Here is a 57,671-nt window from a genome sequence, read left to right as displayed (position 1 = left end):
AAAGCTGAAGCGCAATATCTGCTTCTTCAAAAAAAGGGACTTCGATAGGTTCGTCGGAATAAGTAATCTCTGCTTTGATATTGCCGCTGCGGACAGCCGCATCATAAACAAGATTAAGGGCAACTTCTTTTCCTGATTTAGCAAGGATATTTGCCAGAATATGCGCCATAAGCTTAATGCCCTGGCCGGCTTCACCTGCCAGTATGATTTTTTTTGTACGGTGTTCACCGGGAATGGATGTAATTTTCTTTACCATGAAAACAACGCCAACTCCAAAAAAATTTTTAATGGTGAAATACGAATATTTAGTTTTTTAATCTGTGCAATCTGTGTAATCTGTGGTTCCTCCTTTCGTATTTCCTGCTTGTTTGGTTCTGGCTATGCCAGCTTAGGATTTTAGATAAATTATGTTATCTTGTCAAAAAAATACTTGTGTGCAAAACAAATAGTAAATGATTAATTTTTCAACACCCTGTCCGCTTTTGCCCCAAATAAAATGATTGCATTTTGATTGTTTTTTTATGGCCACTTACAGCCCACCTATATCTTTCTTATTACTAAGTACTTACATTTGAATATGTTAAAAATATTAAAAGTTTTCATTGGCATATATATTGCGTATTTATGAGTGAACATTGATAAAACAATGGTTAAGGTGTTTTCGATTGGGCATCTGGCAACAGTATCTTTAAGCAATCAATATTCTAAGCAGTCATCATGTTGCATTTGCAATACCCGGAAACGATGAAAATGGTTTTATAGCCATATCATATTGCGGTACCTGTGTTTGAGCTATTTTTTGTAGTCTTATTTTCGAGCCAGATAACATGTATCTATTAGAATACGTTTAATAAATTTGAATTCTATTGTATAAATATTAAGGGAATACATATCTATGCCCTCCTCGATAGCTAAGGATTTTTTTACAGAAGCTGAGAATTTAAAGAAAAAGGGATATTCTCTAAAAGCGGTGAAAGCTTATAAAAAAGCAATAGAAGCCGACCCTTTTTTTCTTAGCGCTCATTACAACCTCGCACTCCTCTATTATCAACTTAAACAAGTAGATAATGCCATTTTGCATTTAAAGAAGGTAACCGAATTAAATCCCACCGATGCCTCTGCATTTAACAATTTGGGTGTTATGTATTTTTCAAAAAATATGTTTAAAGAGTCTGAAAATTGTTTTGAAAAAGCTTTAGGAATTGAAGTGTATTACAAAGAGGCTAAAAAAGGTCTTGAGAAAGTGCGTCTTAAGCTAAAAGGGAAAATAAATAAAAACAGACGATTAAACGTTGGTTTTGTAAGCATTTGGTTCGAACGTGGACAATCGTATGTAACTAAAACATTGCGGGATGTTGTTGCACAAGAACACGAAACTTTTGTGTTTGCCAGGACAGGCGGGGTTTATGATCGCCCTATGTTGCAAACAGACGGTATATGGGATGTTCCTAATTTAACAACATTTGGGAAATATGAGATATCTCATGAAGTACTTGGGAAGTGGATTGATAATAATAAACTGGATATGGTGGTTTTCAATGAAGAATATGATTGGTCTTTAGTTAAATACGTTAAAGAAAAATCCATAAAGGTTGTCACCTACCTTGATTATTATAAAGACGACTGGAAACCATACATGTATTTGTACGATGCTGTGCTTTGTTCCACAAAAAGAACATACAATCTTGTTAAAAATTTTTGTAATGCCTATTATGTCGGATGGGGAATAGATACGGAACTTTTTAAACCGACAAATAATAGTACAGAAAAATATACCTTTTTTCATAATGCCGGATGGTTAGGTATCAATTATCGCAAAATGACGCCTGCCGTTATCCTTGCCTTTGAAGCGGTATCCCGGTATTTGCCAGATGCAACCCTCTTTATCCATGCACAGACCGCACTGGAAAAACTTCCGCCAGAAGTTTTGAATATCGTGAATAATACTCCGCGCATAACCTATCATGTCGCCACCGTTCCAGCACCGGGTCTTTATCATAAAGGCCATATCCTTGTTTTTCCTTCCAAACTGGAAGGGCTGGGACTGCCTTTACTGGAAGGAATGGCATGTGGGCTTCCAGCCGTTGCCACTGACGCGCCGCCAATGAATGAGTTTGTACAGAATAACTATAATGGCTTGCTGGTCAAAGTCGCTAAAAGGTTCCTCAGAGGGGATGGCATCTCCTTTCCAGAGGAAATTGTAGATATAAATGATCTGGCTTTTAAAATGCATTTTCTGGCTAAAAATCCGGAGTTGATTAACAAAATGCAGCAAAATGCAAGGAATTGTATTGATAACTATGACACCTTGAGTAAAAAGGTAAACGAAGTAATTAACGATATTCTTCGCGACAAGAATAGGATTAGCTATAGGAAAACGAGCGTAAAATGCTAACAATACATCTGGTTGGTGCACAAAAAACAAATTACCCCTGGGGTTTTGAAAACCATCTGATTTCGGCATTAGAAGAGATGGACTGTAATATCCTTAGTACGGATTTTCGACAAGAACGACACAATCTCCAAAGACTATTGCAGCAAAAAGCTGACCTTGTTCTCGTTTGTAAAGGTGAATTCATACCGCCGGAATTGATTCAATCTATTCCTTACCCAACCGCCTTATGGTATTGTGAACAGATTGGTAACGATACCGCAGTAGATTACATCGCACTTGTCAGAAGAAAAGAGCTGGAATATAATGCAACTGCTTTTGATTATGTCTTCTCTCATGATAAAACCAACCTACAAGTTTATAAAAACATCGGTTGTGTAAATGTCCACTGGCTACCTTGCATCGCCGTAAATACAAAAATTCACAAAAAACTTGAAGTATCGAAAAAATATGACGTTACCTTTATTGGTAACCAAACCCCCCGACGCAAAAACATTCTTGTTGCGTTGGAAAAGTATTTCAAGGTCTTCACTCCGAATATATGGGACAGTAAAGAACTAAATGAAGCCTTTAATGAATCCAAGATCATTTTAAACATACACCTTTCTGATTTACTTAATATAGAAACACGCATAGGTGAAGTACTTGGGTCCGGTTCGTTCCTCCTTACGGAAGAACTTCCCTGCAAAGACCTTTTTATTGATGGAGAACACTTAGTACAATGGCATCAAGGGGATGTTGAATATCTTATAAAAAAAATCCACTATTACCTCATCCATGAGGATGAAAGGGAAGGAATTGCAGGAAAAGGCCACCATTTTGCTATTGAACACCATAGCTTTGAGGAAAGAATGCGCCAACTATTGGCAACCATAGATTTCAGCAAGAATAAATGCGGCGCAGAGAGACTTTGATCAAAAATGAAAATTTCTATAGAATGAGCATAAACCAATGGCCTTTCACATTCCATTAGAAGAACAGATCGACAAGATCAGAACACATCTTGCAAATATAGGCAAAGTATCTACCCGCAAGGTTAGGCCTCGAATCTTCGTAGTGGTACATCATGTCAATTGGGAAAAACACGGATTGGTAGATGGATGGGCAGAGATTGCTGACGTTATTCACTATGATTGGGGAAATTCCTTCAATCAATATGCTGCCGACTGGCATCAAAGAGGCAAACCAGATTTTAACAAGGTATTACTACGGCAAGTTGAATTAGCTCATCGTGAGAAGACGATAGATCTCTTGTTTTCTTACCTCTCGGGAAGATGGGTCTATCCATATACTATTCGGGCTATCGGTAAAATGAACATAATAACAGTAAACATTAGCCTTGATGACAAGGTAAAATTCTGGGGTTATCAAGAGCCAGGTGGTCTTTCTGGAAATGCTGAAATTGCGCCTGAGTTCGACCTCTGCATTACCACACAATCAGAGGAAGATGTTCAAAAGTATATTAGCGTTGGCGCCCGAGCCTTGTTTCTTCCACCAGGAGGAAATACCCACTCATTTTCTCCAATACCAGCGCCCAGAGATATTCCTGTTTCCTTTGTAGGCCAATGTTACGGCACAAGACCTCATATCATTGGGTGGTTAATAAGTTGTGGGATTCCAGTTCAAACATTTGGCAAAGGCTGGCCTTCAGGAGAACTATCACACCGTGAGATGAACGTAATCTATTCCCGTTCAGTTGTAAATTTAGGCTTCGGCTTTATTGGGGATTCTCCACATCTGACAGGATTAAAAGGTAGGGATTTTGAGGTTCCCCTCATGGGAAACCTCTATTTGACAACTTATAATCAAGTCCTGGAAAACTGTTTTATCCTTGGAGAAGAAATTGATTGCTATCAGAATGAAACGGACTTACTTTCAAAATTACAATATTATATAACACACCCGGATATTGCCTTAAATATAGGAGCAGCAGGAAGAAACCGGTGTTTGCTTGATCACACATGGACTAATAGATTTAAGATAATTCTAACCGTTACCGGTCTTTCTGATTCCTGTATAAATTCTCATACATAATAAGTCCATATGTTTAAAATCATGAGTGTTTTAGGTACTCGTCCAGAAGCCATAAAACTTGCACCAATAATTAAAGAATTACAAAAACATTCAGACACTCTGAAAAGTGTTGTTACCGTTACCGCTCAACATCGTCAAATGCTCGATAGCGTCCTGAGTGTCTTCGCGATAAAACCAGATTACGATATGAATATTATGGATAAAAATCAAGGGCTAACCGATATAACATGCAAAGTATTAAAAAACATAGAAGTGATCTATGAAGAAGAACAGCCTGACTTGGTTTTAGTACAGGGGGATACAACTACTGTTTTTGCCGCCTCATTGGCCGCTTATTATAGGAGAATCCCTGTGGGACACATAGAGGCGGGATTACGATCAAGTAATAAATACCAACCCTTTCCGGAAGAAATAAATCGAAGACTTACCAGTGTCATAGCGCATTTACACTTTGCGCCAACTGATGAAGCAAAAACAAATTTACTAAATGAGGGTATATGTGAAGACCTTATCTGTGTAACAGGTAATACAGTGATAGACGCCTTACTTGAAGTTGCAGCACAGGATTTCACATTTGATAACGATTTACTGAACAACATAAAAGGCAGAATGATCTTAATTACAGCGCATCGGCGAGAAAGTTTTGGAAAACCGTTCATTGATATCTGTAATGCAATCCTGACGTTAGCGAAACAATATCCGGATGTTACTTTTGTATATCCGGTACATCTCAATCCAAACGTTAGGAATATTGTATATCCCATGCTAGGCAACTTATCGAACATCATGCTTATCGAGCCGCTAGAATACATGCCTTTTGTTCACTTAATGAAACGAGCCTGTATTATCTTAACTGATTCCGGGGGCATTCAGGAAGAGTCCCCTTCCTTAAATAAACCTATCCTGATACTTCGCGAAGTCACAGAACGCCCTGAGGCTATAAAAGCGGGAAGCGCAAAACTCGTGGGCACACATTCCCAAACTATTATTCGTGAAACAACTCGTTTATTGGAGGACACACAGGAGTACGAGCGGATGATCAATATTGTAAATCCCTTTGGCGATGGAATGGCATCTCAACGAACAGTAAATTTTATTAAAAACAAATTTATGGAAAACAATAATAATACTGCAGGGAAATATTAGTTCTAATATTCAGTATAGATGATATATTGGATGAACCGCGCTAAAATGAAAAATATAAATAAGCATTTAATCTCCACCTGTAAAATATAAAAAAATCACCTCATGAAAAACTTGCACAGTCCAACAATCTCCGCCTGCCTTATCGTAAAAAACGAGGAAAGATTCCTGCCTAATTGCCTCAACAGCGTTAAGAACGCTGTTGATGAAATAGTAGTTGTTGATACAGGTTCAACTGATAATACCGTAAATATCGCAAAAGAATTTAGCGCTAAGGTGTATTTTTATTCATGGAATAATAACTATAGTGAGGCAAGAAACTATGCAATACGCCATGCTACCAAAGAGTGGATTCTTATGATCGATGCGGATGAAGAGCTTGAGCAGAATGATATTCCTGTATTGAAACAATCGATAAGTAACGATAATTATAATGGTGTTATTATTGCTATATACAGTAAAGTGAAAAGTGGGATGCACAAGTTTTATAACACACGGGTTTTTCGCCGGGAGAAGGCATTTTATAAAGGTATTATCCATGAACAAGTGGTGATTGAAGGGAAAAGGCTTCCATCGGAGATACATCTTTATCATTACGGGTATGATCTTGACGAAGATACGATGCGGAAGAAATGGCACAGAACAACTCAATTATTGGAAAAACAAATAGCGTTAAACGATAATGATAGTTTTGCATGGTTGAATCTTATCCGTAATTATTGCACACAGCAATTGTTTCGGGATGGTATTAAGACCGGAAAAGAAGCGCTAAAGAGAATTACACCCGAGGCGAATTTGCATCATTTTATAATGATTCTGTATGAAATGGCAGATTGTTATCTCAATACCGGAAATACCGCAGAAGCAAAAAAGATGTGCCACACCGCTTTAGCTAAATTAAGGGAAATGAATGTTGCGCCGGAAAATATTGATATTGTTTATACACTGGCTTGTGTGTATTTAAAAGAAGGAGATTGTAATAAAGCTATTGAATATTTTAAACATTTTTTGACATTGCGTGAGTGGTATTTGAAAAATATCAGCGATTGCCTTATGACTGATACCCTGGGATATGATTATTCCGCATATAACGGGTTGGGTTTTTGTTATGGCAGTATGGGACAGTGGGAAAAAGCGGTTGGTTTTCTGCAAAAATCGATAGTCTCAAATCCTAAATATATTACCACCTATAAAAATTTAGCTTCATGCTATTCTGCAATGGGAAACAATACGGACGCTATTAATACTTTATTGCGGTCAATTTCCGAAAATATCGCAGATCAGGAGATTTTTATCCGCTTGGGAGATTTATTTCTGAAACAACAGGAGTACAAACAGGCGATATCATACTATGAAAAGTATTTAAACTTGTGTCCTGAAGATAAAAATGCCTTGTTAAAAATATCTGCATGTTATGAAGAATCAGGCTATAAAGACACCGCTCAAATCGGATATAGCGCATTACAGAAGTGGAATAAATAATGCTTTTCTCTTTAGAAATAGGAAATGTTTTATGACCAAAGACCCTGAAAACAATAACCACAGGTCCACCATATCGGCATGTATGATTGTGAAGAATGAAGAAGGTTTTTTGCCCCAATGCCTTGAGAGTATAAAGGGGGCGGTTGACGAAATAATTATTGTCGATACCGGTTCTTCTGATAAAACAGTGGACATCGCAAAATCGTTTGGCGCAAAAGTATATCATCATCCATGGCGCAACAGTTTTAGCGAGGCGAGAAACTATTCTTTGGGTTATGCTACATGCGATTGGGTTTTGCAAATAGACGCGGATGAAAAACTGGAGCGGGAAGATATTCCCTTATTGCATAAGATTATTTGCAACTCCGCCTGCAATGCCTTTTATGTAGCTATCTACAGCGAGCTTCCCGGTGGATTGTCAAAACATTATTTCACAAGAATATTCCGCAAAGGGAAGGCTCATTACGAAGGAATAGTACACAATCAACTTGTGCATGAGGGTCATTCCCGTCCATCTGAAGTGCGGATGTACCACTATGGATACAATCTGTCCGCAACGAAAATGGAAAAAAAATATAAACGGACAGGGGATCTTTTACGGAAACAACTGGAAGAGAATCCTGAAAATATTTTTGCGATAGCTAATCTTGTAAGAAATTATAGAAATGAGCGCAATTATGATGAAGTGATAAAACTAGCAGAGAAAGGACTGGGAATATCTGAACCGGCTCTCGACCTCTCAACAAAAAATCAAAGGCAAAGGATCAGCATTGACCTTGCTTTCGCGCTGATGCGCAAGGATAGGCTGGACAGAGCGGAAGATGTGTGCAAAAAGGCATTGAGGGAAGATCCTGATTTTCTCGATAATTTGTTTATGTTAGGTGACATATTAAGCAGAAAAAAAGCTTTTCACGAGGCATTGGGTATTTACCGGAAATTTCTTGTCGTTAAAGAAAAAGACCGCAGATCTCCTGATTTTAATTTACTTATTGTAGATACCTATGAGTACGAACATAAGGTGTATAACAACATGGGAGATTGCTACAGAAATCTGGGTTTACGGAACGAAGCGGAAAGAGCATATAAAAGAGCAATAGAGATTTTTGATAAAGAAACACTGTGTTATTCAAGCCTCGCCCGTTTTTATTTATCACAAAACCGTTTAGATGAAGCTGCAAACGTACTTGATTCCGCAATACAATCAGGAATCGCAGATCATTTGACATTCTTATTGCTGGGTGAAATAAAAACAGTTCAAAACAAGACAATTGACGCCATAAATTCTTTTAAAATGGCAATTCAAAAGGATGAAAAAAATATAACGGCATATGCTTGCCTTATAAATGTATTAATTCAGTCAAATCAATTGGAGGAGGCGGAAGGATTGTTAAAAAAAATATCCTCCTTTTATCCACATCATATAATAGTTAAATGTATTAATGAAAAAATTAATTCCCGGCGTGGTGATAAGGATAGCGCCATTCAGTTTGTGCGTCGTATAATAGCGTCTAATCCTTCGGATAATAACGTATATTTAGAACTCGGGAATCTCTGTTTAGAGATAAATGAGTATGCGCTGGCTATTGAGGTATATGAGAAGTTTTTAAGAGGCTCTTCCGCACAGGATGCAAAAATATTAACGAATATTGCTATGTGCTACGCTGGTTTGGGACAAGTAAGACCGGCAATTGTCGGCCTGAAAGCGGCACTCGAAATAGACCCTTCTTATCAATCTGCAAGAAAGAATCTCTCTATTTTGGAGAAAAAGTGAAGGGGAATATAAGATATATTAAAATCAGATTTTTCCAGTAATAATTCTTCCATAAAATGGTTAATAATTAACCATCTTACCAACCATCCTTATAACCACAAGCACCGTCCCCAGGGAAAAGAGTACCACCGTAACGAGGGACAACGGGATACTTGGATTATTTTTGATAGTGACGAAAACCCCTGGCACTGTTTTAATATCAAGAAATGCAATCTTTGTTCCCAAAATTTCCTTTGCGTTATGTTCACCAACGGTAAGGTATATGCTTTGGGTTTCCCTGTTTTGGGTGGTGGAAAGTAGTTTTACCACGGGATAGCGATATTGGGGTGGCATGTATAAATCTACCATTCTGGTATTTTGGCCGTTTAAGGTGAAAACTTCATTTGCCTTAAGATTGTGCATCCTGTCTCCGACTTTAAGTACCACGGAAGAAACCGTATTCCCATAATCACGCAATAAGACTGCTAACGCTCCATTATTCAAAACTACGGGATTGTTATAACCGATTGTATCTTCATATTCGGCACCGTCTTTTCTTACTGAGACATAACCCGTTATTTTTTTAGGCATGCCATTTGGATAAGAACTTGTATCAAGACCTGTCACCTTCATTTCAAAGCCGCCCATGTCGGTCCATTCTTCTGAGACAGAAATTGGAGGCGATAAAGAACAATACAACCCCCCAATAAGATGTACGACCAAGGTTACTATAAAACCAACATGCATAATTGATGCCCCATATAAAGGCACTTTTTTAATCCCTCCTCTCACTTTTCGAAGGACAGAATCCGTGGTGCAGAAGAAGGCGTTTATGCCGTAAATAATGCATGCAAAAAAAAGTAGATAAAACCAGATGTGAATGGGTTTCTTATGACTGAAGAAAAAGATAATATCTTCTCCGGAAAGGCCGGAATAATGATAAGGATAAAAATTCATTATAAGACTTCCGATGATAAGGAGTCCTGTAACTGAAAATCCAATAATTATCCCTAATTTTTGGGACTTAATAAAATCATACACCTTTTTCATTTTTTCAATAGAACCTTATCTAGAAATATCCGGATTTATTATGTGGCTTGTTTACAAATTTTCGTAAAAACAAAAGAGGTTTTGCTGCATCTTAACTGAAACTGTGAGAACTTCCTATGACAAAGCTAGTGCCGATATATGTCATCATCAGTATAAAAAACCCTACGATGGCAAGCGGCGGCTTTAATTTTTTTGCTTCAGGCCAATAATCCAGGTGCAGGCAGGTTGCATAAAAAAACCATATGATAACAGACCAGACCACCTTGGCATCCCATAAAAAATAAGACCCCCATGCAACGTATCCCCACAAACCTCCGAAAATCATTGAAATGGAAAAGGCCGCCAACCCGTATCGGAACCCGGAATCTATTATTACATCATATGTTTTTTTATTTCCCTTTGCAAAATAACGTGCGATTGCTGCCGCCATAGAACTCGCCCATAATGCATAACAGAAAAATGAAAGGGGGACATGCAATGCGTACCATATGGTAAGCATTAAGGGAGGCGCAAAACTCAAACCCATTTTAAAAAAAGTGGCTGCTGCCACAAAAAAGCCGTATCCAATACCAAACAATGTCATCCGGTAAATGGGACTTTCTGCTTTGGAAAAAATAAGCAATATCATGAATGTTGCCGTGGCAAAGGCATGGAATGATTCGAATTTATTTGTAAGAGGAAAATAGCCTATCGATAGACCACGTATGGTAATAACGGCTATTTGTAAAATAACAATCCCCAACAATACAGGAAAACGTATTTTCCACCTGGTAAATCCGACAAACCAATACATCGAATACAGGCCGAAACACACCCAATATAAAACAATAGAAATCTGATTAAGTAGTAGCGCCTTTTCCATCATTGCAAATTAATTTCAACCTGTGCATTATCCCGAAGATCGTTGATCAGATCACCCATTTCAATCGCAACTAATTTTTCACGGACAGTGTCTTTGACAGCATCAAAACTTACATCTTTTGCCGGAGCGTGATTTGTAACATAAATTAAGTGATATCCAAATTCTGTTTTAACCGGCTCACTCACCTTGCCGACTTCTGTAGAAAATGCCGCGTTAGCAAAAGTTTCCACCATCACCCCATGCCTTGGGAAAGAACCGAGTTCTCCTCCCGTTTTCCCAGTAGGACATTCAGAATACTTTTTGGCCAGTTCCGCAAAGTTCGCGCCGTTATCCAGCTCTTTTTTTATCGATTCAATTTTAGCCCTTGCTTTGTCCAAATCTTCCTGCTCCTTCATTCCCTTTGTTCCTATAAGTATATGGCTTGCGGTGACCTCTTCTCCTGTAAATTCATTAATATTTTTAATGAAATAGTTTTCCAGTGTTTTATCATCAACATTATTAGTCACATAAGCATCAAGCGCCGCAGACATTCTAATTGCAGTACTTAGCTCATCAATATTGCTGCCCTGGATTTCGAGAAATTGTTCTAATGTTTTCCCTTCTGCAGCAGGATTCTTTGCTATATTTTCCCGCATTTTATTGATTTCGTTATTTACAACGTCATCAGCGACATCCAAACCTTTTTCCCGGACAAATTGCCTTAAAATTGCCTGTGTAACAAGCTGCTCAGTAATTTGTTTTTCCAAAGAGGGTATCGCCCCAGGAGGCACTTGTTTTCTGAAACGATCAAGAATTTTATCAAGATCCTTGCGGAGAATTTTTTCTTCATTTACAGAAGCAATTATTTTGTTAGGATCAGGTTTTTCTTTCTTGCCGTGAACAAACCCCATGCCATGGTCGCTTCCGGAAGTGGCGACAGCCTTCGTTTCTTGTCCTAAATTAACGTTTTTATGTATTTCTTCAAAATCTCTTTCGTTTGCCTGACTACTTAATTGCGGGACGTCCGATTCATCCTTTCCACAACCACTGACGGCAGCGAGCATTAACAATCCTGAAATAATTATAAAAGTAAAATGTTTTCCTACCATAAGAACTCCTTTTAGCCTTTTTGGAATAAAACCCAAAACGTTTATCAAAAATAAATATCCTGAATGTAATAAAACACAAAAAATCTGGTTATTCAGATCTATAAGTATTTTTTTCTTAACACTCTTTGTTTTTGTCGCAAAAACCCGATTGTCATAAGAAAATTTTAAGAGAGTAATACAAAACAATCCTATTTAAAAAAAAGTTCCTTAATATGCCTATTTCAAAAAATCTATTTTGTGTACCAAAACAAAACGAACGCCAATATAACGATAGATTAGATACCTGTTTAAATATGTACATGGGCGAGGTGGGAGTCGAACCCACACAACCGTTTAAGGTCAAAGGATTTTAAGTCCTTCGTGTCTGCCATTCCACCACTCGCCCTGTGATATGTATGTATGTGAGCGTTTGTTTTACGTGTAACTATTACAAATGCTAGAATTCGAGGGTTAAATGAATGTCTTGAAAAGCGAAGAGTTTGCAGGGGTGCTTCTTGTTTCAAGATATAAAAAAAGGCGGCACTGGGATTCGAACCCAGGATAACGGTTTTGCAAACCGTGGCCTTAGTCCACTTGGCGATGCCGCCGATAAATTCTCATAATTTCTACCAATACTGTCGGTAGTATTAAACACAGATTGTTGCATCATTGGTTTGGAAGGTTTACAACAAGTACTGCATAATTCGAACAGGTCTCAGTGGCAAATCAATTTTAGATCGGCAAAAAAGTTAATCGTATCATTAAGAAGGAGATTAGGCAAGAAATATTTATTAATTACCTTAGCACCTATAGCGAGTACGGGGTCTAGCAAAATCTACCACTCATTTTGAAGCAAACTGGTATTTTTCGGTTAATAAACCAAAGTGTATACTTGGTGTTAAATAAGAAACCGCACTGACATTTTTCATAGATTCCTGCATTTTTAAATTAAAGTGGTCGGGTTGTTTGTTGCACGTTTGTTGAGAATTTTCGGATACCGTTAGTCTTTTTTCATGTTGCATACATTCTGAGACGAGAAGACGGTCTTTTGATAAAGAAATAAGATATTTCACCAAGGCATCCAATTCGTTGGTGCTAAGTTTTTCCTCGAATCCCGGCATTTTATTTTTCGTACCATAGAATTTTTTATCGTCCGGGTTTTTAATGAAACCCTTTAACCACTCTTCCGATAAGTAATCGGTTAAATTAGGCGCAATCTTTATTGCATTTTTATCGCCTATGGGATGGCAGATAGCACAATTGCCTTTAAGGGTTAATTCTCTGCCCCTTTCAAGGCTATCTGTGTTTGTATTGAGTAAATTTCCCGATTGGCTTAATAAAAACTCTGTAATGTCCCACACTGACCCTTCCGGGAGTTTTATCGCCGGCATCACACCGGACTCTCCGAAATATTTTTTATCTCTGGGATTTTTGAGTAACCCAAACAACCACTCCCGTGATCCAAAGTTGGTAAAATCAGGGGCGTTATCCCCCCCTATTCCTTTTAACTTGTGGCATCCATTACAATTTTGCTTAAAAATTTTTTCCCCTAAATAAATAGGGTCATTCAGGAAAATAGACATCCCTCCTTCCGGATGAATGCCTTTTTTTGCGAGAACGACTGCCCTAGCGGCCTGAATTTCAGCGTCTTCACGCTGATGAATAATATGAATATCATGTGCATCATGATGCATTGCAAGGACGGTCAATGCAATTGCCCCTGCCATTCCAGAAGAGACCGTTGCAAAGAAAGGAATCCTTTTGGCGGGAGAATTTGAAGGTGTTCTATCTATGAACGGCAAAACAAGGAGAAATACAAGACCAATCATTGGTACGATAACGGTACCTACAATCAGGAGATTTCCCTGACAGTATTTTAATAGCTGAAATAAGAATAAAAAATACCATTCTGGTCTGGCAAGATAATTGGATGCCGGGTCAGCCGGCGCCTGAAGTTCTGCCCCCCCTTTCCAAAAAACCCATACTGCCAGAACAGCATAAATGATCATGGCAAATACGATATCTTTAAACACCTGATCCGGCCAAAAAGGGTCAACCCGCTCCTTTAACAGCTTTTCACTTATTTTCCAATGAGGAGTTACACCATGCTTGCGAAACAGAGCGACATGGACAAAAAGAAAAAATACCAGCGAAATTGGCAATATGAATACATGAAGTGTAAAAAACCGTGTAAGGGTGAAATTACCATAATCAGATCCGCCTTGGTGCAGCACTTTAATGTACTCGCCAATTACAGGGATAGTTCCCATGATATTGGTAGCAACCTGCGTGGCCCAGTATCCTTTTTGATCCCATGGCAAAAGATATCCGGTCAACCCAAATCCCATGAGAAAAACAAGAAGAAAGACCCCGGTAATCCAGTTAAGTTCGCGTGGTTTTTTATATGCGCCATAAATAAACACCTGGAAGAAATGAACAATGGCTAAAATTATCATTGCGCTTGAACCAAAATGATGGACGCCCCTTACAAACCAGCCAAAGGAGGTTTGTTCCTGTATATAGTAAACGCTTCCCCATGCTGTCGTCGAAGAAGGGGAATAAAAACTGGCCATTACTATCCCGGTTATCGCCTGAAGCATGAAAAGGAATATTAATCCACTGCCAAAAACATATGTCCACCGTGCGCCGCCATGCACAGGTTCATCCAAGGCGGTTTTAAGCAACGTGTTTAAGCCGGTTCTATTATCAATCCATTCGTAAAATTTATTTGCCATAGTGCGGTTCTGCCTTATCTTAAATATCTTAGGTTATATTTTTATAATCAACGAAAACAGTATTGTTTTCAACTTTTGTCCGATAACTGTACATGCCGCGAGGAGCAGGTCCGGATATTGTTTTGCCATTTACATCGAAGACACCCTCATGACATGGACACAAAAATCGGGAAACATCATTTGCCCAGTCTATACCACAACCAAGATGGGGGCAATTTGTTGAAAACACCTTTAATGAATCATCTTTTTGCCTTATAACCCACACAGATCCCATCACCAATCCTTCAAAGATATTCCACGCATCCATCTTCGAAGAGGTCACCGCCACTTTTTTAGGGATACCGACGGGAAAGTCATCGAGCTTGCCAATACCAATGAAATCTTCAGTCCCATAGACGGTTTCTTTCAGCCATGGATGGATTATCAATCCTATTATTGGAGCTAGTATGCCTGCAACAAGTGTTCCACCCAAAATATTCGAAATAATCTTCAAAAAACTTCTTCTGCTCTTTTCCATTCTTTATTTTCCTTTGTCTTTCCGGAAGTACTATTATGAGATCATGTCTAATAACTTTTAGTCCTTCATGTTATGTGCGATGCATAAGATTGTTTCATAAAATAATCACTGTCGCAGCTTTCGGGGAAGGATATGGTTGTTTTTATTGCCTTTTCATAAAAAGCGTTCATTTTATTTATTTACGCTCGCAAATCAATGCTAAATTTTTAAAAATGAAAATTAAATTTTATCACAAACGATATTTCCTTTGAAACTTATTTTAAAGGAAACGAAAATGCGATGGTGATATTATTCTTTACTTTCAAAGCGCCTAGTAATGCCTTGTATGGTTTTATGCCATACTCTTTTTGCATCAAATCAACAGACCCTTTCAGGATGCTTTCAACCGTTAATTCGCAGTCAAATTCGATAGTATTTGTAACGCCATGCAAGGTTAATTCTCCAGTGGTATGGTAACCGACATTGTTTTTACCAACACCCGTCGATTGGAAGCTTATTGTCGGATATTTTTCTGAATGAAGCACATCGTTATTTGTAGCCTCTTCAATTTCCGATTTATCCTTTTCTTTTAATGTATCATTTTGTTGCTGGCCATTCTTCATTGCACAGACTACTTTTAATGCGTTTGCCGGTATTGTCACATTTATTGTTGCGGATGAAAGGTCATCGGAGGGGATATTTAAATCAACTTTGAAACGAGTTACATCCAGCAATAAATCATGCGCAACGGTGCTTAACATTCCTTCCTTAAAAGTATAAACCTGTATTTTGCCTGTATTTTCATCAAAAGAATATGTACCTGCTTTTATCGCCATGTCTTTCTCCTCTACCGAACATTAGCAAACCGAATCCGTCTTAAAACAACCTAAAACCAGTAATATCAAACTTATATTCCTGATTTTTCATTTTTTTTAAAATTATTCTCTGCGTAATTTGGAGTAAAAAAACAATATTCATCGTGTTTGAGCTGGTACACACTTATTTAAATCTTCCTTCATATTCATTACGGCATTCTGCGCGGCTTCTTTCCATGTTTGTGCGCCATATTTATCTTTCCAACTTCGGTTATTATATGCGTAGAGGATGGAACGGGAAGCATTGATAATTGCTCCGTAGCCGTCTGAATTGAAACAATTTTTTATATCTTCCGCTGTCGCCCCCTGGGATCCATAGCCTGGAATAAGCAAGTAAGCATTGGGCATTGTTTTTCGCAATATCAAGATATCTTCAGGGTATGTGGCGCCGACAACGGCGCCTATTGCACTATATCCATATGTTCCAATTGACCGACTTCCCCATGTATGAATTTTTTCTGCAATTATTTGATGCAGCTTTTTTGTGCCGCACAAAAGGTCTTGAAATTCAACAGAGGAGGGATTGGAGGTTTTTGCCAGTACAAATATGCCTTTATCGTATGTTTCCGCGTTTTTTATAAAAGGGAGTATACTATCCACTCCCAATAAAGGATTAACCGTGATGGCGTCCGATTGGAAAGCAATTTGGGTGGTGTTGTTTATCGAAACCTGTCCAATATGAGCATTTGCATATGCAGCAGCCGTATTGGGAACATCGCCTCTTTTAACATCGCCAATGACAATAAGCCCCTTTTGCTTTGCATAATGAATAGTTTCTGCGTATGACCAAATACCCTGCCAGCCATAAAGCTCATAAAATGCAATTTGCAGCTTTACAATACCCACCAAATGTTCCAGAGTGTCAATGACTTGTTTATTAAACTCCAGAATAACGTTTGCTGCATATTTAAACGCGTCATCCTGCAATTTTGAAAATTGTTGCTTAATAGACTCGGGTATGAGGTCAAAGTGAGGATCTAATCCTACCACCACACAACAGTTTTTTTTCTGTATGGCAGTTGTTAATTTATCTGAAAAATTTGCTTTACGGTTTATTGCTATCGCCACATCGAATGTCCTTAAACAGCAGAAATAGATGTAAATAATTAAAGCATTAAAAAGTTCTTAAGAAGCTTTGGACCTTCTTCGGTGAGAAAAGATTCCGGATGGAACTGGACCCCTTCCAGTAAATGAACCTTATGCCGAATCCCCATAATTTCATCGTTGTCGGCTCTTGCAGTAATTTCAAAGCAATCCGGCAGAGAATCTTCTTTCACAATGAGCGAGTGATAACGTGTGGCCATAAACGGATTGGAAAGTCCCTTATAAATAGTCTTGCCATCATGGATGATCATTGAGGTCTTTCCATGCATAAGCCTTCGCGCACGAATAATATCTGCACCATATGTATAAGCGATGCATTGATGCCCTAAACAAACCCCCAGTATAGGTATTTTACCGGAGAAATACCGTATGATATCATTTGATATGCCTGCTTCTTTAGGAGTACATGGTCCAGGTGAAATAATAATATGCGATGGGGTTTCTTTTTCGATCTTATCAAGACTTATTTTATCGTTTCTAAAAACTTCCATTTTTTCGCCAAAAGCACCTATTTGCTGTACGAGATTATAGGTGAAAGAATCGTAATTGTCAACAATGATGACCATGATTTCCGTTTGTCCTCAGACTGATACTATAAAATGAAATATTGAATAGCAAAAAAGTTTTTAAGTACAGTTTAAATAAGCGATTAGATAATACCTGCAGTTAACGCTGCAAATGCAAAAACAACTTGACAATATGACATTTTTTGTTAAAATTTAAAAATTATAGACGTTGCAATATATTAATGTATGCTTTCATAGGTTGCTGTAGTTTCGCCGTTTCAGGCTTACTAAGAGTCCTAAATAGGAAGACAGCTTCAGATAAAAGTGGGTTATACCCACTTTTTTTTTTAATATTCATGATTATGTCCTTATATTGATTATAGTAAGAAGATTGAGAAATTTATAGTTAATAATTTTTGGACTATGCATATTTATTAATGGTTTCGCATTGACAAAGTAAAAATATACCAATTAGAAATATATTGTGTCAATAATGTTAAGTATTTAATGTTTTTGTGTCTAAATATACTTTATAAAAAAATTTGCATCAATGAGCAGTGTTTATTATTGATTATTTTCTAAATTTCATTTTAGATAAAATGGTATGGACAAAGAAAATTTACTCCGTTTAGTGGATAGTTTGCATAGAGACAAGGAAATTGCAAAGGAAGTAGTGTTTCAGGGCATTGAAGCTGCCTTAATTACCGCAGCAAAGAAGCATTTCAGGTCACAGGAAGCCGTTTCCATACAGATAGATAGAAAAACAGGGGAAATAGTGGCTATGGAAGGAGACCGCAAAATAGACCCTTCTGAATTAGGTAGGATCACTGCCCAAACAGCCAAGCAGGTCATTATTCAAAAGATTAGGGAGGCAGAGAGGGATGTGATTTTCGAAGATTTTTGCAAGAGGAAAGGGGTAATTGTTAGCGGTAAGGTGCAAAGGTTCGAAGGGGCTACTATGATTGTAAATTTAGGCAAAACAGAAGGTGTTTTACAAAAATCGGAACAAACGGCCAATGAACATTATACCATAGGAGAACGGGTTCGGGCAGTTATTCTTGATGTAAAAAAAGTGGGAACACGTGTAAAAATAACACTGTCGAGAACTCATCCCGATTTTGTTCGAAAGCTTTTTGAATTAGAAGTGCCGGAAATTGCTGAAAATACTATCGAAATTAAAGCACTGGCAAGAGAAGCAGGCCAGAGGTCAAAGATTGCCGTTGCTTCAAGTGATGAGAATGTAGATTGTGTAGGCGCGTGTGTTGGAATGCGCGGGTCCCGTATCAAGAATATTGTTGATGAGTTGAATGGCGAAAAAATTGATATTATCCGGTGGAGCGAGGAGCCGGAATTGTTATTACCCAATGCTTTGAAGCCTGCGGAAGTTTCGGGAATAATTTTATCTCCCGAAAATCGAACGGCTACAATCGTTGTTCCAAATGATCAGCTTTCTTTAGCGATAGGGAAAAGGGGGCAAAATGTGCGCCTTGCTTCAAGACTGACTGAATGGAATATTGATATCATTACCGACGCAGAATTTGAAAAAAGGCAAAAAGCCGACGATCTTGAACTTGCAGAAGTTGCCGACGCAAATAATGTTTCTACTAATGACCTCTCGGGGAAAAATGTTGCTGCCACGAATTCTGAATATAACGACAATGTCGAATCAAAGAGTTAATAATGAGGAAATAAATTTATTTTTTGGGTAATTGTTTTTGGGAATTTAAATGGGAAAAGTTAGAATTAGTTCGCTTGCAAAAGAGTTAGGCATTAAAAGTAACAACTTAATTGATAAATGCCATGAGAAAGGGTTAACGCATATCAAACACCATGCGAACACCCTTGATCCTGAACAAGTTGAAATGCTAAAAAAACTGTTCCGGCGAACTCCAAATGATTCGGCTACAAAAAAGGAACTTAAAGTTAAAGAGGCCATTAAGGTTGATGTAAAAGAACAAAAACGAGAAGATAAGACTATATCGCAGGAAGATAAAGAAATCAAAGCTGTTCAACCAGACAAAATTGTTAGATTTCACAAAAGCACACCTCGGCAAAAGCAATCCACGAAAGTTGCACCTTCAAAAGTATTTTGGAAGAAGAAGCAGGTTGGTGGCCCTTCACATCAAAAAAACAAGGGATGGCGTGAAAGATATGTAGAAGTTAAAAAACCTGTAGTTAAAGAACGAGAGTCGCGTGTGATTATGGAGACGCCAATTACGGTAAAGGATATATCATCTAAATTAGGAATTCGTGCAAATGAAATTATAACAAAATTGTTGCTCGAGCATAATGTACGCGCAACAATAAATCAAATCTTAAGCGAAGAAATAGTGCAATTATTAGGCTTGGAGTATAACGTAGAAATAGAAATTAAGAAAAAAGAGGCTTCGGAAGAATACGATTTCGTTGCGGATCAAGTATCCGCAAGAGAGGAAGATAAAGTACTTCGTGCGCCAATAGTTACCTTTTTGGGACATGTTGACCACGGAAAAACATCGTTACTGGATTGTATTCGCAAGACGAAAGTTGCAGAAGGGGAGGTAGGCGGAATTACGCAACATATAGGCGCACACAAAGTGGAAACAAATGGCAAGCACGTTGTGTTTCTAGATACGCCAGGACATGAAGCTTTTACCGCAATGAGGGCGAGAGGTGCAAATGTCACAGACGTAGTAGTCCTTGTGGTTGCAGCAGATGATGGAGTGATGCCCCAGACAGAAGAGGCCATTAATCATGCTAAGGCGGCCAATGTACCAATAATTGTTGCAATTAATAAAATTGATAAGCCAAGTGCAAATACTTTGCGAGTTAAGCAACAGCTTTCTAATTTAGATTTGATACCTGAAGAATGGAGTGGAAAAACCCCATTCGTGGAGACTTCTGCAATAACTGGAGCAGGGATTGATACATTATTTGAATTGCTTTGGTTGGAATCGGAAATACTTGAATTAAAGGCTATACCAAAGAATCCTGCAAGGGGCGTTGTCCTGGAGGCCCATCTTAGTGAGGGAAGAGGCGTTGTCGCGAATGTAATCATTCAAGACGGAACTTTGCATCAGGGCGATATTATTCTTTGCGGAAGGACATATGGCAGGGCCCGTCTTTTAATTGATGATAAAGGGAAAGAGATAAAAGAAACAGGCCCAGCCTCGCCGGTTTCAATTTCTGATTTTTCTGATATCCCTGAGGCAGGTGATAAGTTTTATGTAGTGAGCGATATACAAAAAGCCAGAGAAATTGCCTTGGAGAAAAGAAACAAAGACAGGGAAACTTCGCTTGCAAAACATCAACATATTACCCTGGATAATCTTTATTCCATGATTGCAGATGGTAATGTGAAAGAAATCAAAATAATCTTAAAGGCCGATTACAAAGGCTCTGTTGAAGTATTGAAGAAGGCCCTGGATGCGCTGTCTACGAGTGAAATTAAGGTGAGGATTTTACATAGTGCTGTTGGTGGCATTACAGAGTCTGATGTACTTCTGGCAGACGCGTCTGATGCGTTAATTATCGGTTTTTATGTAACCGCAGAAGAAAAAGCGCGTTTACTGGCAGAAGAAAAAGGCGTGGAGATCAGGCTTTATAAGATTATTTATGATGCAACTAACGAAATAAAGGCTGCAATGGAAGGAATGCTGGAACCTGAAAAAAAGGAAGTGGTATTAGGTTATGTTGAAATCAGACAGGTGTACAATATTTCCAAATACGGTAATATTGCAGGATGTTACGTAAAATCTGGTAAAATTACAAGAAATTCACTTGTTCGTTTGATTCGCGAAAATATTATTATTTATGATGGAAAGTTAGAGTCATTAAAAGTCATGAAAGACGATGTAAGAGAGGTGAAAGCTGGATTCGAGTGTGGTTTAAAAATAGCCAATTTCAATGATATCAAAGTTGGTGATATCGTTGAGGCATACGAAATACAAAAAGATTGCCAGAACCCTTTCTGTATAACAAAAAATATTTTACAAATTTTTAGCGTATGTTTATTATATTTGTGTCGTAAAAGACAGTAAAATCAAAAAACACTTGTATCTTGCGACTTGAATACGGAGGATGATATCTCGTATGTGTTTTTTTAAGGATGCTATGCTTTCGTTAAACACTAAGCCAAATTCTTGTTGTCAAATGAAAGAAAGCAATATTTATCCAAGGTTACACAATAACTAAATTAATTTTAAAAAGAGAGTATATTTTGTTTGTATTTTAAAATAATTAATATCAACAATTAAATCAATTTTACCCATGCAGCGCTATGAATTTGGAATTTTACAAATCTGACGATACCATAGTTGGTTTGTTGTGTGTACAATTGATTCTCCGTAATGCGAGAACTTTAAAAGAAAAACGACGTGTCATAAAAAGCTTAAAAGATCGTGTAAAAAATAATTTTAATGTCTCAATATCGGAAACAGGTGTATTGGATAATTGTCAGTATTCTAACCTGGGAATTGCGATGGTGGGAAACGACAGACAGTACATAAACAGCACTCTTTCCAATTTAATTAATATGTTTGAATGTGCATCCTCATTTGAACTTGCCGGATACCGTATGGAATTTATGTATTCCAAGTCGTAATAAAATGTTTCGTGGGAGTTTATTTTTATAAAAGGCGGGTTGATTACTACGGCTTATGTCTAAAAGAAGAGCGGAAAGACTATCTGAATTTATTAAACAGGAAGTAAGTAAAATTATACTTTATAAAGTAAAAGATCCAAGACTGAGCTTTATAACAGTAACCGAGGTGGATATATCAGCAGATTTGAAAAATGTAAAGGTCTATGTTTCTGTGCTTGGTAACGAATTGGAGCGGAAAAATACTATGTGTGGGCTGGATCATGCCAAAGGATTTATACAGACGGAATTGGGGTCTTGTTTGCGAATAAAATATACCCCTCACTTGAAATTTTGCCTGGATGAATTAACTGAAAAACGTAATCGTATCTTAAAAATTATTGACGAAGCTGTTCGTGGAAGTTCTGTAATTGAAAAGAATGGATCGGAAGAATGAAAACATTAAATTTTGGTTTGCCGAAAGGCAGTTTGCAAGAATCTACTATTGACATGATGAAAAAAGCGGGCTATACGGTTCGCGTCAATTCTAGGTCATATTACCCCACAATTGATGATGATGAAATAACTATAAGATTAATTAGGCCGCAGGACATGTCAAGGTTTGTGGAAAAAGGTATTATTGATGCGGGTCTAACGGGCGCTGACTGGGTAAAAGAGGCAGGTTCCGACGTTAAAGTAGTGGTGAACCTTGTCTATGCGAAACAACAACTCACAAAGGTCAAATGGGTATTGGCCGTTCCGGAGGATTCAGAAATAAGGTCTGTGCAGGATCTAAATAATAAAAGCATTGCTACGGAGTTGGTTAATGTTACCAGACAATATCTTGCGGAGAAAGGAATTGTCGCTGATATTGAATTTTCTCATGGTGCAACAGAAGCAAAGGCGCCTGCTTTGGTTGATGCGATCGTAGAGCTTACCGAAACAGGCAGCAGTCTCAGGGCTAATAAACTTCGAATAATAGATACAATTATGGAGTCGGCAACCCAGCTTATCACTAATCACCAGTCATGGAAAGATGATTGGAAACGCACAAAAATAGAAAATCTTGCCATGCTTTTTGAAGGAGCAATCATTGCACGTGAAAAAGTTGGATTAAAAATGAATGTACCTGGAGATTCCCTGGAAAAGGTATTAAAACAATTGCCTGCACTGAGGAAACCCACGGTCTCGACCTTAAGCGAAGGTGCCGGCTATGCGGTTGAAACAATGGTAGATCAAAGCATCGCGAGAAACATTATTCCGGCATTAATTAGGGCAGGGGCTGAAGGAATTATTGAATATCCATTAAATAAAGTAATACTTTAACGACCCGTAACTATTTAACCAATTGAAGTATTATAGCACCATCATGCCACTTTCCCTGCACTTAATAGTCGCTATTTTTTAAAGAAGGCTCGATACGGACAATCGGTAGCTTTATACGGATTCGTCGTATAGCGTATTTTCCATTAGGTAGAGGTATTGCTTCGCCAGTAGTTACTTGCTATTTTATTTAAAGCTTGCAAAGTGTAAAAAGAAATATGAAATGTTTTGTAAATCATTTACCATTATTGTTTTATCCGTAATTATCTTCTTTCTGGAGTTTTTGGGATGTAGTAATGTTACCATTAGGAAAAATTCTCCCACATCCGGAGAAGGGGTATTTCTACACTTAAAAAGAATGGAAGATGCGTTTTCCTACTTTAGTGCGGGGTACTTTTTTTTACTAGAGAGAAATTGGGAAATGGCTGCTGATAATTTTGAAAAGGCGAATGAAATAGACCCCAATTCTGAGAGGGTCATAAAGCATTTGGCTACCTGTTATTTTCAATTAGGCAAGAATGAAAAAGCTATAAATGCCCTCGAAAAACTTGCGAATCAAACCCCACAGGAATTCAGCCTTCATTACACACTGGCCACTCTCTACGAAGCAGTTGACAGAAAGAAAGAGGCAATTTCGGAATATGAATATGCCAGAAAATGTAAAATTACCAAACTGGACGAAGTTTTTCTGGCAGACTCCCTCTATCGGCTTGCAAATATTTATATAGAACTGGGCATGATAGAAAAAAGTGCGGAGTGTTTTAAAACCATGTTTAATATGAACATTATTGCCCGCCCGGCAAAGTTTCATTATGAAATTGGGTTAAAATACTTTGAGAAAAACATTGTTGATATGGCGCTGGAACATTTTTTGAAAGCAAAAAAATATGATCCGGAACTAACTTTTTCGAGTTTTTATATAACACTATGTTATGATATTTTAAATGATCATGATACTGCTGTTGAAGAAGCGAAGGAATTTCTTCTTAAAGAACCTGAAAACTGGATAATGCGCCTTACACTCTCTGAAATTTATGAGAAATTGGGAAAAAAAACGGAAAGAAATGGAGAAATAGAAAAAATTAAGGAAATTCTCGAAAACAACATAGAGATAGGCAGCAGGAATCCAAGAGAATATTTTTTACTCTGTCAGATATATAGCAGCCAGAATAACATTGACGAAGCGACAAAAACAATTGAAAAAATGAGATTGTTACCATTAGAAGCAGAAACAGAAAAAGATGTTCACTTTATGTTGGCCAATCTTTATTACCAATGTCAAAAATATGATACGGTGGAAAAAGAATTGCGTTTGGCCATAAAGATAGACCCTGATTTTCACGAAGCCAATAATTTCCTTGGATATTTTTTTGCGGAAAATAACAGAAATATTGACGAGGCAATTACATTAATCAATAGAGCCCTTGACTCTCAACCAAAAAATGGCGCGTATCTTGATAGCTTGGGTTGGGCATACTATAAAAAAGCGCAAATAGAAGAAAGAGATGATTATTTATTCATGGCGCTTCAAAAGCTGGAAGAGGCGATTAAACTATTGGAAGATCCGTATATTTTTGAGCATCTGGGAGACGTGAATTATAGCCTGGGCAGTTGGTACGATGCGTTGGGCGCGTGGGAAAAGGCAAAGGTATTGTATGAAAAAACACACGTCTATGAAAAACAATTGGAAAATGTAACACATAAAATTGACAAAATAAAACGTCTCATTTCTTTAGAAAAAAACAGTACAAAAATAATAAAACATCATTTAAAGAAAAAAATATAGTTTGAAAAATTAAATTCTATGTATTTAAGTGGGGAATAATACACTTGGCAGGACATTCACATTGGGCTGGGATAAAACATAAAAAAAGCATTGCTGATGCTAAAAGAGGCAAGGTGTTTTCTAAAATATCCAGGATGATTACTATCGCTGTCAAAAAAGGTGGTAGCGACCCTAATATGAACCCGAAACTGGAACTTGCAATAAGTAAGGCGCGGATGGCAAATATGCCGAAAGACAACATAGAGCGTGCGATACAAAAAGGTATCGGAACGGGAGGCGATAATATCGAATTGCAAGAATGCTTGTTTGAAGGGTATGGGCCAAATGGAATAGCAATAATGATGGATGCGTTAACCGATAATAAAAACAGAACCGTGCCAGAACTAAGAAAACTATTTGAAAAGTTTGGCGGCAATATGGGTGAAACAGGTTGCGTTTCCTGGATGTTTGAAAAAAAAGGCATTATATTGGTGAACAATAATGTGTGCGTAGAAGATGAATTTATGATGCTGGTGTTAGATGCGGGTGCAGAGGATTTGCAAACAGTGAGGGAGTATTATCAAGTGTTATGTGCTCAAACTGATTTGGATGCAGTTAAAAAAGCTATTGAAACTCAAAATATAACCATAGAGAATGCAGAAACAAGCTGGTTGGCAAATAATACTATAGAGGTGGAAGGAGAAGCATATCGAAAAGCGCTTCAGCTTATAGAGGCGCTAGAGGATCATGATGATGTAAATAGTGTTTACTCTAATCTGAACTTTGCACAAGAATTTTTTGAGGCTGAAAAGTAAACGCTTTCCCAAAAGTATAAATTTTGTTTTTTTGAAAGTTGAGGTGTGTTGCTTTTGCACATGGATGGAAAAAGCACACGGGAATTTAGTAGTACTTACTGTGCATAATTATACTACGCACTCTACAAACGATGGGCAAAATCATTTACGCGGGTAATTCATCTGGTGAAAAATCTTACTCTTTATCACCACTGAGGGAAATATCCTTCTTTTTTAAATTTAGTAACTCAAGAACTTGTTCTCCATCAAGGACTTCGCACTCTTCGAGTTTTTTTATCAATACATTAAGCTTACCCCGGTTGTCCTGAATTAATTTTCTCGATTTTTCGTAACATTCATTAATGATTTTTGTCACTTCTTCATCAATTGTAACAGCGGTTTTTTCACTGTATTCCTTTTCCTGAACAAGATCATGACCTAGGAAAATATTACCAGATTGCCTGCCAAAAGTCTGAGGGCCTATTTTCTTACTCATACCAAATCGGCAAACATAATTTCTTGCTAGTTTTGATACCTTTTCAATATCATTTTGGGCACCTGTTGAAATTTCATCTAAAATAATTTCTTCGGCGGCCCTACCCCCAAGCAAGACACAGATATTTTCCAACAATTCAGACTCCGTTGTTAAATACTTATCTTCTATCGGCAATTGCATGGTATATCCCAAAGCAGCTGTTCCTCTGGGAATTATGGAGACTTTATGTACTGGATCGGTTTTGGGCAACATAGCAGCAATAAGAGTATGGCCAGATTCGTGTATAGCAACAGTTTTTTTCTCTGCTTCACTCATAATCCTGCTCTTTCGTTCAGGTCCGGCCAAAACTCTGTCAATTGCAGCTTCCAGATCTTCCATCCCAACAGAATTTTTATTGTGCCTTGCCGCAAGAAGTGCTGATTCATTAATAACGTTTGCTAAATCGGCTCCGGTAAAACCGGGCGTGCGTTTTGCTATCGTTTTAAAACTAACATCCGGATCTATTTTTACACTTTTTGCATGGACTGCCAAAACAGCTTCTCTTCCAGAAAGATCAGGCCTGTCGATCGTTATTTGGCGGTCAAAGCGCCCTGGACGTAATAAGGCGTTATCTAAAACATCCGGTCGATTTGTTGCCGCAATAATGATTATGCCCTTTTGTGAGTTAAAACCATCCATTTCTGCCAAAAGCTGGTTTAAGGTTTGTTCCCGTTCATCGTGCCCCCCGCCAAGCCCCGCTCCCCTTTGCCGACCCACACTATCAATTTCATCGATAAAAACAATACATGGCGCCTTTTCCTTTGCCTGCTCAAACATATCCCGCACACGGGCAGCGCCCATGCCGACGAACATCTCAACAAAATCCGAACCGCTGATAGAAAAAAAATGTACCCCGGCTTCTCCCGCAACTGCTTTTGCAAGAAGTGTCTTTCCCGTGCCTGGAGACCCTATCAGGAGAACACCTTTGGGAATTTTCCCCCCCAATTTTTGAAATCGATCGGGATAAGCAAGAAAATCCTTAATTTCCTTTAATTCTTCTTTTGCTTCATCGCATCCGGCGACGTCGGCAAAGGTTATTTTTTGTGTGCCATTATCAGAATAAAGTTTGACTTTTGCTTTGCCAAAAGACATGAAAGGGGAACCCATACCGCTAAATTTCTTTAATAACAAAAACCAGACAAGCGTCATAACACCGAAAGGTATAATCCACCACATAATCATGCTTTTTAGAAAATTATTTTCCGGTGCACCTTTAAAACGTACTTTTTGTTCCTCAAGTTCATTCACCAACGCCTGGTCTTGTATAGGAACAGTAAAAAACGCAATCTTGTCTTCTTCACCACCTTCAGCGGAAAGTTTTTTATAATAACCTCGAATAATATTCTGGCCCACGGTGCACTCGGATATATAACCATTCTTAAGATAGAGTCTAAACTGGCTATAAGACACTTCTTCTGCTTTTGGAGAAAAAAACATCTGTGCCAGATATACAATAGCAAAGAAAAGGAGGATGTAACCAAGGGAAAAAGACCGCCTTTTGTTATTTTTCATGGAATGTTTATCTTTGATCATGTAATTAATAAAATAAAATATAAATATTCAAAAAAGATAGACAGAACAATGAATTATATTAGAAAATATGTCTATTGTCAAAATTTAAATCCCTGCTTCCGGGGATGATATCAAAGTCTCGTTTAAAAAAACAGATATGCCAAAGGCAGGTGAAAGGGTCAGCGGTGAATAGAATAAAAATTGGCGAATATACATGGACTGGATTTTAAGACCTGTATAGTATTTAAGTATAGCCGCTGATGAGGGCAGATTTAAAAAAACGCATACTGCCTGTCAATTCAGGTATATGATTCGCTATTTAATGCTGGTGGGTAAATAAAAAACTTGACTTATCGCCTGTTTCATACCTATAATATCGCCACTGCATTAGTGATGTATCAATGTAAAATTAATGGGGCAGATAGCTCAGTTGGTAGAGCACAGGACTGAAAATCCTGGTGTCGACGGTTCGATCCCGTCTCTGCCCACCACTTACAATCCTTCAAAGATCTCCCGCATTTAGCACCCCTCCATATCTTGCGAACACAGCAATACAAGAAAGCAACGTTTTTCCTATTGCAAGTTTTTTGTAACTATTCAGTGTAAACATTACATGAATCCCGGCGGGTTCATGTTTGCAACCGTTCGTCGTGAGCTCAGCCGAACGGTTACAAGCCTGAACCCGCGAATGTAGTTCCAGTACCATTACGTTCCCAAACAGATACTTCACTATGTTCAGTACAAGGTTTGGGAACGAGTTACGCTCTGATCTCCGGTAGTTTAATAAATTACGCTGAATAGTTACAGTTTTTTACAAAAACACAAATATACGGTATAGTATTACCTTATACAAATACAATGGAAATCGTGGCAACATTTCTGGAAAAGCAACGTATCTTTAAAATACCTTTCGATAAATTTCACTCTCAAAAAGTCATTCTTTTATAGTTTTATAAAATTAATTATTTTCAGGAAGCAAAGGAAAATGAAAAAAAGTCTATTTGTTTTATTATTTTATACAATGATAATTTTTGCAGGCAGTGTCTCCGCAAATACATTTACATTGGGAGCGCCGGCAAATGCTGTGACAAAACGGGCAAATCAGCAAACCAGTGATTTTATATATAAGGAGTTTGAAGAGTTTGTTAAGGTAATAAAGGCGCTGCAGGAAAAGTATGTTGAAGAATTGGATATTAACACTATTTTTACAAACGCATACCGTGGAATGATGTCGGAGTTGGATCCCTTCAGTCAATATATAAGTCCCGAAGAATTAGAAGAGCTTAAGATCGAAACGGAAGGGGAGTTTGAAGGTTTAGGTATCGAAGTAATTGTCAGGCATGGGCTAATAACCGTAATAACCCCCATACTCGATTCTCCAGCATTCAAGGCAGGGATATTGGTAGGAGATCGCATTCTCAAGGTTGATGGCATACCAACCAAAGACATAGCTATTCGTGAAACCGTAAAACTCCTTCGGGGGAAGCCGGGCACAACAACAACCCTTACTGTTTTGCATGAGGGAGAATCTATGCCGGTGGATATTACAATACAGCGGGCAAAGATCCATGTAAACAGTATAAGAGACGTAAAAATGGTGGATGAAACGGAGAAGATTGGCTACTTAGCTCTGATAAATTTTCAGGAAAACACCGTTGATGATCTGGATAAAACAGTGAAAGAATTATTGAAGCAAGGCATGGAAGGTTTAATATTGGACTTGCGATTTAACCCTGGAGGATTGTTGAGCGCCGCCGTGGGTGTTTCTGACAGATTTTTAAAAAAGGGCGTTATTGTTTCAACCCGAGGCAGAGGTCCTGACCAAAACATTCTGTACCGCGCCCGCAGAAGCGGCTCCTATCCTGATTTCCCGCTGGTAGTACTGGTAAATAACGGAAGCGCCAGCGCATCTGAAATTGTCGCCGGAGCGATAAAGGATAATAAACGCGGTTTGCTGGTAGGCATGAAAACATTTGGCAAAGGATCTGTGCAGAGCCTGGTTCCAATACGCGAAGGCAATGCCGCCTTAAAACTAACGACCGCCAAATATTATACGCCATCGGGAGAATGTATCCACGAAAAAGGGATTGAACCCGATATTGAAATTCCGCTTGATTTTTCCCAGATGAGGGAATTGCAGGTAGAATTGTCAGCGGCGAAAATAGGCAGGAAAGCGGCTGATAAGGAAAAAGAACCCCCTCTCTTCAAAGATTTGCAACTCGAAAAGGCAATAGAGGTAATAAAAGGCATGGAAACTGACGGGAAATAAAATAACTAATAAGAGAATGGGCATTAATTCATGGATTTTTACTACAGGCAAGAGGGCATACCTGCTTTTTTCTCCAATTTAGGGAGAATACGTTTCTCAAAAGACTAAAGTGTTACCATTGTTTCTATTGCCAATCCCATCCCTCAATTATTTTATGGTGTTGATAATCTGTGCGGTCATAACGAAGGGGGGTAATGGAGATATACCCGTCACGAAGCGCACTCAGGTCGGTTCCTTCTTCATGGTATTTGGATTTATCTGCTCCTGTCAACCAGTAATAAGCCCTGCCGCTTGGGTCAATACGTTTTTGAAAAACTTCTTTAAAATCCTGCGTGAATTGGTGTGTTATCTTAATCCCTTTTATCTGATCAGGCGGAATTGCAGGAATGTTTACGTTTAAGAGCAAATTTTTGGGTAGATTATGGCTTAAAATACGTTGTATAATGCCTTTTGCTACGTCTGCCGTCCTGTGGATGTCATCATAGTGTTCTGTTATTTCGAAGGAAACCGCGATGGATGAAAATCCCATGACAGTGGCTTCCACCGCTGCCGCTACCGTTCCGGAATAAAGGATGTGGATGCCCACGTTTGCCCCCATATTTAGCCCTGATATGACAATGTCAGGCTTCTCCCGCATAATCTCATTTACGGCAAGTTTTACACAATCTGCCGGCGAACCGTTAACGCCGTACCCGATAAATTCATTGTTCATGTGCACTTTCCTGATACGCAGGGGTTGGTTGAAAGTGATGGAATGCCCCACGCCGCTTTGCTCAATATCCGGCGCAACAACGGTAACGGTTCCCAGATCCTGAATATAGTGTTTTAACGAAGCGATTCCCGGTGCATAAATACCATCATCATTTGTGAGCAAAATCTGCATATGTTTTATCCTTAATAAGGAGTCTGCCGTATATTCGCCGTACACACGTAATAATCATATTTCCAATATGGATTTTTTGCATTGATATCTGTTGTAATTAAAACAAATCAAGCAACGCCTTTTTCTTTCTACTATGGTCTTCTTCTGTAATAAGCCCCTCCTTCAGTAAATCTTTTATTTCCCTGAGCTGATTTTTTATATCCATATCATTCATTCCATTATTCAAAAGCATTTCCTTTTTATAATCATAGTCTTCCTGTAAAAGAATCCCGTCATTGAGTAGTTCGCGCAATATAAGTAATTTGGCTTTGATTTTACTTTCCCTTTGAACGACATTCGCGCCAGGTTCCACTTGTTGATAACCGGATGAAGAGTGAATATTGCTGCCAACTTTTTCTTTTTTTTGCAGTTGGTTATAGAAATCAGACTTGTCGGACTCGGAAATGTCCGGTTTTTTTATTTCAGGCCTCTGGTATGTTTCATCTGATATGTTTATGACCAGCCAGTTTTTGTGCCCCGGTTCAAAGGCTTGTCCATACGCAGGCAATAACGCCCAAAAACGACTGCCTTTTATCTTCGTCGGGTCTTCTTTTGCCGTACCCATCCCTTTTTTCTCAGACACCAAATCGCTGTACGTTTGGAACTTTTGTACCCGGCTAAAAACAATATTTAGACGGCTATCCCTCATAAACATAACGCAGTAGTTCTGTTTGTCCGCGAAAAACGGCCGCCCTGAGTACGAGACAACCTCTATTACCTGTGCAGGAGTTGCTACAGAAAAAGCCTGGATAATCAAGGGCACAAGCCTGCTGATTTCGTCATCCTGAAAGACGTTCACAGATGTACTCTTTTTCAAAAGCCCCTTTTCTTCGAAATAAATCTGCGATAATACATTACCGATAACATCACTGTTCATTTCATAAGGATGATTGAATTGCACAGAACCCCTGTTTGTTTTAATGGATAATTCTTTATGCCTCACCTTAATCTTTCCATCCTCATATGTTTCTGCGCGAATTGCACCCGAAATATGAAAAGACAGCATGCAGAAGATAATACTCAAAAACAAATTGGTTTTTTTAAAATGTGTATTCTTTGAATTCACCCGATTATTTCTACTACTTCCGAAAGGTAGCATATTTCAATTAATTCAATCCCAAAATCTTTTCCTAATCCTTTAGCGTTATCTTTTGGAATAACTGCTCTTTTAAAACCCAACCGTTGAGCTTCTTTTAATCTGATTTCAATTTGATTTACACTTCGCACTTCACCGCCAAGGCCAACCTCGCCAATGACTACCATATCCGGAGGTATTGGTTTCTCTTTAAAACTTGAGGCAATTGTCATTGCGATACCAAGATCCGCCGCAGGTTCGTAAACATGAACCCCCCCTACAATATTCACAAAGATATCCTGGCCTCCCAATTTTAAACCAATTCGCTTTTCAAGTATGGCAAGGAGCATCGATACCCTGTTATAGTCAACGCCGCTGACCTTTCTTTCCGGCATGCCAAACGTTGCCTTTGTTGCAAGCGCCTGAATTTCTAACAGCAAAGCGCGTGTTCCTTCCATACAGGGAATGATTGTAGAACCTGCGCCTACTCTCATACCCTGTGAAATAAAAATCTCCGATGGGTTGTCAACCGGATGTAATCCGTTTTTTCTCATCTCAAAGATTCCAATCTCATCCGTGGATCCAAATCGGTTCTTAACAACCCTTAGAATGCGATAGCATTGAAATTTTTCTCCCTCAAAGTACAAAACGGTATCAGCCATGTGCTCCAACATCTTTGGACCTGCAATTATACCTTGTTTGGTTACGTGTCCTACCAGAAATATTGCAGAACCCGTAGATTTCGCGGTAAAAATCAGTTCATTTGCGCATTGTCGTACCTGAGCAACGGTGCCCGGAGAGGATTCTAGCTGGGGCTTATAAATCATTTGGATGGAATCTATCACCACCAGGGTAGGATGTGTGTTGTGTATATTTTCTAATATAAAATCTAAATTTGTCTCAGAAACAACGAGTAATTTAGGCGACAATACGGATAGCCGCTCTGCCCTGAGTTTTGTTTGAGCAACGGATTCTTCTCCTGTGACATAGAGCGTGGTATATCCTTTTTGACTGACGTGCTGACATACTTGTAAGAGGAGTGTTGATTTGCCAATTCCCGGCGTTCCGCCGATCAATACCGCTGAGCCAACAACCAAACCTCCCCCCAGGATTCTGTCAAATTCGCTGATTCCCATTTCGATACAAGGGCAATCCTGAAGTTTTATCTCAGTTATCGGAATGGGAAGTTGTCTGTCAAGCATGGCAGACAAGGAAGTAGCGCCAACGGAATCATTACTATATTCCTCTACAGTGGAATCCCATTCTCCGCAACCGCCACAACGCCCTACCCACTTTAAACTTTTCCATCCGCAACTTTGGCAGACGTAAACAACAGATGTTTTCGCCATGTATCGTGAGAGTTATTCACCCCTCAATTGTTTCGTGCGAAAAAATAAAAAAGGGCAAAAAAAGCCCTTTTAAAATTTTTACCAACAAGAATTATGGTATTAAAAACACATTAAGCGACACTTGCAGAGCCTGGATATTTTTAAAGGATTATTTGTTGCCGCTAAAAAAAAGAAATGTAAGCCGGAAATGATTCTATAATGCTGCTTTATGTAATAATGTTATCTAACAAATTTTTATTTAATATTACACCCCTATTTGCATAGCGTATGGGAGAAGCATTTGCCTGTTTATAGCAAATGCTTCGCCCATACTTTTGTTGGCATATCTCAAATTAATTAAATGCCATTTTCAGCATTTGCCAGCGCTGGTTCCGGTTCTTCAACAATATCCTCGAACACCAGCTTGCCATCTTGCAATAAAACTTTCACACTGGATTTTCCTTCGAATCGTCCCTGCAAAATTTCCTCAGAAAGAGGATCTTCTAAATAATTTTCAATAGCCCTCCTGAGTGGTCGGGCGCCAAAATTTTGATCATATCCCTTGTCTATAAGGAAATTCAATGCTTCATCTGTCATTGTAATGCTGATTTGATACGGTTCCAATCTCTTTTTCACGTCAACAAGTTCAATTTCAACAATCTTCTTCAAATCATCTTTGTTTAAAGGTTTAAAAACAATAATATTATCTATTCTGTTTAAAAACTCCGGACGAAAATGTTTTTCTACCTCCTTTTTCAATTGTTCTTTCATTACCTCGTAGTTATCCTTCTCCGAAGCTTTACGAAATCCTAAAGAGGCCTGATTTTTAATAACCTCCGCGCCAATATTTGAGGTCATAATAATGATAACATTACGGAAATCAACATGCCTGCCGAAACTATCGGTAAGTTTTCCTTCATCCATGATCTGTAACATCATGTTAAAAACATCCGGATGCGCCTTTTCAATCTCATCTAATAAAACAACCGCATAAGGACGGCGGCGAATTTTTTCCGTTAACTGCCCGCCTTCCTCGTAGCCGATATAACCCGGAGGAGCTCCTATTAATCGTGAAATACTGTGCTTTTCCATGTATTCTGACATATCAATCTGTACCAAAGAACCTTCTTCTCCAAAAACCAATTTGGCGAGAGATCTTGCCAAATGTGTCTTACCAACACCGGAAGGGCCTACAAAAATAAAAGAGGCCACAGGGCGATTTGGATTCTTCAGTCTAGCGCGTGATCTTCTGATTGCTTTGGAAATTGCCCTGGTTGCCTCTTCCTGGCTTATCACCATTTTATGAAGTTCCTCTTCCATATGAAGCAATTTATTTGCCTCTGTCGATTCTATTCGTGAGATAGGTATGCCGGTCATTTTCGACACTACTTCATCAACAATTTCAACATCAACCTCCCCTTCCAGTTCGGCATGTTTTTCCCGCCACTCTCTTTCGACAACTTCCTTTTTCTTTTTCATTTTGTCCGCTTTATCCCTTAACCGTGCCGCCCTTTCAAAATCTTGTATTGCCACGGACTCATCTTTTTCTTTTTCCAGCCGGATAATTTCGTCTTCCAGATGTTTTACGTCCGGCGGTTGCGTGGTTGCTTTGAGTCTTAACCTGGCGCACGCCTCATCGATTATATCAATAGCTTTATCGGGCAAAAATCTTCCGGTAATATAACGCACGGAAAGTTCAGTTGCGGCTTCTAATGCCTCGTCGGTAATTCTTACTTTGTGGTGAGATTCATAGCGGTCGCGAAGCCCTTTTAGTATTTCAACCGTTTCTTCTTTCGACGGCGGCTCTACGATAATTGTCTGGAACCTTCTTTCTAGCGCACCGTCTTTTTCGATATATTTTCTGTATTCATCCAAAGTGGTAGCTCCGATACACTGTATTTCACCACGGGACAAGGCAGGTTTTAAAACATTTGAGGCATCTATAGCGCCCTCTGCCCCTCCTGCGCCAACAAGGGTATGTAACTCATCAATAAAGAGTATGATGTTTTTTGCCCTTTTTACTTCTGACATTACCGCCTTGATCCTCTCTTCAAACTGGCCTCTGTATTTCGTACCGGCTACCATCATTGCGAGATCAAGGGCTACTATTCTGCGCCCTCTCAGCAACTCAGGAACATCCCCGTGAACCACTACCTGTGCAAGGCCTTCAACTATCGCAGTTTTTCCCACGCCGGCTTCCCCCAGAAGAACAGGATTGTTTTTTGTTCGCCTGCATAAGACCTGAACAACACGTTCAATCACATCTTTCCTTCCAATAACCGGATCAAGTTCTTTTTCTCTGGCCTGCTGTGTAAGATCGCGCCCGAAAGAGTCAAGCGCAGGAGTTTTGGAACGTCCTTTCTTTTCTTCTTTTTCCTGTGATTGACTGTTTTGCACCGATTCCGAGCCCAGCAAACCAATTACTTCCTCCCGTACTTCTGCAGGTTTAACGCCCAGGTTCAATAATACCTGCGCGGCTACACCTTCCTGCTCCTTCAACAAGCCCAACAATAAGTGCTCCGTTCCTATATAATTATGTCCCAGCGCCCGCGCCTCTTCCATCGCATATTCCAGCACCTTTTTTACGCGGGGCGTGAACGGAAGCTGCCCTACCGATACCAGATCAGATCCACCTTGCACTATCTTTTCTATTTCAATACGTATTTTCTTTAGTTCAACATCTAAGTTTTGCAGAACATTAGCCGCAACGCCGCTTCCTTCTTTCACCAGCCCTAATAATATATGTTCTGTCCCAATATACTCGTGATTAAACCGCCTTGCCTCTTCCCGCGCAAGGGCCATAACCTTTCTGGCACGATCAGTAAATCGATCAAACATAAAACACCTATCCTTTCAAAGTTTCTATCTTTTCAAGCCGTTTCCTTACATACAACGCACGAATTATATTTCTTTGCGAAGAAGTAAGCTCGCGCCCTTCTAACTTTTGTAAATGTCCCGGTAAAGTAAGAACAAAAAGTTCATTTAATGTTTTCATTTCAATATCATTGATAATTCCCAAATTAACGCCCATCCTCACTTGCGAGAGAAGATGCATGATTTCTTCCGAAGTAATCATGCGTGCAACCTTCAGCATCCCGTACGATCTCCACACGCGGTCTTCCAGTTGTTCCCTGCTTTCAGCGATCAGGGACTTTCTTGCAATCCGTTCGTAACTGGTAATCCTGGGAATTACCCCTTCAATAATTTCAATAATTTCGGCCTCTGATTTTCCAAGGGTAAACTGGTTTGAAATCTGATATAAATCCCCGGAGACCTGCGTCCCTTCTCCGTATAAACCTCTCACTACCAAGCCAAGCTTCATTACTGCATTAAATACTTTTTCTATATGATGTGTCATTCCCAACGCCGGCAAATGAAGCATTACCGATGCCCTCATCCCCGTACCAACATTTGTGGGACAGGCCGTTAGATATCCAAATTGCGATGAATACGCATAGTTTATTTTTCTTTCCAGTTTGTTATCAATAATGTCTATCGTTTTCCATGTTTCCCGAAGCTCAAGGCCGGAACGGATTACCTGTATTCTTATATGATCCTCTTCATTGACCATAACGCTAATATTTTCCGATTTTTCAAAAGCGACGCCTCTCTCTTTTTCACCTTCTGCATGTTCCCTGCTAATGAGGTGTCTTTCTACGAGAAACAGCCGGTCAACAGAAGAAAGTTCTGACAGGTTAATATAACTAAGGGCAGGTGCAACATCCGCGTCTATAATCTTTGTTCTTATAAGTTCCTCAAGTTCCTTCTTTTGTTTTACATTAGCACGGGAAAGAAAGGGATATTTTGCCACATTTCTCGCAAGGCGAATCCTGCTGCTTATAACAATGTCAGATTCCGGTCCCGTTCCCCTAAGCCATTCACCTGTATTATCAGCCAAATCACTTATTTTCATTATTATCGCCCGAAAGTTCGTATATTTTATCTCTCAACTCAGCCGCCCTTTCATAATCTTCCTTTTCGATTGATTTATTCAATTCATTTCTAAGCTGCATGAGTTCATTTTTTTTAATCATTTCTTTCCCCGCCCTGGAAGGCACTTTTCCCACATGCTGTGCGCTGCCATGCATTTTTTCAAGCAAAGGGATTAACCCCTTTCTGAAAACAGTATAATCCATAGGGCAACCAAGTCTCCCGTGTGAACGAAATTCCAAATATGATAATCCGCAAACAGGGCATACAATCTTGGATAACTCGTTTATCCCCGGAGCAACCTGATTAATAAGATTTGTTAATATTTCTGTAGGAGAAGGTACCTTGGCAATCTGCGTGCTTACTCCTTGCGCACATTCTTCACAAAGATGCCGTTCTTTCTTCACATTACCAACGATTTCCGTCAAGTGCACGGTTGCGTATTTTTTGTTGCAGGATTCACATTTCATGCTTTGTCACCCCCATAAATCTTTCTGCGGGAAAACATTACTTCTTTTCCCATTTTAACAAATCTGTCACCCTTCCTAAAGAACTTTTTTCAGATAATATTTCTTTACGAATCCTATTTTCTTTTTCCAGACAATCCATGCCATAGTTAACACTAATTTCAGATTCCGCCTGAGGTACTGCCATGAGCCCATCCTCATCTCCGATTATCCAATCCCCCGGCATGATTTGAATTCCGGAGATATTCAGAGGCACATTAATTTCCCCCAATCCTTTGGGTTCTCCCGCATCAGGCATGACTAATTTTGTATACACCGGAAAATTCAATTGCTTCATTTCCGCCGTATCGCGAACCGCTCCATAAACTACCAAACCGCTTAATTTTTTTTGTATAGCGCTGTGCGTAGCCAGTTCTCCCCAAACAGCAGGCCCCGTTCCGCCGGCATCAATTACGATTACATCCCCTTCTTTCGCAATATCTATGGCTTCTACAGGCTTAGCCCAGTCGCCGGGATAGGTTCGAACGGTGACGGCAGTGCCTATGAGTTTTATGGAAGGATTTACCGGATACAGCCCTACAATACTTTTCGCGCGATGACGGCCATCGGATATGTTTGCGGTCGAAAGTTTCATGAACGCATTCCGGACGTCTTCGCGGGTTACTCTTTTGAAAAAGCCGGTCTGAATTCTTCTGTTTTCTTTAACAGCTTGCCTGATATTGTTTGCCGCATCCCTGGCGTTTTCTGATTTACTGATATATCCGCCAACAATTACGATTTGCGCCCCGGCATTGATCGCATCAACAACATTTTCAGAATTTATGCCCCCCGCGACAGCAACAGGGGTATGCGCATTTTCGCATATGTGCCGTAATACATTAAAAGGTGTTTTTCCGCTCATTTGATCGTCGATTGCGGTGTGGATAGAAATATAATCGACGCCGCATTTTTCAACAATTCCGATACGTTCATCAATTGCGTCAGTATCCATAAAATCAGCGCATACTTTTATGCCATAATTTTTACCGGCCAACACGCATTCCCGTATCGTTGCACCAGGCGCATTGCCCATTACCACCGCAATATTGGCGCCTGCTTTTGCAGCCATTTCCATTTCTACGCGTCCGGCATCCATAGTTTTCATGTCAGCAACCAGCATCGTATCGGGAAATATTTCTCTCAGCCGGCGAATGGCATTCATTCCTTCGCTTTTTATAAGCGGGGTGCCTATTTCCAGCCAATCAGCGCCACCTTCTATTGCCTCACTGGCAACCTTTATCGCCCTGTGAATATCCACAAAATCAAGAGCTACCTGAATAATAGTATGCTTTTCAGACATTATTAAAAAAATCCTTATTCAAAATACGTTGCGCCACATCGGTCTGATTCCCACGTAGTAACTTTTTCAACCTTTATGCCTGAGGGCATGGCACTTGTTAATTCTCTGTAAATCATTCTGGAAATGTTTTCGGTGGTTGGGTTTTCGGCCTTAAAATGTTCCATGTCATTTAAGTACGTATGATCAAATTTTTTTGTAACGTCTCCGATAAGCTTTTTTGCTTCTCTGAAATCAATCACCATTCCAAGATTGTCCAGCTTTTCCGACTTCAAAACAACCTGAACCTTCCAGTTATGGCCGTGAAGATTTTCACACTGTCCTTTATATCCCCGAAGATTATGTGCCGCCGCAAAATCCGTATCGATTATAAGTTCGAACATAAATATTGCTCCGGAAAGAAATGGTTTTTAAAGAAAGGTATTACAAAACGCTGCACTTTTTAGTAAAAGGGACGGGCAATTGGACAAACATTGCTTTTTACCTGAAGCTTTGAAAAAAGCTTATCCGCGGCAAAATTAAAAGTCAAGGGTTTTAATCGAAAGAAAGAATGTGCTTAACGTCTTTTTATAAAAAAACATAGGATAACCATTCCTTCATTTTCAATGGCTCATTTTCTTTTGAAATGTTTGTACAATTCATCCAAAGAAAGTGATAGTGTCGTCGGCCGGCCATGGGGGCAGTTATTTGTATAGGCATTGATATTTTTTTTCTTTTCCATGAGTTCTTCTATTTCCCGATACTCTAATCTTTGCCCCGCTTTTACCGCGGCCTTGCATGCCATGATATTGACTAGTTTATTCATGACGCCTTCATTGCCCTTTCGGGAATCTTCCTCGCCAAAATCATGCGTCAGGTTTTCTATAAATTCTTTTCCATTTAAATGTTTCAGGATTTGGGGAAAGGAACGAATCATAATGGTATTGCTTCCAAATTCCTCGATCTCTATGCCAATGCCTTCCAGTTGTTCTTTTATGCTTAATACGAAAAAAAAGTCTTTTGGGTTCAATTCCACAAGTTCCGGGATCAGTAATCGCTGGCGGGGAGATTGAGATGACTGCATTCCTTTCAATATTGCATGGTACAGGATTATTTCATGCAAGGCATGCTGGTCTATAATATTCAAACCCTCATTCGTCTCTTCTACAATAAAGGCATTGTGAATCTGAAAATACCTTTTTTTGCCGGAGAAAATCGCTTTCCCAACAGATATCTCTTCTCTTATGGGCATGGCCGTGGTGTGCTTCACATCCGTAGATGGCCCTGACGCGGGCGTTTTTTCCACTGTTTTTTCAAAAGGAAATTGTTCCCATAAAGAGGTGTTTCTATGATCAACTGTATCGGTGTTTCCCAAGTCTCTTTGAAATGTTTTTTCCGGCGTCACTATATCAATGGATTTGGGCTGTGATTTATTCAAGGCGTCTTTTAGCGTAGAGAGCACATAATTAAAAACAACACTCTTATTCCGGAACCTTACCTCTGTTTTTGTGGGATGGACATTGACGTCCACCTCGGACGGTGCAACCGTTAAAAATAAAAATACTATGGGGTATCGTTTGTTCATTAATTTCCCATGGTAAGCGTCGCTGATTGCACGGTAAATAGCCGTATCCTTAATATAACGTCCGTTTAGAAAAATAAATTGCAGCCTTCCATTCGCTTTGTTCAGGAATGGCGGTGCAATATATCCTTTGAGGGAAAACAACTCTTCCCGGAGAAAGGCAGATAAAAGATGTTTTTTCAACTCACTGCCAAAAAATGTCTCAATTCTTTCTATTACTTCCTGAACGGGCGGAAGGTTAAATACCGTTCTGTTGTTGTGTCTTAACGTAAAATGGATATTCGGATAACACAGGGCAAACCGCGTTAACACGTCTGAAATATAAGACATCTCCGTCGGCGCCGTTTTCATAAATTTCTTACGCACGGGAGTATTAAAAAAAAGATCCTGCACCTCTATCTGCGTGCCTTCCGGCGCCCCGCATTCTCTCACATCGCCAATGCGGCCCCCTTCGGTTTTTATTTCTGCGCCACTTATCGCCCCTCTTATTCTCGAAGTAATTTTTGAGTTAGATACCGCACCAATACTGGGCAGGGCTTCGCCGCGAAACCCCAGTGTGTTTATCGCAAACAAATCTTCCGCGCTGGATAGTTTGCTGGTAGTGTGGCTTCGGAAAACAAGAGCGAGGTCTTCCGCGTCAATACCAACGCCATCGTCGGATATTCTTATCAGTTTTCTTCCCCCGTCTTCCAGATAAACATCGATCCTCTTTGCCTCTGCATCAATGGCGTTTTCAATGAGTTCCTTCACAACAGCGGCAGACCTGTCAATTAACTCGCCTGCCGCAATTTTATTAATTACCGACGGAGGAAGAATTTTAACTTTACCCATTTTCACACACTGCCCTAAATCCTAAACAAAAAAAATACTCACAGTAAAAATCTGCGGTAACCCTTTTTTGATATCCTTATTAATAGTAAATTGTCTCTTGGCTTCTGACACAATACCTTTTTTCATGCTACACAACAAATTTATTAGATGCATTTAACATTGACTATTTATTATAATGCTATTCTAAATTAAATCTTAACATTTTTATTAAAAAACGCACTTTCCTTATTATAATATTTATCAATAACTTCAGAATCATTGCCGCCGAGTTAAGAATTATTTTACCGAATAACTCCCTTTTGCCCTGCCAGAAATTGGATATGGGCAGACAGATTTTCTTGCAGCTAATTTAACTAACCCCCGATGAACGGAGATCACAACGAAACATGAAAGTCGTCCGGATTGGTATTAATATAGTATCTATTGTATTCATAAAGAACTTGTAGTTAATTTTACAATGTTACATGGAAAGACTTTCATATAGAACAACACCGACTTCAAACTTTTAAATAGCAGGAATATAAATGGAATTTGAAGGAAGAAAAAGGGTAATTATTGAAAACGTAAGACCGCAAATTGATTGCGGTCGTTTTCCAGTAAAACGAGTAATTGGAGAGAAGGTAGTAGTCCAGGCAGACGTCTTTACTGACGGACACGATGATGTTATCCCTGTTTTATTACAACGTAAGGCCAGCGAAAAGGTTTGGCTGGAAATACCCATGAAGACTCTGGGAAATGATCGATGGGAAGGAAACTTTACTGTTCGGGAAATCGGCATTTATTATTATACAGTTGAAGGATGGGTAGATCACTTCACCACATGGAAAAAGGAACTGAAAAAAAAGTATGACGCAGGGCAGGAAATAAGCATGGATATTTTGACAGGCGTTGTCTATATTCAAAAATCATCAGCGCTGGCAACAAAGGATGATTCCAAAAAACTTCATGTATTTGCTAATACCTTAAAAACAGAAAAAAATACAGCAGGAGCCCTTTCTCTTGCCTTTAATGAGGAATTAGCTTCGCTTATGAAAACATGGCCAGACAAAAGTCTGTCAACTCTATATGAAAAAGAATTAGGAGTAGTGGTGGACAGGGAAAAGGCTCTTTTTAGCGCCTGGTATGAATTGTTTCCGCGTTCCTGCAATTCTGAACAGGAAAGAGGCGGCACATTGAAAGACTGTGAATCACTCATTCCTGAAATCGCAAATATGGGTTTTAATATATTGTACTTGCCTCCAATTCATCCTATTGGAATAACGAACCGAAAGGGGAAAAACAATTCCCCTGTCTCACAAAAGGGAGAGCCTGGAAGTCCCTGGGCAATCGGATCGCACGAAGGAGGGCATACGTCAATACATCCTTCCCTTGGTACAGAGAAAGATTTTCAAGCGCTGATAGAACGGGCGAGGGAATATAATATTGATATTGCATTGGATCTTGCGTTTCAGTGTTCCCCGGATCATCCTTATATAAAAAAACACAGGAACTGGTTCAAGATACGACCTGATGGTTCAATACAACATGCGGAAAATCCTCCAAAAAAATATGAAGATATTGTTCCCTTTAATTTTGAAACGGAAAACTGGAAAGGACTTTGGCATGAGCTGAAAAATGTTGTCTTTTGCTGGATTGAACGCGGGGTTCGTATATTCCGGGTGGACAATCCACATACAAAACCGTTTGCTTTTTGGGAATGGTTGATAGGAGAAACACAAAAAATCTATCCGGAGGTAATTTTTCTTTCAGAGGCTTTTACGAGGCCAAAAGTAATGTACCGATTGGCTAAAATAGGGTTTACACAGTCATATACCTACTTTACCTGGCGGAATACAAAACGGGAACTGACTCAGTATGTCACTGAACTCACACAGGAAGAATTAAAAGAATATTTCAGGCCGAATTTCTGGCCAAATACGCCGGACATTTTACCGGAACAACTGCAATATGGAAGAAGACCAGCATTTATAATACGGTTTATCCTGGCAAGCACCCTGTCTTCTAATTACGGTATTTACGGACCTGCCTTCGAACTTTGTGTCAGTGAAGCGGTAACCGGTAAGGAAGAATATTTTAATTCCGAAAAATATGAGATAAAACAATGGAACTTGAACATGCCGGGAAATTTAAAGGATCTCATAACAAGGATAAATCGGATACGCATAGAAAACGCAGCATTGCAGGATACAGGGAATATACGTTTTTATGAAGTTGATAATGAACATCTTCTCTTCTATGGAAAGACAACAGAAGACCTTTCCAATATTATACTCGTCGTTGTCAATCTGGACCCGCACCATGCTCAATCGGGCTGGGTCAATGTTCCGATAAAAATATTGGGAATAGACGCAAATCAGTCATACATGGTGCATGATCTGTTGAGCGATGAAAAATACGTGTGGCAGGGGAAAAAAAACTATGTAGAACTTCAGCCCGATGCCACTCCCGCGCATATTTTCCGAATAAGGAAAAGGCTGAGGAAAGAAACCGATTTTGATTATTATATGTAAAGGAGTATCGCTCTATGCCGCCAAAAGAGATGCTTCACGCTGAAGAACCCCTCTGGTATAAGGATGCAATTATTTATGAACTGCATGTAAAGGCATTTTACGATTCGAATAGCGATGGGATTGGCGACTTCAAGGGCGTCACGGAAAAGCTGGATTATCTGGAAAATCTCGGCGTAACCGCTTTATGGCTTCTGCCCTTTTATCCCTCTCCCCTAAAGGATGACGGATATGATATCGCGGACTATTTTGGCATTCATCCCGATTACGGAACATTAAGAGACTTCAAACTCTTTATCAAAGAGGCGCATAAAAGAGGTTTGAAGGTAATTACGGAACTCGTTCTCAACCATACCTCCGACCAGCATAAATGGTTTCATGCCGCCAGGAGACCGAAACAGAAATCAAAAATGAAAGATTTTTACGTGTGGAGTGATACGTCTGAAAAATATAAAGACGCGCGAATAATTTTTAAAGACTTTGAACATTCCAACTGGACATGGGATCCGGTTGCAAAGGCATATTACTGGCATCGTTTCTACTCACATCAACCCGATTTAAATTTTACGAATCCGGCCGTGCAAAAAGAAATGCTCAGGATTATCGATTACTGGATTGATATGGGAGTCGATGGCTTCCGTCTGGACGCAGTGCCGTATCTGTTTGAAAAGGAGGGGACAAATTGTGAAAATCTCCCTGAAACCCACGATTTTTTGAAAAAACTGAGGGCACACGTTGAAAGCACGCACAATAATGTTATGCTCCTGGCAGAAGCAAATCAATGGCCAGAGGATGCTGTCGTATATTTCGGCAATCAGGATGAATGCCATATGTCGTTCCATTTCCCCCTCATGCCGAGATTGTTTATGTCAATATGGATGGAAGACAGATTTCCGATCATTGATATCTTCGATCAAACCCCGCTATTGCCGGAAACATGTCAATGGGCTCTTTTTTTAAGAAACCACGATGAACTCACCCTTGAAATGGTAACCGATGAAGAGAGGGACTATATGTACCAGGTATACGCAAGTGATCCCGTTGCAAGAATAAACCTCGGCATCCGAAGACGGCTGGCTCCCCTGCTAGGGAACAACAGAAGAAAGATAGAGCTTATGAACGCGCTCCTTTTTTCCCTGCCGGGTACGCCCATTATTTATTATGGAGACGAAATCGGGATGGGGGACAATTTTTACCTTGGAGACAGAAATGGCGTACGAACTCCCATGCAATGGAATGTCGACCGGAATGCTGGATTTTCAAGGGTAAACCCCCAGAAACTCTATCTGCCTATCGTTACCGATCCGGAATACCATTATGAGGCAATTAACGTGGAAAATCAGGAAAAGAACCACGCGTCACTTCTCTGGTGGATGAAACGGGTAATAGCCATGAGAAAACGGTATAAGGCATTTGGAAGAGGGAGTATAGAATTTCTTTTCCCTGATAATCCGAAAGTACTCGCATTTATCCGCCATTATCAGGACGAGCATATCCTTGTCGTCATGAATCTCTCACGATTCTCTCAGGTAGTGGAATTAGACCTTTCAACGTTTTCCGATTGTACGCCGGAAGATGTGTTTAGCGGAAATAAATTCCCAAAAATAACGAAATCTCCTTATGTACTTACCATTAACAGGCATGATTACTTTTGGTTTCTGATACAAAAAGAAGCGGAAGAATTACGTCTTGCAAAAGACGAAAGTATCCCTGAATTGAGTATAAACGGAAAGTGGGAAACTGTTTTCCAGGGAAAAACGGCGGTAAAATTGGAAAAAATGATTTTGCCTGTTTATCTTAAAAAGAGCAGATGGTTCGGCGGCAAGGCATCGGATATTCAAGAAGTCAAAATTATTGAAAATATTTCATTGCAGAAAGACACGCATACCACACAACTTATCCTGATTGAGGTAAAATATAACGGCAAGGAATCTGATAGGTATGTCCTTTCTTTTTCTTATCTGAGCGGAAGCGAAGCAGAAACAATGCTGCATGAAAACCCCCAGAAAATTGTGATGAAACTGAAAACAGATGATACTGAAGGGATTGTGTATGACGGCATTTATGATGAAGAATTTCAAAAGTTTATATTGAAAATGGCGGTAAACAGATTGTCAGTAAAGGGTACTCAGGGAAGACTTGTCGTTCATACCGGGAAAATGCATAAACAATATAAACTGAAAGAATTGCTTTCAGAAAAATCATCCGTATTAAAAGCGGAACAGAGCAATTCATCATTACTCTATGGTAAAGAATTAATTTTCAAACTTTACCGACGCCTTTGCGAAGGTATTAATCCGGAGTGGGAAATTGGCAGATTTCTAGGCGAGTATACTTCATTCGCCAACGTTCCGGCATTTATAGGGGAAATAGCATATGTGAGAAAGGGAAATCAACCGATATCGATCGGTATCCTCCAGCGCTTCATTCCCAATCATGGAGACGCCTGGTCATATACACTTGATTCATTAATGACGTATTTTGACAGGGTCTTTGCAAAAAAGAATGAAATTCCGGAAATGCCCGTGATGTCTTTTTCCCTTTTAGAAAGTACGTCGCATGAAATACCTTTGCTGTTTAAGGAATTAATTAGCGGGGTATATCTTGAGATGGCATCGCTTTTGGGGAAAAGAACGGCCGAATTGCATATCGCGCTGTCAAAAGAAACGGATAACAACGAGTTTCGCCCCGAACCGTTTTCACGGCTGTATCAAAGATCTCTTTATCAATCAATGCAATCTTATCTGAAAAAGGTTTTCGCCTTGCTCAGAAAAAACATGAAAAAATTGCCAGAGAATACAAAAGAATCAGTCGATAAATTGCTATTGCAGGAAAACAGAATAATAGAACTCTATAAAAACATCTTTAAAAAGAAAATTTCCGCTTTGAAAATAAGGATACACGGCGATTATCACCTGGGCCAGGTTCTTTACACAGGAAATGATTTTTTTATTATTGATTTTGAAGGAGAGCCTGCAAGGAGCCTTAGCGAAAGGAGACTAAAAAAATCCGTATTAAAGGATGTAGCGGGAATGATACGGTCTTTCCATTACGTGTCAAATACCGCTCTCTTGAAACATATCACCATACGCCCGGAAGATATACCCGTGTTGGAACCATGGACAAACCTATGGTATCAATATGTGGCAGGAATTTTCTTAAAATCATATATTGAAACGGCAAAAAATACCCACCTTTTCCCTGAAAATAATGAAGATTTTACCATGCTCCTTACTTCTTTTCTTTTGGAAAAGGCAGTTTATGAACTGGGATATGAATTAAATAACCGCCCGGAATGGACATCGATACCCATAAAGGGCATTTTACAACTTTTGGAAACAAACAAATGATGACAGATGAAGGAAGAACTTTAACTTTATCTATTTTTGCACACTTTACTTAAATAAGATTGGAGATAAAATAATATGGCAACATTAACAATCGAGTATCCGGATGAAATTTTGGTATCATTAAAAGAAACACAAGACGATTTTTCTGAAGAGCTGAAAATAGCAGCAGCAGTAAAGCTTTACGAGATGGGGAAACTATCGTCTGGTAAGGCAGCTAGGCTTGCGGGTATGGATAAGATTTCTTTTTTGAAAATACTTGGTAAATATCAGGTGTCCATATCGACATTAGAAGAATTTAAAGAGGATATGAAAGTTGACATCGGTTAAAAATATTGTCGTTGTAAACACATCACCAATCATCTATTTGTCTGCTATCAATAAAACAGACCTGTTAAAGAAACTTTTTGGCGAAATCTTTATACCCGGTGCAGTAAAACAAGAAATAATATCAGGAGGCAAAGACACCTTCGGTTTTCTGGAAATAAAAAATGAACCATGGATAAAAACTAAGACTATCGAAAATGAATTGGCAAAAAAGTGTCTTCTAACGGATATCGATGATGGTGAAGCAGAGGTAATAGTTCTTGCAGAAGAATTAAAAGCGAATATCATCGTTATGGATGACAGATTAGGTAGAAAGGTTGTACGGCTCAGAGGTTTTCGTGTTATCGGTACATTGAGAAGAATTAATAACGGAAGTGAAAGTAAAAGAATTCGGCTTCTGGATAAGTGCGGATGTTTATAAAGACGTTTTGGCACGATCAAACGAAATAACCTAGCGAGGGTTTTAGTTTATTCCGCACCCAAAAAGTGATTTTTAGTATCCTCGTAAATAGTAATCAGACAATTTGGAGGACACTACTTGTATGAGATCGAGACAGGATCGTGGGTGCAATAAGCGGTCTGGACAGGATTCGTTTTCGCGGGACATTGCGGTGGTTGGCCAGTGAGCGTGGAATTCTAACCAAGCAGAATTTGCTTAAGGATTTTCCGTCAATGGCTTACGGCTGTGAAGAAGGGCGAAAATTTGGGTATCGAGGTGCGGTATTTGATGAGCAGGTGTTGATAAGGAGAAGTTGGCTCGCCAGATCGCGCATAAGAGGATTACATCTGTGTTGAGTGTGGTAGGTTGTAAAAAGGAGAAGAACGTGGGGGGGGCCCCCCCCCCAAGAGTGTCTTTGTGTATCATTTTTTAACGATCCAGTGTTTGGTTTTGGTCATTTCGTATCCAGAGTTGGGCACCTTTAATGGTCTCTTGGCTGGAGCGGCAACTGAAAAGGTATTGATTATGTTAAGGACGGCAACTGTTTTGTGCTATAGATTGGCAGCTTAAGACTCTGACTGGGCGAAGCTGACCCATTGTCGCAAAAGTGTCTTGAGACAACGGATCATCGTTTGATGGTGAGCATGGGAGTTCAGTTCTTGCTGAAGTATTGGGGGGGGCCCCCCCTGATGAGGTTATCAGCGACTATCGAAGACGCTATGAAGGATACGGTAATATAATTCGTTATTGAGACAACGATCAATAATATAGGTTTTTGGAGTCCCAATGATGAGAAGGCAAACCGGCGTCATGGCAGAAGATGCGTAAGGGCGTAAGCATTCATCGACGGTGTGAGGTGAGCCAACAATGCAATGATCGTTATGGGGATGCTTTGGCGGCGCTCAGGTAGAGGAGAAACTGAAAGAGTTATTGATAGCCGCTTAAAGAAAAAGGCAATAATAACGGAAACGGATAAAGGCCGCCCTGTTTGGCTTGAAAAACAATGCAGGATCGCAAAAGAATATTCCGGACGAACACCTGAGATAAAGATGCTGCGGCCCCCATGTTTTATAAAGACGTTTTGGATATTAAAGCACTTACGGAAATGGCGGCATGAAAACACGATAAAAACAAGAAATTGATGGATAGTAGTATAAAGGGCATTTTACAACTTTTGGAAACAAACAAATGATGACAGAAAAAAATAAAACCTGTGAAACGGTTAATACCAGCAAAAGTCTTTTAACAGACCACGACATATATCTGTTTAAAGAAGGAAACCATTTTCATCTCTATGAAAAACTCGGCTCGCATCTTATAACATTTAATAATGTGAAAGGCGTTTACTTTGCCGTATGGGCGCCAAATGCCGAAAAGGTATCCGTAATAGGCGACTTTAACAACTGGAACAAGACATCGCATCATCTCAGGGCGAGAGAAGACAGTTCAGGTATCTGGGAAGGATTTGTTCCCGGCATAGGCGAAGGAACAATCTATCGCTACCATATTCGTTCACGATACAACAATTACCGTGTTGATAAAAGAGACCCATTTGCCTTCTACGGCGAAACTCCCCCTAACAGCGCTTCTATAGTGAGGGATTTAACATACACGTGGGGCGATCAGGCATGGATGAAGGAACGGTCAGGGAAAAATAATATCAATGCCCCCTTGTCCGTATATGAAATCCATTTGGGTTCGTGGAGGCGGATTCCGGAGGATGGAAACAGATTCCTGACTTACCGTGAAATGGCGCCATATCTCGCGGAATATGTAAAAGAGACGGGATTTACACATGTCGAATTACTCCCTGTCATGGAACACCCTTTTTATGGTTCATGGGGATATCAGATAACAGGTTTTTTTTCCCCAACGGGCAGATACGGAACCCCGCAGGATTTTATGTATCTGGTTGATTATCTGCACCAGAACGAAATTGGAGTCATTCTCGACTGGGTGCCATCACATTTTCCCTCCGATGAACATGGCCTTGTTTACTTTGACGGCACACATCTTTATGAACACGCCGATCCGAGGAAGGGGTTTCATCCGGACTGGACAAGTTATATTTTCAATTACGGCAGGAATGAAGTACAAAATTTCCTCGTGAGCAATGCCCTTTTTTGGCTGGATAAATACCATATTGACGGATTAAGAGTGGACGCCGTTGCCTCAATGCTGTATCTTGATTACTCAAGGAAAGAGGGAGAATGGATACCAAACAAATACGGCGGCAGGGAAAATATTGAAGCCGTCAGTTTTTTGAAAAAATGCAACGAGACAATATATCATTTTTACCCCGATGTTCAGACCATCGCAGAAGAATCCACTGCATGGCCCATGGTTTCAAGGCCAACGTATGTAGGGGGGCTTGGATTCGGAATGAAATGGAATATGGGATGGATGCACGACACATTAAAATATTTCTCAATCGACCCCATTTACCGGAAATACCACATGAATCAAATTACCTTTAGCATACTGTATGCCTTTACAGAAAACTTTGTCCTCCCGCTTTCACACGATGAGGTTGTGCATGGGAAAGGGTCGTTATTGTACCGCATGCCGGGTGATGAGTGGCAAAAGTTTGCAAATCTCCGGTTGTTATTTGGTTACATGTTCGGACACCCGGGAAAGAAATTACTCTTTATGGGAGGTGAATTCGGGCAGACAAAAGAATGGTATCACGAAGAAAGCCTGAGCTGGCATCTCCTGCAATACCCGATACACAAAGGGATGCAGGAATGGGTTAAAGACCTCAACCGCTTTTACAGAAATGAACCCGTATTGTACGAAATTGATTTTGAATATACGGGCTTCGAGTGGGTCGATTTCCACGATCTGGACCGCAACATCATAAGTTTCCTGCGAAAGGGAAAGACCGTAAAGGATCAGATTCTGGTGGTCTGCAATTTTACCCCTGTGCCAAGATACAACTATCGTATTGGAGTTCCATATGGCGGATTCTGGAAAGAGGTATTGAACAGCGATGCAAAACATTATAATGGAAGCGGACACGGAAATTTAGGCGGAGTAGAGGCAAGTCCGCTGCCTTCACATGGCAGATATTATTCGATTGCACTAACACTGCCTCCGCTTGGTATAGTTTTTTTTAAAAGAGAAATGGATGACAAATGAGGATTGGCGCACATTATATCGGGAACGGAACGTGCGAATTTGTGGTGTGGGCGCCTTTTCTTAAAAGCGTTGCGGTAAAACTCATTTCACCCGACGAAAGACTGCTCCCTATGAAAAAAAGATGAAAAAGGCTATTGGAAGGCTTGTGTTGAAGATGTATATCCGGGCGCCTGTTATTTTTATCAGCTCGGGGAAAAAACAGACAGGCCCGACCCGGCTTCATATTTTCAGCCTGCCGGAGTGCATCAATATTCACAGGTGGTAGAATTCGACTCCTTCAAATGGAAAGATAGTAAATGGAAAGGAATAGAACTTTCACAATTAATAATCTATGAACTCCATGTCGGTACATTTACTCCCCAGGGCACATTTGACGCAATACTTCCAAGATTAAACTCCTTAAAAGAGTTAGGCGTTAATGCCATTGAATTGATGCCCGTTGCGCAATTTCCCGGGGAAAGGAACTGGGGATATGACGGCGCCTATCTCTTTGCCGTGCAAAATTTGTATGGTGGGCCGGAAGGCCTTATGAGGCTTGTCAATGAATGCCACAAACAGGGGATCTCGGTAGTTCTTGATGTCGTATATAATCATCTTGGCCCGGAGGGAAATTATCTTGCGGAATACGGCCCGTATTTTACCGATAAATACCACACTCCATGGGGAAAGGCCATAAACTTTGATGACGCTTACAGTGACGAGGTTCGTTCATTCTTTCTTCAGAACGCGCTATTCTGGTTTGAAAATTATCATATCGACGCCTTGCGGCTTGATGCCATTCACGGTATTTACGATATGGGGGCAAAACATATTTTAGAAGAATTGAAGGAGAAAACGGCAGAACTCTCCGTTCAAAAAAAGAAAACCTATTATTTAATTGCAGAAAGCAACCTGAATGATACAAAAATAACGCGGACAAAAGAAACCGGCGGTTATGGGATAGATTCCCAGTGGTGCGATGATTTGCACCATTCCCTGCACACACTCCTTACCGGAGAGATCACAGGATATTATTGCGATTTCGGTGAAACGAAACATCTGGTAAAATCTCTCGGAGAAGGGTTTGCTTATTCAGGAGAATACTCTCCATTCAGGAAACGACGTCATGGTAACTCTTCGAAAAATTGTCCGCCATCGCAATTTGTCGTCTTTTCGCAAAATCATGATCAAATAGGCAATCGGATGCTTGGGGAACGGTTATCAGCATTGGTTTCGTTCGAGGCGTTAAAACTTGCGGCCGGTGTAATACTTCTTTCCCCTTATATACCGCTTTTGTTCATGGGAGAAGAATATGGCGAAGAAGCGCCTTTTCTCTATTTTGTCAGCCACTCGGATGTTCCTTTAATAGAAGCGGTAAGGCGCGGAAGAAAGCATGAGTTTCATGACTTTCAATGGCAGGGCGAACCGCCTGACCCGCAGGACAGTGAAACCTTTTTAACATCAAAATTAAACTGGGGAAAAAAGAGACAGGGACATCATAAAGTATTGCTGGATTTTTATAAACATTTGATACATTTGAGGAAAACAATTCCTGCCTTCGCGAATCAGGATAAGAACAAACTTTCCGTGTACGGCCTTGAGGATGAAAAGGTCGTGTTTTTGCAAAGAGGAGAGGGAGTGGATAACTCTTTTACCGTATTTAATTTTAGCGATAGTGAAGTGTCCGTGAAACTTCCCCTGCAGGAAAATCACTGGAAAAAGCTTGTTGATTCATCAGATGAGATGTGGGACGGTCCCGGCTCATTGTTAACAGAAAAAACAGGGCAATTTAATCAAATCACTCTGAGAAAACACAGTTTTATTACGTTTATAAAGGAATGATCTATTTATGGAAAGATATATTTGTATTCACGGCCATTTTTATCAGCCGCCAAGAGAAAATCCCTGGCTGGAAGATGTGGAACTTCAGGATTCGGCATATCCCTATCATGACTGGAATGAGAGAATAACCGCCGAGTGTTATGCACCGAATGCTGCTTCGAGCATTCTCGACGTTGACGGAAGAATAGTAGATATCGTAAATATATATTCAAAGATAAGCTTTAACTTCGGCCCTACCCTGCTTTCATGGATGGAAAAGCATAAACCAGGCGTTTACCAGGCAATTCTTGAAGCTGACAAATTGAGCCGTGAACATTTTTCCGGGCATGGCTCAGCTTTGGCTCAAATATACAACCACATGATCATGCCACTTGCCAATAAAAGAGACAAGTATACGCAGGTTATATGGGGACTAAGGGATTTTCAATCAAGATTCGGAAGAGATGCGGAAGGCATGTGGCTTCCGGAAACTGCCGTAAATACCAAAACCCTTGAGGTACTGGTGGAACTGGGAATAAAATTCACCATACTGGCGCCCCGCCAGGCCCAGAAAATGAAAAGAATGGAGAGCCATGCTTGGAAAGATATGGGAAACGGGGAAATAGATCCTACAACACCCTATCTTTGCAGACTCCCCTCAGGACGAAGCATTTGCATCTTTTTTTACGACGGGCCTATTTCACAGGACCTCGCATTTGGCGGTTTGCTGGAAAATGGAGAAAACTTCGCAACGCGATTGCTTTCCGCATTTACCGAAAACAGGGACTGGCCTCAGCTTGTGCATATTGCAACCGATGGCGAAACATACGGACATCACCATTTTAAGGGGGATATGGCGCTGGCGTACTGCCTATATCATATAGAGTCAAAAAATCTGGCGAAAATTACAAATTATGGAGAATATCTCGAGAAACATCCGCCAAAATTCGAGGTGGAAATAAAAGAAAATACTTCATGGAGCTGTATTCACGGAATTGAAAGATGGAAAAATAATTGCGGATGTTGTTCCGGCAGCCATCCAGGCTGGACACAGGAATGGCGCACACCTCTTAGGGCTACTATGAATGCCCTGAGAGACAAACTGGCAGCCATTTATGAAGCAGAAGCCGGCAAATATTTTAAAGACCCATGGGTTGCGAGGAATGCCTATATTGAAATTATCCTGAACAGAACGGAAGATGCGGTTCGCAGTTTTATCGAAAAGCAAACAATTACGGCGCCAACAAAAGAAGAAATAACAAAAATCCTGAAACTCCTTGAAATACAGCGGAATGCCATGCTGATGTACACCAGTTGCGGATGGTTTTTCGATGAGATTTCCGGCATTGAAACAGTGCAGATTGTCAAGTATGCCGCAAGGGCAATTCATCTCGCAGAAGAAATTTCAGACTCCGCCATTGAGACGGAATACCGTGCGCTTTTAAAAAACATAAAGAGCAATGTGCCAAAATACGAAAACGCCGACAGAATATATGAATTATTTGTAATGCCCAGCAAAATAGACCTTTTTCATGTATGCGCCCACTATGCAATTTCCTCCCTTTTTGAAGATATTCGGGAAAAAGCGCCAAGTTATTGTTATTCTGTAACAACCGAAAAATATGAACAGCGGTACGCGGGGAGAGTAAAACTCGCTTTAGGGAAAATGCATATAGTATCAACCATCACATGGGAGGAGGTGGAGACAGTGTTCGCAGCGCTCCATTTAGGCGACCATAATGTAAATGGTGGCGTAAAATGTTTTACCACTGAACAGGAATTATTACACATGTTTCAGGAGATCGGGAATATTTTTGACAGAGGTGAAATCTCAGAAGTTATAAGACTTATGAACAACTATTTTGGCGCCCATAGCTATTCTCTGTGGCATCTGTTTACAGACAGGAAAAGGATGATTTTAGATCAAATCCTGCAATCCACAATGAAGGAAATAGAAGTTTCATTCAGGATGATTTATAAAAACAATTATTCCTTGCTGAATTTTCTCCATTATCTGCAGACCCCCCCGCCTCGTCCACTTTTTTTAACTGCAGAATATACGGTAAATAGAGATTTAATAAATATTTTTTCCCCAGAAGAAGAAATGAATCTTGAAAAACTTGAAAACCTCATCAACGAAGCAAAACGCTGGTCATTTGCCATTGATAAAAATGCCACTGGCTTTGCGGCAAATGTATGGATAAACTCACACATGGAACGGTTACGAAAGAAACCAAGCGATATCAGTCTTGTTGAGGAAATCGACGCCGTGATAAAACTATTAAACTCTCTCTCCGTAAAGCTGGACCTGTGGGAAGCGCAAAATATTTATTTCCATATCGGAAAAAACATTTATCACACAATGAAAGAAAAGTCATTAACCGAAGACCCTCGTTTTAGAAGATGGGAAGAGGCATTTAAAAAACTGGGATATTATCTTGGGGTGAAGGTGTCATAGATTGTAGAGACAACGCATGCGTTGTCTCTACAATTTGTGTCAAAAGAACATTTTGTAAAAAAATAATGGCTGAAAAATTTCAAAATAAATACCGAATACCATCTACCCGGCTACAAAATTGGAATTACGGGTGGGCAGGCACACATTTTATAACCATTTGCACGGCAAACAGAGAATATTTTTTTGGCGAAATAAATAATGGCATTCTGCAATTATCTAATGTTGGGGTAATTACAAATGTATTGTGGTATGAAATTAAAAACCACACAACAAATGTTGAATTGGGGACATTTATTGTTATGCCCAATCACGTTCATGGTATATTGGTTTTGAATGGAAATAACAACAACACCGACACAACCGTAGTAGAGACAACGCATGCGTTGTCTCTCTAAAGTGTCACCAAAAAGCAAATCGTAATAACAATTCCCGGTTGGGAACGGAAGTGAAATAATTTTTAAAATGTAAACAATCTCTATGTACAAAAGAAGAAGCGGCATATTACTACATATAACATCACTCCCATCGCCATATGGCATAGGAGATTTTGGGCCATTCGCCTACAAATTCATCGACTTCCTGGCAGAAACGAAGCAGTGTTTATGGCAAATCCTGCCGTTAAATCCCACATCCCTCCCCTATGGAAACAGCCCCTATAGCAGTTGCTCTGCCTTTGCAGGAAACCCTATCGTAATAAGCCCGGACATGCTAGTGGAAGATGGACTGCTTGCCAAGCCGGATATTGAAGGCGGCAGACGCTTGCCGAATAATCGGACGGATTACGCAAATACTACCGTCTATAAGGAAGGTATTCTTCAAAAGGCATATAAAAATTTTCAAATACAGAAAAAAGAAAAATATGCCTTTCCGTTATTCTGCGAACAGAACGCTCATTGGCTGGATGATTACACACTATTTATTGCCCTTAAAGAATATTTTCAGGGAAAAGTATGGAGCGACTGGCCTGCAGAAATAAAGCACAGAAAACCTGACGCAATGGTTGAATGGAGAGAAAAATTAAAAGAACGAACGGAAAAAGAAAGGTTTATCCAGTACATATTCTTTAAGCAATGGCACAAGCTCAAAGAGTACTGCAATAAAAAAAACATACAAATAATCGGAGATATTCCTATTTATGTTACGTATGACAGCGCTGATGTCTGGTCGCATCCGGAATTATTTAAATTAGATGAAGACAAACAACCATCATTCGTTGCGGGGGTGCCGCCGGATTATTTCAGTGAAACAGGACAAAAATGGGGAAACCCTATTTATACGTGGGATTTTCATAAAGAAACGGAGTTTTTGTGGTGGATCAAACGTATAGAACACAACATGAAGCTCTTTGATATTGTCCGATTAGACCATTTCAGGGGTTTCGTTGCGTATTGGGAGATCCCTGCGCACGAAGAAACGGCTATTAATGGCACATGGGTTGAAGCTCCTGTTGAAGACTTTTTTACCACCATTTTTAAACACTTTCCTAATTTACCCCTTATTGCAGAGGACCTCGGCACCATAACACCGGATGTAAAACTCGTTATGCAAATGTTTCAATTTCCCGGTATGAAACTTCTCCTGTTTGCCTTTGGCGATGATGTAGCAAAAAATCCTTATGTACCACATAATTATGAGAAAAACTGCGTGGTATATACCGGAACACATGACAACAATACCATAAAAGGGTGGTTTAAAAATGAGACAAACGAAGAAACACGAAAAAAACTTTTCAAATATCTTGGAAGAGATGTTTCCGAAACAAATGTGTGTCGGGAATTAATACGACTAGCAATGATGTCCGTTGCAAACACGGCGATCATTCCTATGCAGGACATCCTTGAACTTGACGAAGAAGCCAGGATGAATTTACCGGCAACCACTGAAAATAACTGGGCATGGAGACTGCTTTCCGAACAGCTCACGCCATCCGTAACGAATGCACTTAGAGAAATT

The 57,671-nt window shown here is 39.7% G+C and carries 44 protein-coding genes, 3 tRNA genes and 1 pseudogene (2 of these 48 running past the window's edge); 27 read left to right on the top strand and 21 right to left on the bottom strand.

Going from position 1 to position 57,671, the window contains the following annotated elements:
- Window positions 1–256: the 5' portion of a 2-oxoacid:acceptor oxidoreductase family protein gene (locus tag M5U24_RS14945; protein WP_099324340.1), read on the bottom strand. It extends 296 nt beyond the left edge of the window; the window shows 256 of its 552 coding nt (coding positions 1–256); its start codon is at window positions 254–256; the stop codon falls past the left edge of the window.
- Between the two features lie 639 nt (window positions 257–895).
- Here M5U24_RS14945 and M5U24_RS14940 point away from each other — a divergent pair.
- The 6 genes from M5U24_RS14940 (at window position 896) to M5U24_RS14915 (ending at window position 8,822) form a co-directional block, all read left to right on the top strand.
- Window positions 896–2,395 (top strand): tetratricopeptide repeat protein, encoded by a 1,500-nt coding sequence (locus M5U24_RS14940; protein ID WP_099324341.1) that lies wholly within the window; start codon window positions 896–898, stop codon window positions 2,393–2,395.
- Window positions 2,389–3,306 carry a glycosyltransferase gene (locus tag M5U24_RS14935; protein ID WP_099324342.1) on the top strand — a complete coding sequence of 306 codons (918 nt, stop codon included), beginning with the start codon at window positions 2,389–2,391 and terminating at the stop codon, window positions 3,304–3,306. The genes M5U24_RS14940 and M5U24_RS14935 overlap by 7 nt, the downstream gene beginning before the upstream one ends.
- A gap of 37 nt (window positions 3,307–3,343) precedes the next feature.
- Complete coding sequence (locus M5U24_RS14930; RefSeq protein WP_099324343.1) at window positions 3,344–4,426, top strand: glycosyltransferase; 1,083 nt, start codon at window positions 3,344–3,346, stop codon at window positions 4,424–4,426.
- Between the two features lie 9 nt (window positions 4,427–4,435).
- Window positions 4,436–5,572, top strand: coding sequence for a UDP-N-acetylglucosamine 2-epimerase (non-hydrolyzing) (wecB, locus tag M5U24_RS14925; RefSeq protein ID WP_099324344.1), 1,137 nt, complete (start codon window positions 4,436–4,438; stop codon window positions 5,570–5,572).
- A 102-nt stretch (window positions 5,573–5,674) separates the two neighbouring features.
- A complete protein-coding gene (locus tag M5U24_RS14920) occupies window positions 5,675–7,051 on the top strand; it encodes a TPR domain-containing glycosyltransferase (protein ID WP_099324345.1) in 1,377 nt (458 codons plus the stop codon).
- 31 nt (window positions 7,052–7,082) lie between these two features.
- Complete coding sequence (locus M5U24_RS14915) at window positions 7,083–8,822, top strand: TPR domain-containing glycosyltransferase (protein ID WP_164994667.1); 1,740 nt, start codon at window positions 7,083–7,085, stop codon at window positions 8,820–8,822.
- Between the two features lie 60 nt (window positions 8,823–8,882).
- On the opposite strand, the gene M5U24_RS14910 is transcribed toward M5U24_RS14915, so the two are convergent.
- The 10 genes from M5U24_RS14910 to M5U24_RS14865 all read right to left on the bottom strand — a co-directional run bounded on the left by M5U24_RS14910 (window position 8,883) and on the right by M5U24_RS14865 (window position 17,556).
- Entirely contained in the window at window positions 8,883–9,851 is a 969-nt protein-coding gene (locus tag M5U24_RS14910) for a hypothetical protein (protein WP_099324347.1), read from the bottom strand.
- A 91-nt stretch (window positions 9,852–9,942) separates the two neighbouring features.
- Complete coding sequence (ccsA, locus tag M5U24_RS14905; RefSeq protein WP_099324348.1) at window positions 9,943–10,716, bottom strand: cytochrome c biogenesis protein CcsA; 774 nt, start codon at window positions 10,714–10,716, stop codon at window positions 9,943–9,945.
- Window positions 10,713–11,801 carry a peptidylprolyl isomerase gene (locus tag M5U24_RS14900; protein ID WP_157820396.1) on the bottom strand — a complete coding sequence of 363 codons (1,089 nt, stop codon included), beginning with the start codon at window positions 11,799–11,801 and terminating at the stop codon, window positions 10,713–10,715. Before M5U24_RS14900 ends, ccsA begins: the two co-directional genes overlap by 4 nt.
- 300 nt (window positions 11,802–12,101) lie before the next feature.
- A tRNA-Leu gene (locus M5U24_RS14895) sits at window positions 12,102–12,186 on the bottom strand.
- Between the two features lie 129 nt (window positions 12,187–12,315).
- Window positions 12,316–12,388 (bottom strand) — tRNA-Cys (locus tag M5U24_RS14890).
- 234 nt (window positions 12,389–12,622) lie between these two features.
- Entirely contained in the window at window positions 12,623–14,515 is a 1,893-nt protein-coding gene (locus M5U24_RS14885; RefSeq protein ID WP_164994666.1) for a cytochrome b N-terminal domain-containing protein, read from the bottom strand.
- Between the two features lie 28 nt (window positions 14,516–14,543).
- A complete protein-coding gene (locus M5U24_RS14880) occupies window positions 14,544–15,032 on the bottom strand; it encodes a Rieske 2Fe-2S domain-containing protein (protein WP_099324351.1) in 489 nt (162 codons plus the stop codon).
- 254 nt (window positions 15,033–15,286) lie between these two features.
- Window positions 15,287–15,847, bottom strand: a complete 561-nt coding sequence (locus tag M5U24_RS14875) for a YceI family protein (RefSeq protein ID WP_099324352.1) — start codon at window positions 15,845–15,847, stop codon at window positions 15,287–15,289.
- A gap of 138 nt (window positions 15,848–15,985) precedes the next feature.
- Entirely contained in the window at window positions 15,986–16,954 is a 969-nt protein-coding gene (gene pyrF, locus M5U24_RS14870; protein WP_230405757.1) for an orotidine-5'-phosphate decarboxylase, read from the bottom strand.
- A 38-nt stretch (window positions 16,955–16,992) separates the two neighbouring features.
- Window positions 16,993–17,556: an aminodeoxychorismate/anthranilate synthase component II gene (locus tag M5U24_RS14865; protein WP_099324353.1), complete on the bottom strand. Its 564-nt coding sequence runs from the start codon at window positions 17,554–17,556 to the stop codon at window positions 16,993–16,995.
- Between the two features lie 544 nt (window positions 17,557–18,100).
- Here M5U24_RS14865 and nusA point away from each other — a divergent pair.
- The 7 genes from nusA (at window position 18,101) to M5U24_RS14830 (ending at window position 25,957) form a co-directional block, all read left to right on the top strand.
- On the top strand, window positions 18,101–19,174 hold the full coding sequence (gene nusA / locus M5U24_RS14860; RefSeq protein ID WP_099324354.1) for a transcription termination factor NusA: 1,074 nt from the start codon (window positions 18,101–18,103) through the stop codon (window positions 19,172–19,174).
- 49 nt (window positions 19,175–19,223) lie between these two features.
- A complete protein-coding gene (infB, locus tag M5U24_RS14855; protein WP_298202836.1) occupies window positions 19,224–21,515 on the top strand; it encodes a translation initiation factor IF-2 in 2,292 nt (763 codons plus the stop codon).
- Between the two features lie 239 nt (window positions 21,516–21,754).
- A complete protein-coding gene (locus M5U24_RS14850; RefSeq protein ID WP_099324356.1) occupies window positions 21,755–22,078 on the top strand; it encodes a DUF503 domain-containing protein in 324 nt (107 codons plus the stop codon).
- Window positions 22,079–22,133: 55 nt separating this feature from the next.
- A complete protein-coding gene (rbfA, locus tag M5U24_RS14845) occupies window positions 22,134–22,511 on the top strand; it encodes a 30S ribosome-binding factor RbfA (protein ID WP_099324357.1) in 378 nt (125 codons plus the stop codon).
- Window positions 22,508–23,380 (top strand): ATP phosphoribosyltransferase, encoded by an 873-nt coding sequence (gene hisG, locus M5U24_RS14840; RefSeq protein ID WP_099324358.1) that lies wholly within the window; start codon window positions 22,508–22,510, stop codon window positions 23,378–23,380. The genes rbfA and hisG overlap by 4 nt, the downstream gene beginning before the upstream one ends.
- Before the next feature lie 220 nt (window positions 23,381–23,600).
- Window positions 23,601–25,163 carry a tetratricopeptide repeat protein gene (locus M5U24_RS14835; protein ID WP_164994665.1) on the top strand — a complete coding sequence of 521 codons (1,563 nt, stop codon included), beginning with the start codon at window positions 23,601–23,603 and terminating at the stop codon, window positions 25,161–25,163.
- Window positions 25,164–25,207: 44 nt separating this feature from the next.
- Entirely contained in the window at window positions 25,208–25,957 is a 750-nt protein-coding gene (locus M5U24_RS14830) for a YebC/PmpR family DNA-binding transcriptional regulator (protein WP_164994664.1), read from the top strand.
- Between the two features lie 175 nt (window positions 25,958–26,132).
- On the opposite strand, the gene ftsH is transcribed toward M5U24_RS14830, so the two are convergent.
- A complete protein-coding gene (gene ftsH, locus M5U24_RS14825; RefSeq protein WP_164994663.1) occupies window positions 26,133–27,983 on the bottom strand; it encodes an ATP-dependent zinc metalloprotease FtsH in 1,851 nt (616 codons plus the stop codon).
- A 415-nt stretch (window positions 27,984–28,398) separates the two neighbouring features.
- On the opposite strand from ftsH, the gene M5U24_RS14820 reads away from it, so the two are divergent.
- Together M5U24_RS14820 and M5U24_RS14815 are read left to right on the top strand one after the other, a co-directional pair.
- Window positions 28,399–28,474 (top strand) — tRNA-Phe (locus M5U24_RS14820).
- 494 nt (window positions 28,475–28,968) lie between these two features.
- Window positions 28,969–30,252: a S41 family peptidase gene (locus M5U24_RS14815; protein ID WP_164994662.1), complete on the top strand. Its 1,284-nt coding sequence runs from the start codon at window positions 28,969–28,971 to the stop codon at window positions 30,250–30,252.
- A gap of 124 nt (window positions 30,253–30,376) precedes the next feature.
- Here M5U24_RS14815 and surE read toward each other — a convergent pair whose 3' ends face one another.
- From surE to mutL, 9 genes are all read right to left on the bottom strand, one after another.
- Window positions 30,377–31,135, bottom strand: a complete 759-nt coding sequence (surE, locus tag M5U24_RS14810) for a 5'/3'-nucleotidase SurE (protein WP_164994661.1) — start codon at window positions 31,133–31,135, stop codon at window positions 30,377–30,379.
- A 97-nt stretch (window positions 31,136–31,232) separates the two neighbouring features.
- On the bottom strand, window positions 31,233–32,180 hold the full coding sequence (locus M5U24_RS14805; RefSeq protein WP_164994660.1) for an SHOCT domain-containing protein: 948 nt from the start codon (window positions 32,178–32,180) through the stop codon (window positions 31,233–31,235).
- A 56-nt stretch (window positions 32,181–32,236) separates the two neighbouring features.
- The gene (gene radA, locus M5U24_RS14800; RefSeq protein WP_164994659.1) at window positions 32,237–33,598 is read right to left on the bottom strand and encodes a DNA repair protein RadA; all 1,362 of its coding nucleotides are present in this window, start codon (window positions 33,596–33,598) and stop codon (window positions 32,237–32,239) included.
- 336 nt (window positions 33,599–33,934) lie between these two features.
- Window positions 33,935–36,415 (bottom strand): ATP-dependent Clp protease ATP-binding subunit, encoded by a 2,481-nt coding sequence (locus M5U24_RS14795; RefSeq protein WP_099324369.1) that lies wholly within the window; start codon window positions 36,413–36,415, stop codon window positions 33,935–33,937.
- A 7-nt stretch (window positions 36,416–36,422) separates the two neighbouring features.
- Window positions 36,423–37,490: a protein arginine kinase gene (locus M5U24_RS14790; RefSeq protein ID WP_099324370.1), complete on the bottom strand. Its 1,068-nt coding sequence runs from the start codon at window positions 37,488–37,490 to the stop codon at window positions 36,423–36,425.
- Window positions 37,477–37,977 carry a UvrB/UvrC motif-containing protein gene (locus tag M5U24_RS14785; RefSeq protein WP_099324371.1) on the bottom strand — a complete coding sequence of 167 codons (501 nt, stop codon included), beginning with the start codon at window positions 37,975–37,977 and terminating at the stop codon, window positions 37,477–37,479. Before M5U24_RS14785 ends, M5U24_RS14790 begins: the two co-directional genes overlap by 14 nt.
- Before the next feature lie 37 nt (window positions 37,978–38,014).
- Window positions 38,015–39,313 (bottom strand): 3-hexulose-6-phosphate synthase, encoded by a 1,299-nt coding sequence (hxlA, locus tag M5U24_RS14780; protein WP_099324372.1) that lies wholly within the window; start codon window positions 39,311–39,313, stop codon window positions 38,015–38,017.
- A gap of 14 nt (window positions 39,314–39,327) precedes the next feature.
- Window positions 39,328–39,693, bottom strand: coding sequence for a 6-carboxytetrahydropterin synthase QueD (gene queD / locus M5U24_RS14775; RefSeq protein ID WP_099324373.1), 366 nt, complete (start codon window positions 39,691–39,693; stop codon window positions 39,328–39,330).
- Window positions 39,694–39,920: 227 nt separating this feature from the next.
- Window positions 39,921–41,702, bottom strand: coding sequence for a DNA mismatch repair endonuclease MutL (mutL, locus tag M5U24_RS14770; protein ID WP_099324374.1), 1,782 nt, complete (start codon window positions 41,700–41,702; stop codon window positions 39,921–39,923).
- A 524-nt stretch (window positions 41,703–42,226) separates the two neighbouring features.
- Here mutL and M5U24_RS14765 point away from each other — a divergent pair.
- The 12 genes and pseudogenes from M5U24_RS14765 to malQ all read left to right on the top strand — a co-directional run.
- A complete protein-coding gene (locus M5U24_RS14765) occupies window positions 42,227–44,212 on the top strand; it encodes an alpha-1,4-glucan--maltose-1-phosphate maltosyltransferase (protein WP_298202833.1) in 1,986 nt (661 codons plus the stop codon).
- Between the two features lie 14 nt (window positions 44,213–44,226).
- Window positions 44,227–47,559 carry a maltose alpha-D-glucosyltransferase gene (gene treS / locus M5U24_RS14760; protein ID WP_298202831.1) on the top strand — a complete coding sequence of 1,111 codons (3,333 nt, stop codon included), beginning with the start codon at window positions 44,227–44,229 and terminating at the stop codon, window positions 47,557–47,559.
- A gap of 75 nt (window positions 47,560–47,634) precedes the next feature.
- Complete coding sequence (locus M5U24_RS14755) at window positions 47,635–47,886, top strand: UPF0175 family protein (RefSeq protein WP_099324377.1); 252 nt, start codon at window positions 47,635–47,637, stop codon at window positions 47,884–47,886.
- Window positions 47,873–48,304 (top strand): hypothetical protein, encoded by a 432-nt coding sequence (locus M5U24_RS14750; RefSeq protein ID WP_298202829.1) that lies wholly within the window; start codon window positions 47,873–47,875, stop codon window positions 48,302–48,304. Before M5U24_RS14755 ends, M5U24_RS14750 begins: the two co-directional genes overlap by 14 nt.
- 140 nt (window positions 48,305–48,444) lie before the next feature.
- Window positions 48,445–48,678 carry a hypothetical protein gene (locus M5U24_RS14745; RefSeq protein ID WP_298202827.1) on the top strand — a complete coding sequence of 78 codons (234 nt, stop codon included), beginning with the start codon at window positions 48,445–48,447 and terminating at the stop codon, window positions 48,676–48,678.
- Between the two features lie 516 nt (window positions 48,679–49,194).
- On the top strand, window positions 49,195–49,464 hold the full coding sequence (locus M5U24_RS14740; protein ID WP_298202825.1) for a hypothetical protein: 270 nt from the start codon (window positions 49,195–49,197) through the stop codon (window positions 49,462–49,464).
- Window positions 49,465–49,510: 46 nt separating this feature from the next.
- Window positions 49,511–51,460 (top strand): 1,4-alpha-glucan branching protein GlgB, encoded by a 1,950-nt coding sequence (gene glgB / locus M5U24_RS14735; protein ID WP_230408042.1) that lies wholly within the window; start codon window positions 49,511–49,513, stop codon window positions 51,458–51,460.
- A complete protein-coding gene (locus M5U24_RS14730; RefSeq protein ID WP_298202823.1) occupies window positions 51,457–51,585 on the top strand; it encodes a hypothetical protein in 129 nt (42 codons plus the stop codon). Before glgB ends, M5U24_RS14730 begins: the two co-directional genes overlap by 4 nt.
- A gap of 52 nt (window positions 51,586–51,637) precedes the next feature.
- Window positions 51,638–53,281 (top strand): annotated as a pseudogene (gene treZ / locus M5U24_RS14725) (malto-oligosyltrehalose trehalohydrolase); the annotation flags it as partial.
- A 7-nt stretch (window positions 53,282–53,288) separates the two neighbouring features.
- Window positions 53,289–55,718, top strand: coding sequence for a DUF3536 domain-containing protein (locus tag M5U24_RS14720; protein ID WP_298202821.1), 2,430 nt, complete (start codon window positions 53,289–53,291; stop codon window positions 55,716–55,718).
- Between the two features lie 65 nt (window positions 55,719–55,783).
- Window positions 55,784–56,113: a transposase gene (locus M5U24_RS14715; protein ID WP_295101380.1), complete on the top strand. Its 330-nt coding sequence runs from the start codon at window positions 55,784–55,786 to the stop codon at window positions 56,111–56,113.
- Window positions 56,114–56,195: 82 nt separating this feature from the next.
- Window positions 56,196–57,671: the 5' portion of a 4-alpha-glucanotransferase gene (malQ, locus tag M5U24_RS14710; protein ID WP_295101378.1), read on the top strand. Its footprint extends 24 nt past the window's final position; only the first 1,476 of its 1,500 coding nucleotides appear in the window; its start codon is at window positions 56,196–56,198; the stop codon falls past the right edge of the window.

This window comes from Candidatus Kuenenia sp. (assembly GCF_027493735.1).
Taxonomy (GTDB): domain Bacteria; phylum Planctomycetota; class Brocadiia; order Brocadiales; family Brocadiaceae; genus Kuenenia; species Kuenenia stuttgartiensis_A.
Note: the sequence above shows the minus strand (reverse complement) of the source record. Positions and strands in the feature narration are given on the sequence as shown.

Coding starts and splice junctions, on each gene's coding strand:
- M5U24_RS14940 (WP_099324341.1), top strand. CDS start 896: ATGCCCTCCTCGATAGCTAAGGATTTTTTTACAGAAGCTGAGAATTTA.
- M5U24_RS14935 (WP_099324342.1), top strand. CDS start 2,389: ATGCTAACAATACATCTGGTTGGTGCACAAAAAACAAATTACCCCTGG.
- M5U24_RS14930 (WP_099324343.1), top strand. CDS start 3,344: ATGGCCTTTCACATTCCATTAGAAGAACAGATCGACAAGATCAGAACA.
- wecB (WP_099324344.1), top strand. CDS start 4,436: ATGTTTAAAATCATGAGTGTTTTAGGTACTCGTCCAGAAGCCATAAAA.
- M5U24_RS14920 (WP_099324345.1), top strand. CDS start 5,675: ATGAAAAACTTGCACAGTCCAACAATCTCCGCCTGCCTTATCGTAAAA.
- M5U24_RS14915 (WP_164994667.1), top strand. CDS start 7,083: ATGACCAAAGACCCTGAAAACAATAACCACAGGTCCACCATATCGGCA.
- M5U24_RS14910 (WP_099324347.1), bottom strand. CDS start 9,851: ATGAAAAAGGTGTATGATTTTATTAAGTCCCAAAAATTAGGGATAATT.
- ccsA (WP_099324348.1), bottom strand. CDS start 10,716: ATGATGGAAAAGGCGCTACTACTTAATCAGATTTCTATTGTTTTATAT.
- M5U24_RS14900 (WP_157820396.1), bottom strand. CDS start 11,801: ATGGTAGGAAAACATTTTACTTTTATAATTATTTCAGGATTGTTAATG.
- M5U24_RS14885 (WP_164994666.1), bottom strand. CDS start 14,515: ATGGCAAATAAATTTTACGAATGGATTGATAATAGAACCGGCTTAAAC.
- M5U24_RS14880 (WP_099324351.1), bottom strand. CDS start 15,032: ATGGAAAAGAGCAGAAGAAGTTTTTTGAAGATTATTTCGAATATTTTG.
- M5U24_RS14875 (WP_099324352.1), bottom strand. CDS start 15,847: ATGGCGATAAAAGCAGGTACATATTCTTTTGATGAAAATACAGGCAAA.
- M5U24_RS14865 (WP_099324353.1), bottom strand. CDS start 17,556: ATGGTCATCATTGTTGACAATTACGATTCTTTCACCTATAATCTCGTA.
- nusA (WP_099324354.1), top strand. CDS start 18,101: ATGGACAAAGAAAATTTACTCCGTTTAGTGGATAGTTTGCATAGAGAC.
- infB (WP_298202836.1), top strand. CDS start 19,224: ATGGGAAAAGTTAGAATTAGTTCGCTTGCAAAAGAGTTAGGCATTAAA.
- M5U24_RS14850 (WP_099324356.1), top strand. CDS start 21,755: ATGAATTTGGAATTTTACAAATCTGACGATACCATAGTTGGTTTGTTG.
- rbfA (WP_099324357.1), top strand. CDS start 22,134: ATGTCTAAAAGAAGAGCGGAAAGACTATCTGAATTTATTAAACAGGAA.
- hisG (WP_099324358.1), top strand. CDS start 22,508: ATGAAAACATTAAATTTTGGTTTGCCGAAAGGCAGTTTGCAAGAATCT.
- M5U24_RS14835 (WP_164994665.1), top strand. CDS start 23,601: ATGTTTTGTAAATCATTTACCATTATTGTTTTATCCGTAATTATCTTC.
- ftsH (WP_164994663.1), bottom strand. CDS start 27,983: ATGAAAAATAACAAAAGGCGGTCTTTTTCCCTTGGTTACATCCTCCTT.
- M5U24_RS14815 (WP_164994662.1), top strand. CDS start 28,969: ATGAAAAAAAGTCTATTTGTTTTATTATTTTATACAATGATAATTTTT.
- surE (WP_164994661.1), bottom strand. CDS start 31,135: ATGCAGATTTTGCTCACAAATGATGATGGTATTTATGCACCGGGAATC.
- M5U24_RS14805 (WP_164994660.1), bottom strand. CDS start 32,180: ATGCTGTCTTTTCATATTTCGGGTGCAATTCGCGCAGAAACATATGAG.
- radA (WP_164994659.1), bottom strand. CDS start 33,598: ATGGCGAAAACATCTGTTGTTTACGTCTGCCAAAGTTGCGGATGGAAA.
- M5U24_RS14795 (WP_099324369.1), bottom strand. CDS start 36,415: ATGTTTGATCGATTTACTGATCGTGCCAGAAAGGTTATGGCCCTTGCG.
- M5U24_RS14790 (WP_099324370.1), bottom strand. CDS start 37,490: ATGAAAATAAGTGATTTGGCTGATAATACAGGTGAATGGCTTAGGGGA.
- M5U24_RS14785 (WP_099324371.1), bottom strand. CDS start 37,977: ATGAAATGTGAATCCTGCAACAAAAAATACGCAACCGTGCACTTGACG.
- hxlA (WP_099324372.1), bottom strand. CDS start 39,313: ATGTCTGAAAAGCATACTATTATTCAGGTAGCTCTTGATTTTGTGGAT.
- queD (WP_099324373.1), bottom strand. CDS start 39,693: ATGTTCGAACTTATAATCGATACGGATTTTGCGGCGGCACATAATCTT.
- mutL (WP_099324374.1), bottom strand. CDS start 41,702: ATGGGTAAAGTTAAAATTCTTCCTCCGTCGGTAATTAATAAAATTGCG.
- M5U24_RS14765 (WP_298202833.1), top strand. CDS start 42,227: ATGGAATTTGAAGGAAGAAAAAGGGTAATTATTGAAAACGTAAGACCG.
- treS (WP_298202831.1), top strand. CDS start 44,227: ATGCCGCCAAAAGAGATGCTTCACGCTGAAGAACCCCTCTGGTATAAG.
- M5U24_RS14755 (WP_099324377.1), top strand. CDS start 47,635: ATGGCAACATTAACAATCGAGTATCCGGATGAAATTTTGGTATCATTA.
- M5U24_RS14740 (WP_298202825.1), top strand. CDS start 49,195: ATGATCGTTATGGGGATGCTTTGGCGGCGCTCAGGTAGAGGAGAAACT.
- glgB (WP_230408042.1), top strand. CDS start 49,511: ATGATGACAGAAAAAAATAAAACCTGTGAAACGGTTAATACCAGCAAA.
- M5U24_RS14730 (WP_298202823.1), top strand. CDS start 51,457: ATGAGGATTGGCGCACATTATATCGGGAACGGAACGTGCGAATTTGTG.
- M5U24_RS14720 (WP_298202821.1), top strand. CDS start 53,289: ATGGAAAGATATATTTGTATTCACGGCCATTTTTATCAGCCGCCAAGA.
- M5U24_RS14715 (WP_295101380.1), top strand. CDS start 55,784: ATGGCTGAAAAATTTCAAAATAAATACCGAATACCATCTACCCGGCTA.